This window comes from Candidatus Rokuibacteriota bacterium (genome assembly GCA_016188005.1).
Lineage (GTDB): Bacteria > Methylomirabilota > Methylomirabilia > Rokubacteriales > CSP1-6 > UBA12499.
Genome location: JACPIQ010000133.1, coordinates 1 through 51,968 on the forward strand (window position 1 = coordinate 1; position 51,968 = coordinate 51,968).

Below are 51,968 nucleotides of genomic sequence, written 5' to 3' on the forward strand. Positions count from 1 at the left end.
ACTACCAGGTGCAGCACGTGGAATTCGCGGCCGACGGCACGGTGTGGGACGTGGCGGCGCTGCAGCAGCTGGTGATCGAGCCGACGCCGGGCGCCGATCTCCTGATCGGCTACGGGGCGGCGGACCGGATCGACGGGCGCGACGGTGACGACGAGATCTACGGCCGGGAAGGCAACGACACCCTCGGGGGCGGGGCAGGCGCCGATCGGCTCTACGGCGAGGGAGGAGAGGACAGCCTCGCAGGCGGAGAGGGGGACGATCAGCTGGACGGCGGCGGCGGGGACGACACGCTCGAGGGCGGGGCCGGCAGCGATCTTCTCGACGGCGGCTTTGGCGACGACACCTACCTCTTCGGCCGCGGCAGCGGGCAGGACACGGTGAGCGATCACGACTGGCAGGTGGTGGACACGGACCGGGTGCTGGTGGCCGCGGATGTCCTGCCCACCGAGGTCAGCGTGAGCCGGGACGTGAACACCGGCGACCTGGTGCTGCGGATCATCGGGACGACGGACGAGGCGCGCCTCGGGGGCTGGTTCAACGAGGGGTTCGGGTCGGACTACGAGGTGCAGCGGGTGGAGTTCCTGGCGGACGGGACGATCTGGGACGTGGAGAGGCTGAAGCAGATGGTGGTGCAGGGGACGGCGGGGGACGACACGCTGATCGGCTACGAGAGCGCCGACACGCTCGCGGGGCTCGGGGGGGCGGACAGCCTGTGGGGCAACGGGGGCGATGACCGCCTGGACGGGGGCGCGGGGGCGGACGGCATGTGGGGCGGCCAGGGCAATGACACCTATGTCGTTGACGATCCAGGCGACGGGGTGAACGAGTCGGGCGGCCAGGGAACGGACAGCGTGCTGTCGAGCGTGAGCTTGACCCTGCCGGCCAACGTGGAGCGTCTCACCCTCACGGGGACGGGTGCCATCAACGCAACCGGCAACGAACTGGCCAATGCCCTCACCGGCAACTCCGCGGCGAATGTCCTCGACGGCGGTCCGGGGGCCGACACCATGACGGGGGGCGCCGGCAATGACAGCTACGTCGTGGACGCCGCGGGCGACCGGATCGTCGAGCTGACGGGGCAGGGCACCGACACGGTCAAGAGTGGGATCAGCTACACGCTCGGCGCCAATGTGGAGAACCTGACGCTCACCGGAGCGGGCGCCATCAACGCCACGGGGAACTCCCTCCGGAACGTCCTCACCGGGAATGCCGCCGCCAACACCCTCAACGGCGGGGCGGGCGCCGACACCATGAAGGGCGGTGCGGGCAACGACACCTATGTCGTGGACAATGCGGGCGACCTCGTGACGGAGGCGCCGGGCCAGGGCACCGACACGGTGCGGGCGGGGGTGAGCTACACCCTCGGCGCCAACCTCGAGCATCTCACGCTCACGGGGAGCGCCGCGATCAACGCCACGGGCAACGCGGCGGGCAACACGCTCACCGGCAATGCCGCGGCCAACGCGCTCACCGGCGGCGCCGGCGCGGATACGCTGATCGGCGGGCGCGGCAACGACACCTACCGCTTCGACCGGGGCGCGGGCGCCGACCGGATCGTCGAGAACGACGCCACCACGGGTAACGCGGACACCGCCGCTTTCGGCGCCGGCATCCGCCCGCTCGATCTCATCCTGAGCCGAAGCGTGGACAGCCTCGTGCTCGGGCTCCAGGCCTCGGCGGATACGGTGACGGTGCAGAACTGGTACCGGGGTGCGGCCTACCAGGTCGAGGTGATCCGGGCTGGCGACGGCAGCCGGCTCGCCGCCGTCCAGGTGAACTCGCTCATCCAGGCCATGGCCGGCTTCAGCCAGAGCACGGGGCTGTCCTGGAGCCAGGCCGTCACGGAGCGCCCGGCCGATGTCGCGACCATCCTCGCGGCCCACTGGCAGCCGGGGCAGGGTGGCTGAGCGGGAGCGCCTGGACACCGGGCTCGCGGGCCTGCTGGCGCTGGCGCGGTACCTGGGCGTTGCGGCGGACGGCGAGGCGCTGCGCCACCGCTTCGGTCGCTCCGCCGCGCCGCTCTCGCCGCCCGAGCTGGTGCGCGCGGCCCGCCACCTCGGGCTCCGCGCTCGCACGGTGAGGCGCCGCTGGGCGCGGCTGGCCGCGGCCCCGCTTCCGGCCATGGCGCTGCGGGCCGACGGCGGCTGGCTGGTCGTGGCACGCGCCGACCGGGAGCGCGCGCTGGTCCAGGAGCCCGGCGCCCCGGCCGTGGCTGTCTGGTCCCGCGAGCGCTTCGAGGCCGCATGGACGGGCACGGTGCTCCTCTGCGCGCGTCGTGGCGCCGCCAGGTCCGGCGATCGGCGCTTCGGGCTCAGGTGGTTTCTCCCCTTCGTCGTCAAGTACCGGCGCCAGCTCGCCCAGGTGCTGGCGGCCTCGGTGCTCCTGCAGGTGCTGGGGCTCGTGACGCCGCTCTTCACCCAGGTCGTCATCGACAAGGTCCTGGTCCACCGTGGGCTCCAGACGCTCGACGTGCTCGCCGCAGGCATGCTGGGGCTCCTGGTCTTCGAGGCGCTGCTGGGGGGCCTGCGCGCCTATCTCTTCTCCCACACCGCGGCGCGCATCGACGTGGAGCTGGGCGCCCGCCTCGTACGCCACCTGCTGGCGCTGCCGCTCTCCTACTTCGAGGCGCGCCGGGTGGGGGACTCGGTGGCGCGCGTGCGCGAGCTCGAGGGCATCCGGCACTTCCTGACGGGCTCGCCGATCACGGCTGCCGTGGACGCGCTGTTCACGGGGATCTTCGTGGCCGTGCTCTTCCTCTACAGCGTGCCGCTCGCTGCCCTGGCGCTGGGCGCGCTACCCGGGTATGTCCTGCTCTCCCTCGCCGTCACCCCGCTCCTCCGCGACCGCCTGGACGAGAAGTTCAGGCGGGGCGCCGACAGCCAGGCCTTCCTCGTCGAGTGCGTCCGCGGTGTGGAGACGGTCAAGGCCATGGCCGTGGAGCCGCAGATGGAGCGGCGCTGGGAGGAGCACCTGGCGGGCTACGCGCGCGCCGGCTTCCGCGCGGCGCAGGCGGGGCAGGTGGCGGGAGAGCTGGCCTCGCTGCTGAGCCGGGTGACGGCGCTGGCTATCCTCTGGTGGGGCGCGCGCCTGGTGATGGAGGGCGCGCTGACGGTGGGTGAGCTCATCGCCTTCAACATGCTGGCGGCGCGGGTGAGTGGCCCGGTGCTGCGCCTCGTCCAGTGCTGGCAGGAGTTCCAGCAGGCGGCGGTCTCCGTGGCGCGGCTCGGCGATGTGCTCGACACCCCGCGCGAGACGCCGCGCCTGGCGGGCTTTGGCCGCCCGCCCGGCGTCGCCGGCCGCCTCGTCTTCGAGGAGGTCTCCTTTCGCTACCGCGCGGGGGGCCCCGATGTCCTGCGCGGCGTGTCCTTCTCCATCCATCCCGGGGAGGTGGTCGGCATCGTCGGCCCCTCCGGCTCCGGCAAGAGCACTCTCGCCAAGCTCCTCCAGCGGCTCCACGCACCGGCCTCGGGCCGCGTCCTGCTGGACGGCATGGACCTCGGGCAGCTGGATCCCGTCTGGCTCCGGCGCCGCGTCGCCGTGGTGCCCCAGGAGACCGTGCTCTTCGGCGGCTCGGTGCGGGAGAACATCGCCCTCGGCGACCCGGGCCTGCCGCTGGAGCGGGTCGTGGCGGCGGCGCGGCTGGCCGGCGCCCACGACTTCATCGCCGCGCTCCCGGAGGGCTACGACACCGCGGTGGGCGATCACGGCTGCGCGCTGTCCGGCGGGCAGCGCCAGCGCATCGCCATCGCCCGCGCGCTCTGCGCCGACCCCGCGGTGCTGATCTTCGACGAGGCGACGAGCGCGCTCGACCACGAGGCCGAGCGCGCCATCCGCCGCCGGCTCCCCGACATCTGCCGCGGCCGCACGGTGCTTGTCATCGCCCACCGCCTGACCATGATGGAGCGGGTCGACCGCGTCCTCGTCATCGAGGGCGGGCGCGTGGCGGAGGAGGGGACACCGGCTGCCCTCGGCGGGGCAGGGGGATTCTTCGCGCGGCTCTGCGAGGATCAGGGTCGGGGGCGGCCCGTCGGCGCGGCGGTCCGGTCCGGGGACCCGTGAGCCGCGCGCGACCGCGGGCGAGGCGAGAGGACCGAGAGTTCCTGCCCGCGCTCCTCGAGATCCAGGACTCGCCGCCCTCCCCGCTGGGCGTGGCGCTGGGCGCGGTCATCCTGGCCCTCGTCGCCGCGACGGCGGCGTGGGCCTACCTGGGCGCGCTCGACGTGGTGGCCGTCGCGAGCGGCCGGATCATCGCCGCCGGCCACTCGAAAGTGATCCAGCCGCTGGAGTCCGGCCTGATCCGCGCGATCCGCGTCGCCGATGGCGCAGAGGTGCGGAAGGGGCAGCTGCTCGTGGAGCTGGATCCCACCGTGAGCGGCGCCGACGAGACGCGGCTCGGGAGCGAGGAGATATCGGCCCGCCTCCACGTCGCCCGCCTGCGCGCGCTCCTGGCGGGAGAGGCGTCCTTCGGGGTGCCGCCCGGCGCCGAGGCGGGGCTCGTCGCGCTCCAACGTCAGCTCTTGTCGGACCAGCGGCAGGAGCACGAACGCCGGCTCGAGGCGGCGGCGCTGGCGATCCGGCAGCGAGTCTCGGCGGTGGAGGGCGCCCGGGCCGGCGTGGAGCGCCTCGAGGCGCTCGTCGTGATGCAGACCGAGCGCGCCCGCGCCTACCGCACGCTGCTCGAGCGCGAGTACGTGGCGCGGATGCAGTACCTCGAGGTGGAGGAGCGGCGGGTGGACCGGGTCCAGGAGCTCGCCATGGAACGCCAGCGCCTCGACCGGGAGCGGGCCGCGCTCGGCGAGGCCGAGAAGCAGGCGGAGGTGCTCGAGTCCGAGTTCCGGCGGGCCCGACTTGGGGAGCTGACCGAGTGGGAGGCGCGGGCTGCGGCGCTCTCCCAGGAGGTGCTGAAGGCGGCCCGGCGCCGCGCGGTCCAGCGGCTCGTCGCCCCGGTGGACGGCGTCGTCCAGCAGCTCGCGGTGCATACGGTCGGGGGCGTGGTGACGCCCGGGCAGCAGCTCATGGTCGTGGTGCCCCGGGAGGCCCGACTCGAGGTCGAGGCCTGGCTGGAGAACAAGGACATCGGCTTCGTCCGGCCCGGGCAGCCCGTCGAGATCAAGGTGGAGACCTTCCCGTTCACGCGTTACGGCACCGTGCCGGGGCAGGTCACGAGCCTGTCCGGTGATGCCGTCTCCGTCGAGCGGCTCGGGCTCGTCTACGCGGCGCGGGTGAGCCTCGAACGGACGGTGGTCCGCGTGGACGAGCGAGAGGTGGCCCTCGCCCCGGGCATGGCCGTCAGCGTCGAGATCATGATCGGCCGGCGCCGCGCGCTCGACTTCTTCCTGAGCCCGCTCCTGCGGCGCACGCAGGAGGCCTTCCGCGAGCCCTAGCCACCTGGCTAGAAACGGTCCCGGGGGCCGCGCCCCTCGATCCAGTCGAAGTACGGGACGGAGACGCGATAGGAGACTCCCGGCTTGTCCACGGGAACCTCGAAGTAGGTGCGGCCCTTGAGCGGCACCAGGCTGTCGACGTACCCCACGGTGGTGGCGGTGACGCGGCCCGCGGCGTCGAGGCTGTCCACGAGGAGCCGCACCCTGGCCGCGGCCAGCCCGTGGTCGTTGTAGACGTAGCCGGTGAGCAGCGTGCGCCCGCCCTTGGTCCGGCCAGCCTCGAACTCCACACGAAAGTACTTCTCTCCGAGCTTTGCGGCCGTGCTCTTGTCGGCGGCGGTGCCCTGGGCCGCGGCCGGGACGGTTTCCCAGCCCGCGCCTGTCCCCAGGACCAGGGCCGCCATCAGCGCGAGGGCACAGGCTCTCATGGTTGTCCCCCCAAGCTACATGACCCCGTTGTGGAGAAAGAAGGAGGTGACGGTGACGCGGTAGGAGGCCCCGGGGGCGGGCAGGCGCACAGTGAAGTATGTGCGCCCGAAGGGCGGCACCAGGCTGTCCACGTACCCGACAGTGCTGGCGACGGACTGACCCGAGGCGTCCAGGGTCTCGACCAGCAGGCGCATGTTGCTGGCGGCGAGCCCGTAGTCACTGTAGACATAGCCGTCGAGCTCGGGCCGGCCGCCCCGTCCGGCCGCCACCTGCCACTCCACGCGGAAGTACTGCCCGAAGGGCACGGGCGGGCTCTGGGCCCGGGCCAGCCCGGCTCCGGCGAGGAGCAGGGTTGCCAGGAAGAGGACCTGGGCGCAACGCCTCATGTTCTTGAGATGCGCGAGGCCGGCCGGATGTTTCGCCGGCCCAGGGTCACCGAGACGGGCCTACCGCAGCCGGGCCGAGCCCCGCTCCCGGGCGCCGCCCTGGCCAACACGGGCGGCGATGTGCCGGGCGTGGCGCGCGACCTCGCGGAGATAATCGAGGATCGCCAGGTAGGCGCTGGAGGCCCGCGGCATGCAGACACCCTCGATGAGGCGCTCCTCGTGGGCCCGGGCGGAGTCCGAGGCGATGTCCTGGAAGCGCAGGCTCTCGATCTCCACGTGCCGGCCCAGCACCGGGTTGCCCGTGCGGGTGAGATCGCGCGCGCACTCCACCAGCTCGGCCGCGCGATCGAAGAGCTGGTTGATCTCGCGGACGCCGCGGTCGGTGAACACCATCCCCTCGGCCTCGATGGTCCGTACGCAGCGGAGCACCCCTTCGATGGCATCGCCCATGCGCTCGAGGTGGCCTGGCACGAAGCGCAGCGGCTCGGGCTCGGGCGGGGCGGCGAGAAACTCCTGAGTGAGCTCCTTCTCGCGCTTGTGGATGCTGCGGCCCAGGGCGGCCGCGGTCTCGAGCCCTGCGACGTCGTGGCGGTTGAATCCGGCGCGGGCACGCGCGAGCATCTCCACGGCGTCCTGGAACATGGGAAGGAGCGCCTCGCCTGCGGATGTGGCCATGGCCGGACCTCCTCCAGTGCTCCCGATGCTAGCGCCGCCGGCGAGTCACTTCAAGCCGGGGGGCGGCTCCACGAGAGGGCGGAAGCGACTGACCAGCTCCGTCTCGGTGAGGTTGCCCGCCTTGGCGATGGAGGCCAGCGCCGCCGCATCCTCGAAGTCCTCTGGCTTGAGCCGGATCATGTAGGCCCAGAGGGTCTGGTAGGCCTCGGACGTCACGTTGACGCGGCGCACCCGGGTGAAGCCTGTCTCCGGGTCCAGCATCTCGGCGAAGGGGATGGGGACGAACCGCCCGCCCTGGATCGTGACCATCGCCCCCGTGCCGCCCTCCAGGAGGAAGCGGGTGGCCCAGTAGCCAAGGCTCCGGCTGTACTGGATGTCGTAGGCCCCCGGCGCGGCGCTGCGGAGCTCATAGCCGAGTTCCTTGGCGACGATGGTCATGCGCGTGCCCCTGGCGCCGAGGCTGGCGGTGACGCGCTCCCGCACCGCCCGGCCCAGCTCGAGGTCCGTCAGCCGCACCCGACCCGCCGGGTCCCTCTCGACAGGCCCCAGCGTCTCCGGCCCCAGCTTCTCGGCCAGGCCCTCCGCCAGGATGGCGACGCCGTACTCGCGCCCGTGGGCGCGCCGCTTGATGATGGCCCCCTCGAGGATGCCCGCCAGCTGGTCCAGGGTGATATGGGGGGCGGCGAATTCCTCCGGGATCACCGTGAGAGTCGCCGCCGCCGAGCCGCCGATCCCGAGCGCCAGGTGGCCGGTCTGGCGGCCCATCACGGTGACGAAGAACCAGCGCTCCGTCGTGGCGGCGTCCTGCATGAGGTTACGCACCAGGTCCTTGCCGAGATTGCAGGCCGTCGTGAAGCCGAAGGTGACCAGATCGCCCGGCAGCGGCAGGTCGTTGTCGATGGTCTTGGGGATGTGGGCCAGGGTCAGCCCCGGCATGGCCTCCGCGATGCGCGCGGCGGTGTAGGCGGTGCCGTCGCCGCCGATGGTTATCAGGTGGTTGACGCCGAGACGCTCGAGGGCGCGGGCCACCCGGCTGAAGGCGCCGGGCTTGCGGGTGGCGTCGGTGCGGGAGGTGCGGAGGATCGATCCGCCGTCGAAGTGGATGGTGGAGACGCTGTGGACTTCCAGTTCCACCACGTGGCTCGGGTCTCCCGTGGCGAGCCAGCGGAAGCCGTCGTAGCAGCCGAGAACCCGGAGCCCCCGGTTGCGGGCCTCGATGGCCGCGGCCGCGATGGCGGCGTTGATCCCGGGGGCGGGCCCCCCTCCGACCAGAATGGCCAGCGTGCGCATGTGGCCCCCCTCGCTCTGGCTTATCTTACACGAGCCCGGCGCCCGCCTCCCGGGCCGCTTCGGCAGGTTCCCGCAGCGATACCGCGCATGGCTTTCGCCCGATGCGCGCGGAAATCGCCGAGGACGGTTGACTCGCTCACGCGCCTTCGTCTAGCATCGAGGTCAGGACAGTCCACGCCGTTCTCATCCAGACTCCAGGGCGAGGTGGTCACCGTGGCCGACGAGCGCATCACCCTCTCGGAGCACCTTGCCAGGCGGCGCAGCGCCAGGGCGCCCGCCTATGCAGGTGGCGTGGCCGTGATCCTGAGCAGGCTGGCCGACGTGGCGGCCGTCATCGAGCGGGAGCTGGCCCATGCCGCCCTCCGCGACCATCTGGGCTATGCAGGCGGCACCAACCTCACCGGCGATCAGGTCAAGAAGCTCGACCTCTGGGGCCACGACATCGTCCTGGCCGCCCTCCGCAAGACGGGCGCGGTCGCGGCCGTCGTCTCCGAGGAAGCGCCCGAGCCCGTGGAGATTGACGAGGGCCAGGGCCCCCACGGCATCGTGGTCTGCTGCGATCCGCTGGATGGCTCCAACAACCTGGACGTCAACGGGATCGTCGGCACCATCTTCTCCCTCCGCCCCAGCCGCGGCCTGGACCCGGCGGGCCCGGCCGTGCTGGGCCCGGTCGGTGATCAGCTCGCAGCGGGCTACGTGATGTACGGCCCTGCCTGCACCCTCGTCTACTCCGCGGGTGACGGCACCCACGGCTTCACCCTCGACCGGGACACCGGCGAGTTCCTCCTGACGCACCCGCAGATCCGGACCCCGAGGTGCGGGAAGAGCTACGGGATCAACGAGGGGAACGTGCAGAGTTGGCACCCGGCCCAGCAGGCCTTCGTGCAGTTCCTCCGGACGCCGGACAAGGCCAACGGGCGGCCGTACTCGCTCCGCTACGTGGGGTCCATGGTGGCCGACGTCCACCGGTTCCTGCTCGAGGGCGGCATCTTCATGTACCCGGCCGACATGTCCGATCCCGCCAGGCCCCAGGGCAAGCTCCGGCTCCTCTACGAGGTGGCGCCCATGGCTTTCGTGCTGGAGCAGGCCGGCGGCCGGGCCAGCACCGGGACCGAGCGGGTGCTCGATCTCGTCGCCACCGAGTACCACCAGCGGGTGCCGGTCCTGATCGGCAGCGCGGATGAGGTGGCCCTGGCCGAAGACTTCTATCGCCGGTAGGCGGGGAACGCCCCCGCCCGGAAAGGACGGACACTCATGGAAGCGCGCGTTCGAGAGATCCTGAGCTGGTATTCGAGCGACTGCCCCGGAACCCGAACCAACCTCGCCCGGCTGCTGAATCACGGCCGGCTGGCTGGAACCGGCCGGCTGGTCATCCTCCCCGTGGACCAGGGCTTCGAGCATGGCCCGGCCCGGAGCTTCGCCGTCAACCCGCCCGCCTACGACCCGCTCTACCACTTTCGCCTCGCCATCGACGCCGGCTGCAACGCCTACGCGGCGCCGCTGGGCTTTCTCGAGGCGGGCGCGGCGGAGGTCGCTGGCGAGATCCCCCTCATCCTCAAGATGAACAATCACGACGTGCTCCATGACGAGAAGGACCCGCTCTCTGCGGTGACGGCCTCGGTGAGGGATGCCCTCCGCCTCGGCTGCGTGGGCGTGGGCTTCACCATCTACCCCGGGTCCACCCAGGCGCAGGTCATGTACCAGCAGTGCCGCGAGATGATCCAGGAGGCCAAGGCGCACGGGCTCGTCGCCGTCGTCTGGTCCTACCCGCGCGGCTCGGATCTCAGCAAGGCGGGTGAGACGGCCGTGGACGTGGTCGCCTACGCGGCCCAGATCGCCGCCCAGCTCGGCGCGCACCTCATCAAGGTGAAGCCGCCGGCGGAGCACATCGAGCAGGCCGAGGCCCGGAAGGCCTACGAGAAGAGCGGCGTGCCGATCGGCACGCTGGCTGAGCGGGTGCGGCACGTGGTGCAGTCGGCCTTCGCCGGCCGGCGCATCGTGATCTTCTCCGGCGGCGCCACCAAGGAGAACGACGAGGCGATCTACGAGGAATGCCGCGCCATCCGCGACGGCGGCGGCTTCGGCTCCATCATCGGACGCAACTCCTTCCAGCGGCCCAGGGACAGGGCGCTGGCTTTTCTCGCGACGGTGATGAAGATCTACTCCGGCGAGCTGAAGTAAGGCGCATGAGCCTGCCCGCGCCCAGCGAGGCCGAGGTGCGGGAGTACCCGCTCAAGGCGGGGACCCCGGCGCTGCACGTGGCCTGCTGTCCGTGGCTTCGCGAGCGCGGGGTGGCCATGCTGGGGAGCGACACCCACAACGATCTGCACCCGCCGCCGTACCCCACCATGGGCAATTCCTTCCACGTGGTGTCGCTGGTGGCCATGGGGCGCTGGCTCATCGACAACGCCAACCTCGAGCCGCTCTCCGAGGCCTGCGCCGCGCGCCGCCGCTGGGAGTTCCTGCTCGCCGTCGCTCCGCTGCGCCTCAAGAACGTCACCGGCTCCCCCGTCAACCCCATCGCCCTCTTCTAGTGTCCTGTCCCAGCGGCTCGGCGACGAACTGAGGAGGCTTTTCCATGGGACTGATCGACGTCCACAATCACATCCTCTCCCAGGCCTGGGTGGATCTGCTCACCGCCCATGGCGGCCATCGCTACCACATCGCCAGGGATTCTGAGGGGCGCCGCGTCATCATGCGTCAGGCCGCCCGCTTCATGAGCCTGACGGAGGCGATGTTCGAGCCGGAGCGGCGGCTCCGGGCCATGGACGAGGTGGGCGTGCAGATGCAGCTGCTCTCCTACACCTGCCCGAACTGCTACTGGGCCGACGGCGAGGTGGCGGAACAGGTGGCGCGGGTGATGAACGATCACATCGCCGAGGTCTGCGGCCGGTGGCCTGGGCGCTTCCGCGGGCTCGGGAGCATCCCGCTCCAGGACGTGGATCTCGCGCTCAAGGAGCTCGGGCGCTGCGTGGATCAGCTCGGGATGGTCGGGCTCATCATCCTGGCCAATGTCAACGACGTGCTGCTGGACGACGCCCGCTTCGAGCCGGTGTGGGCCGAGCTCAACCGGCGGCGGCTGCCCGTGCTGCTGCACCCGACGGTGCCCCCGGGCTTCGACGCCATGCGGATGGACAGCTACGGACTCATCGCCTCCCTCGGCTTCATGGTGGACACCACGCTGGCGGTGACGCGGATGGTCCTGGCCGGGGTCTTCGAGCGCCATCCCGACTGGCCGCTCATCGTGGGCCATGCCGGCGCCACCCTGCCGTTCATCGCCGGCCGGCTGGACCAGTGCCACCGCTTCATCCCCGACACCCGCCAGTTCACCTCGAAGCCGCCGTCCCACTACCTCAAGCGCCTCTACTACGACACCGTGACCTACGACGCGGAGGCGCTCCGTCTGGCCTACGCGCTGGCGGGGCCGGAGCGGCTGCTCTATGGCAGCGACTATCCCCATAACATCGGCGACATGCCTGGCTGCGCCCAGCGCGTGACAGCGCTGCCGATCCCCGAGGCCGAGAAGGAGCTGATCCGCTCCGGCAACGCGAAGCGCCTCTTCCGGCTCTGAGCGGCGAGGGAAACGCGCCAGACGCCAGGAGGCGCGCTATAATGCGCGCATGGCATCGCATGGGCGGCTTCTCCGGCTCGTCGCCACGGTGCTCGTCGTGGTGCTGGCGGCGGGGCTTGCGACACCGGCGCAGGCCGAGGCCGACGTGCTCACCACGCTGGCCATCGTCTCGCTCGTGGTGGCGGGCGTCGTCATCGTCGTCTACCTGATCGTGGCCAACGTGAAGGGGTCGAGGATGCAGACCCAGGCGGCGCCCGCCCTGGTGGCCTGCGTCGAGTCGGACGCGAGCCCGAGGGACTGCTGGCCCATGGCTGGCCCCGTTCCCAGCGTTGCCCTGCCGCCGCCGGAACCGCAGAGCTAGGCCGCAGCGAAGTCCGGTCTGACACCACCTGACTGACGAGGGACCGCATGGCGCACCAGTACGTCTTCACGCTCAAGGACTTGCGCAAGATCGTCCCGCCCAAGCGCGAGGTCCTCAAGGGCATCTGGCTGTCCTTCTTCCCGGGCGCCAAGATCGGCGTGCTCGGCGCCAACGGCGCGGGCAAGAGCACCCTGCTCCGCATCATGGCGGGGGTGGACACGGACTACCTCGGCGAGGTGTGGCGCGACGAGAGCCTGCGCATCGGCTACCTCCCGCAGGAGCCCGCCCTCGATCCCGGCAAGGACGTGCGCGGCAACGTGGAGGAGGGCGTGGCCGAGGTGCGGGCGCTCCTCACGCGCTTCGACGAGATCAACGCCCGACTGGGGGAGCCCGTCGAGACCGACGAGATGGAGGCGCTGCTGCAGGAGCAGGCGACGACGCAGGACGCCATCGAGACCCACAACGGCTGGGACCTCGACCGCACGGTGGAGATCGCCATGGACGCCCTCCGCGCCCCCCCGGGGGAGCAGGCGGTGGCCACGCTCTCGGGCGGCGAGCGCCGCCGGGTCGCCCTCTGCCGGCTCCTGCTCTCGAAGCCCGACATCCTCCTCCTCGACGAGCCTACCAACCACCTGGACGCCGAGTCGGTGGCCTGGCTCGAGCGCTACCTCAAGGAATACCCGGGCACCGTGGTCGCCATCACCCACGACCGCTACTTCCTCGACAACGTGGCCGGCTGGATCCTGGAGCTCGACCGCGGCGCCGGCATCCCGTGGGAGGGCAACTACTCCTCCTGGCTCGACCAGAAGAAGCGACGTCTGGCTGTCGAGGAGAAGCAGGAGTCGGCGCGCCAGCTCACCCTCGCGCGTGAGCTCGAGTGGGTGCGCATGGCGCCGCGCGCCCGGCAGGCCAAGGCCAAGGCGCGCGTCGCTTCCTACGAGGCGCTCCTGGCCGAGGAAGGCGCGCGCCAGCAGGGCACGGCCGAGATCGTGATCCCGCCGGCGCCGCGGCTCGGCGACCTCGTGGTCCAGGCCGACATGGTGACCAAGGGCTACGGCGACCGCCTCCTCATCGATGGCCTTTCCTTCAGCCTGCCGCGCGGCGGAATCGTCGGCATCATCGGCGCCAACGGCGCGGGCAAGACCACCCTCTTCCGAATGATCACGGGGCAGGAGAAGCCGGACGCGGGCACGCTGCGAGTGGGCGAGAGCGTGAGGCTCGGCTACGTGGACCAGAGCCGCGATGCGCTGAACCCGGCCAGGAGCGTGTGGGAGGAGATCTCCGGCGGGGCCGAGCAGATCACGCTCGGCACCCGCCAGATCGCCTCACGCGCCTACGTCGCCTCCTTCAACTTCAAGGGTGCCGACCAGCAGCAGCGCGTCGGCGACCTCTCGGGCGGGGAGCGCAACCGCGTGCATCTCGCGAAGATGCTCCAGACGGCCGCCAACGTTCTGCTCCTCGACGAGCCCACCAATGACCTCGACGTGGACACGCTCCGGGCGCTGGAGGACGCGCTCCTCGGCTTCGCGGGCTGCGCGCTCGTGATCAGCCACGACCGCTGGTTCCTCGACCGCATCGCCACCCACATGCTGGCCTTCGAGGACGAGGGGCAGGTCGTGTGGTTCGAGGGCAATTACCAGGACTACGAGGCTCAGCGCCGGAAGCGCCTGGGCGCCGCGGCCGACACCCCCCATCGCCTGCGCTACAAGCCCCTCGCCCGCGGGTAGCAGGCCGCCGATACAGGGCCATCTGCTTCGTTGGCGCCCTCGGCCGCGCGCTCAACGTACAGGCAGTACGCCTCGCGCGCGGCCCTCGGGCGCCGCCTCGCATCCGGACCTGTCTCGCCGGCCTGGCGCCCGCGCTCGACCGTCCCGTCTTCCCGGCTCAGCCCTGTCCGGCGGCCTGGCGGAGGGCGGCGCGCATCTGGCCCAGCGCCTCTTGCTGCGGAGTCCAGAGCCGGCCGCCGATGATGCCGCCGTCCACGACGAGGTCGTGGCCGTTGATGAAGCGCGAGTCGTCGCTGGCGAGGAACACCGCCGCCCGGGCGATGTCCTCCGGCAGCCCCGGCCCCGGCAGCGGCTGCAGGCCGGTGAAGACCTGCCTCGTCAGCTCGGCGGTCCTGTCCGCCGCGTCGTCCGGGAGCCCCGCCACTTTGCCGAAGATGCCCGTCGCGATGGCGCCGGGGGAGATGCTGTTGACGCGGATGCCGCGCTCGCCAAGCTCCATCGCCACGCAGCGGGTGAGGTGGACCACCGCCGCCTTGGCCGCCGAATAGATGATGGAGGACGAGTAGCCGGCCCGCACGGCGGCAACGCTGCCGTTGTTGATGATGCTCCCCGCGCCCTGCCTCTTCAGGACGGGGGCGACGTGCTTCATGCCGAGCATCACGCTGCGCAGGAGGACGGCGATGGCCGCATCGAAGCCATCGACGGGAATGCTCTCGATACCGCCGGCCGGCCCCGGGCTGCCCGCGTTGTTGAAGAGGCAGTCGAGGCGGCCGAAACGGGTCACGGCGTGGTCGATCATCGCCTTGACGTCCGCCTCCCGCGTGACATCGGTGCGCAGGAAGACGGCCCTGGGGCCCAGGGCCGCGGCGATCTCCCGCCCCAGATCCTCGCGGCGGGCCGCGAGGACGACCGAGGTGCCCTCCTCGACGAACACCTCCGCCGTGCGGCGGCCGATGCCGCTCGTGCCTCCCGTGACGATCGTGACCTTGCCGTCGAGCTTGCCCATGGCGCCTCCCTGGAGGTGAGCTGCCGTCGGGCCGAGCGTATCCCGGCGGCGGGCGGCTTGACAACCGTCGCGACGCAAGCGCAGAGTCTCGACACACCACCGCCGCGGGAGGATCACACCATGACGACCACGCGACGCAAGAGTGCCAAGCGGCCCCGCACCAAGCCCACGTCCCGGAAGCCCTCTGCCGCCGAGCCGCGGAGGCGCAGCGCCTCCAGACTGCAGAAGCCCGCCGGCCCCCCGGGCCCGGATGCCCTCCTCGCGCGGATCGAGGGGGCCCAGCGCCAGAAGTTCAGCGGGGCCACGGTGGACGTGATGAAGGCCGGCAACGGGCGGATCAAGCGCCTCGTCTATCCGCCGGGCTTCCGCTGGTCCACGCACATGCAAGCGGTCGTCGGCACTGACCAGTGCATGCACGCCCACGTGGGCTTCCTGGCGCGCGGCCGCATCCAGGGGGAGTACGCCGACGGCTGCGCCTTCGAGGCGGTGGCGCCCCGGGCCCTCGTCGTCGAGCCGGGCCACGACGCCTGGGTCGTGGGCCCCGAGCCCGCCGTGCTCATCCAGTTCGATTGCGAGGACGACACCGCCCGCCGCTTTGGCCTCCCCGAAGAGCACGCCCACGCTTAGGCTCCGCGGGGTCAGGCGAGGTCGAAGAGGAGGACCTCCGAGGGCGCGGTGGCGCTCAGTGACAGCGCCGACTCGTCGCTGACGGCGACGCCGTCGCCGCCGGCGAGCGCCGCGGCGTCGAGCGTGAGTGCGCCCGAGACGACGTGGAGCCAGGCATGGCGACCGGGCAGGAGCCGGTGCGTGAGGCGCTCGCCGGGTTCGAGCACGGAGGCGTAGACCCGCGTGTCCTGGTGGAGGGTGGCCGCTCCCTCGCGGCCGTCCGGGGCGGCGATGAGGCGCAGCGCGCCGCGCTTGTCCTCCCGCGCGAACTGCTTCTCCTCGTACGAGGGTGGGAGCCCGGTCCGGTCCGGAAGGATCCAGATCTGGAGGAAGTGCACCGGCTCCGCGTCCGAGGCGTTGAACTCGGAGTGGGTCACGCCCGTCCCCGCGCTCATCCGCTGCACGTTGCCGGGGCGGATCACCGAGCCATGGCCCATGCTGTCCCGGTGGGCCAGCGCGCCCTCGAGGACATAGGTGATGATCTCCATGTCCCGGTGTGCATGAGCGCCGAAGCCTTCCCCGGGGGCCACCGTGTCGTCGTTGATGACGCGAAGCGCGCGGAACCCCATGTGGGCCGGGTCGTGGTAGGAGGCGAAGGAGAAGGTGTGCCAGGTGTCGAGCCACCCGTGGTCGAAGTGCCCCCGCTCGCCCGCCCGCCGCACCCTGATCATCCCGGCAGGCCGGTCAGCATCGTATCTCCGGGACGCCCAGCCAGAGCGCCGGCCGCCGGCCTGCTAGCGGGGCTGCATGCGGATGGCGCCATCGAGGCGGATGGTCTCGCCGTTGAGCATGCCGTTCTCGATGATGTGGGCGGCGAGCTTGGCATACTCCGAGGGGCGCCCCAGGCGCGACGGGAAGGGCACCTGCTTGCCGAGCGAGATACGCACCGGGTCCGGCAGGGTCCCGAGCAGCGGCGTCTCGAAGATGCCGGGGGCGATGGTGCAAACCCGGATGCCGAGCTCCGCCAGGTCGCGCGCGATCGGCAGCGTCATGCCGACGATGCCGCCTTTGGAGGCCGAGTAAGCGGCCTGGCCGATCTGGCCGTCGAAGGCGGCGACGGAGGCAGTGTTGACGATCACCCCGCGCTCACCGTCCTCGTTGGGCTCGTTCTTCGCCATGTGCGCCGCCGTGAGACGGATGCTGTTGAAGTGGCCGATGAGGTTCACCTGGATCACCCTGGTGAACCCGGCGAGATCGGCGGGCCCCCGCTTGCCGAAGGTCTTCTCGGCGGTGCCGATTCCGGCGCAGTTCACCAGCGCATGGACGGCGCCGAAGCGCTTCACGCCGGCCTCGAGCGCCGCCGTCACCTCCTCGGCGCTGGTGACGTCGGCCGGCGCGAAGAGGGCGCTGTCGCCCAGGTCGGCCGCGACCTGCACTCCCGGGGACTTCGGCAAGTCCAGGAGGACGGCACGCCCGCCGCCGGCGACGAGGAGCTCGGCGGTGGCGCGCCCAAGGCCGGAGGCGCCGCCCGTGATGACCGTGATGGAGCCCGAGATCTTCATTGCAGGGACCCTCCTGGACGGGGTGATGGCCGCCGGGTCGTGAGTATAGCGTAGTATAGAAAGGCCGTGCCAGACCTCGACCGCGGAGCGCCCCCCGGAACATGAGCCCGACACCGCCGGTCTGGATCAGAACCCCCGCCGATCTGGCGCTGCTGGCGGCCTCCCTCGAGGCGGCCACCGCCGTCGGCATCGACACCGAGGCGGACAGCCTCCATCACTACCCCGGCAAGCTCTGTCTCGTCCAGGTGGCCTCGGATCGGGGCGCGGCCCACCTGGTGGACCCGCTGGCGCTGCCCGACCTGGCTCCCCTGGCGCGGGTGCTCGCCGATCCGTCGGTGGTGAAGATCTTCCACGCCGCCGACAATGACCTGGCTTACCTCAAGCGCCTGTACGGCTTCTCCGTGCTGCCGCTCTTCGACACCGCACTGGCCGCCCGCTTCCTCGGCCTCACCGCGCTGGGGCTCGACGAGCTGCTGCGGACCCAGCTCGGCGTGGACCCCGGCCGGTCGCGGCAGAAGGACGACTGGTCGCGGCGCCCCCTGAGTCCCGAGCAGGAGACCTACGCGCTCAACGACGTGCTGCACCTGATCCCGCTCAGCGCGCGGCTCCGCGAGGGCCTGCGGGCCATGGGGCGCGAGGGCTGGTTCGAGGAAGAGTGCGCGGCGCTGGCGGCCCTGGCCGTCCCGCCGAAGCTCCCAGATCCGGATGCCTATCTCCATCTCAAGGGCACCAAGGAGCTGGACCGGCGGGGCCTCGGCGTGCTCCGCGAGCTTTACGTGGAGCGCGAGCGCCTCGCGCTGGAGGCGGATCGGCCGCCGTTCATGATCGTGGGCCACGAGGCGCTGGTGACCCTGGCCGCACGCTGCCCCGCCGATGCCGCGGCGCTCCGGCAGATCCCGGGCTGCACCGACAAGGTGGTGGCACGCCAAGGGACGGCGCTGCTGGCCGCCATCGCGCGCGGGCTGGCGCTGCCCGAGGCGGCCCTGCCCGAGCGTGCCCGCCAGCCGCGGCCCGCGGTGCCCGCCTCGGTGAGGCGCCGGGTGGAGGCGCTGCGGGGCTGGCGGACCGAGGCGGCGGGGTGCTTCGGTCTCGACCCGGGTTTCCTGCTCCCGCAGCGGCTCATCGACAGGCTCGCCGCCGCTCCGCCGGCCGATGTGGGCGCGCTGACCGCCGTGGAGGGTCTCCGCCGCTGGCGGGCCACCCTCATGGGAGAGGCGGTGGTGCGACTGCTCCGGAGCGCCTGAGGGAGCGGATCCGGCGGGCGCCGGCCCCTGTGGCGTCAGGTTGCCGGCGCGGGCGGGAGGGTGTACCTGTCAGGAGAGGCCCAGCCCCGGGCCTGAAAGGAGGGCAACCATGACCTCCACTCCTCGACACGTCCGGGAAGGCATCGTCGGCGGGCTCATCGGGGCCTCGGTCGTGGCCGTCTGGTTCCTCATCTACGACGCCGCGCACGGGCGTCCATTCCGGACGCCGGCGCTCCTCGGCGCCGCTGCCTTCCAGGGCGTCCAGCGCCCGGAGGCCGTGCCGGTCTCGCCGGGGCTGGTGGTCCAGTACACCGTGCTCCACGGCGTCGTCTTCGCGCTGATCGGGATCCTCATCGCCTTCCTGATCGTCTCCGCCCAGCGCCAGCCTGGATTGCTCCCGATGCTCGTCATCGCCCTGCTGTGCTTCGAGGTGGTCTTCCTCGCCGTGATCGTCTGGCTCGCGCACCCCGTGCTCGATGAGGTGGCGTGGTGGGCCATCCTCACCGCGAACCTGCTGGCCTCGGGGGGGATGCTCGCCTACTTCTTCGTGGGGCGTCGCGCCCTGGGGCGGGTGCTGCTGGGCGCCCGGACCCGCGTGGCCCGCGAGGGCCTCGTGTCCGGGATGCTCGGGGCCGCCGCGGTCGCCGTGTGGTTTCTCCTCCATGACCTGGCCGCCGGTGTGCCGCTCAGGACCCCGGCGCTCCTGGGCGCGGCGGTGCTGGAGGGGCTGCGCGATCCCTCGGAGCTCGTCATCTCGCTGCCCCTCGTCCTCAAGTACACGCTGATCCACGGCGGGGCCTTCGCAGCCTTCGGCTGGATGGCGGCGGGGCTCCTGGCGCTGGCCGACCGCGAGCCCCGGCTCCTGTCGGCGTTCGCGATGCTCTTCGTCTGCTTCGAGGTCTTCTCCATCGCGATGATCGCGGCCCTCGCCGCCTGGCTGTTCGACGCCCTGGCGTGGTGGACAGTCCTCGCCGGGAACCTCGTGGCTGCGCTCGCCATGCTCGGCTACCTCTTCCGCGAGCACCACCTCGCCTGGCGCGCGTACCTCTCGGCGCGATGACAGCTACCGACGCTGCAGGGGCGGGATTGCGCCCACACTGTCATGCTCCGTCCCGCTTGACGAGCGGCGGGATACGGGAGAGCGCGTAGGCTGCCCCGAACGCCGTGAGCGCCAGCCCGAGCCACGGCCACCGGTAGGAGCCCGTGGCCTGCAGGAGGAGCCCGAACAGCGGGGGCCCCAGCAGGACGCCGCTCCAGGCGCAGGCCCCGGCGACCCCGGTGAGGAGGCCCGCGAAGCGGCTGCCGCCCACTTCGGCCGCCAGCGCGAAGTAGAGTCCCACCCACCCGAAGGCCCCGACGCCCGCGACGACGGCCAGCCCGGCGGCGGCGGGGCCGGCCAGCGGGACGCCCGAGGCGAAGACCAGGTAGATCGTTCCACCGATCCCGGCGTTGATGATGACGCCGGGCCGCCGCCGGCCCCCGAAGAGGCGATCGCTGACGACCCCCCAGCCGAGCCGGCCGCCGCTGCCCCCGGCCTGGGCCAGCGCCAGGAGCCCGCCTGCCCCCACGACGCTCATGCCGAGGGCATCTCGCGCATAGAGCGCCATGTAGGCCAGCACCGAAGATTGCGCAACAGAGAGCGCGAGCCCGCAGCCGAGCAGCACCAGGAACGGTGGGTGAGCGAGGAAGGATCCCACCTCCGCGAGCCGGGGATGCTCCGCGGGTGAGGCGGTCCGGGGGGCGCTGCCGGGCCGGAGGCAGCATGCCACTCCGACGCTGGCCGCCACCGAGGCCATGGCCGCGACAGTGAGCGCCGTGCGCCACCCGTGAGCCAGCGCCAGGGACGGGAGGGTCACAGCGCCCGCGACCCCTCCCAGCGTGAGCCCGGTCTGCTTCACGCCCATGGCGAGCCCGCGCTCGTGGAGCGGGAAGCGGTCGAGGATCGCGCGTCCCGTGGCGGGGTTCACCACCGCCCAGCCGAGGCCCGCGCAGAAGAGGAGCCCGAGCATGAGGGGAATGCTGCCGACCCAGGCCGCCAGGGCGACCATCACACCCGTGAGACACTGCCCGGTCGCGAGCGTGAGACGCGCTCCGACCCGGTCGGTCAGCCAGCCGGCTGGGAGCGACATGACCACCCCACCCAGATAGATGGCCGGCAGGAACCACCCGACCTGGGCCCGCGAGAGCCCGAGATCCTGGAGCAGCAACGGAGCCAGCGGCGCCACGGCCAGCACCGACACGGCCCCCAGGCCGTGAGCGCCGGTGACGAGCGCCAGGAGGCCCCAGCGCTGCGGGTCGGCTGCCCTACCGGCCCGCCGCGGCGCCACGTCGCGCCTCGATCAGTTCGTCCAGCTCGATGCGGCACTGGACCTTCATGCGGAGCTGGTCGGCCGTCTCGGGCGTGAGCATCTGGCCCCGGGTGGCCGGGTCGTCCAGCACCACGGTGGTGGGCGTGGACGTGGCCTGGAGCCCGTTGCGCTGCTTGCACGCTTCCATGGCGGCCTCGGCCCGAGCGAGGCGCGCGGCCGCCGTCTCCTTCGGGGCGTCGCCCCGCCCGCATCCCAGGAGCGTCAGGACGGCCGCGAGCAGCACGACGCCCTTCACACATTGGTCCTTCCCGGGTACACTGCCCACCGACTCACTTAGACCACAGGGTGGCAGCGAAGCCAAGCGGAGGATGGCACGTGGGCCAGTTCGATCTCGGCGGGCGCGTGGCCGTGGTGACGGGCGGCAATGGCGGGATCGGGCTGGGGATGGCTCGGGGACTCGCGCGTGCCGGGGCCGCCGTGGCCGTGGCGGCCCGGAACCGCGACAAGAGTCTGCGCGCCGTGGCGGAGCTCCAGGGGCTGGGTGCCGCGGCGGCAGCCTTCGAGGTGGACGTGGCCGCCGAGGCGGCGGTGGCCGCTCTCGTGCGCGCGGTCGTCGAGCGCTTCGGCCGCCTGGACGTGCTCGTCAACAATGCCGGCATCAACATCCGCAAGCCCCCGCAGGACCTCTCGCTCGAGGAGTGGCGCCGGGTGCTCGACACCAATCTCACGAGCGCCTTTCTCGCAAGCCGCGCCGTCTACCCCGTGATGAAGGCGCAAGGCCGGGGCAAGATCATCAACATCGGCTCGATGATGTCCATCTTCGGCGCCGGCTTCGCCCCCGTCTATGCGGCGTCCAAGGGCGGCATCGTGCAGCTCACGAAGGCGACAGCCTCGGCCTGGGCCCGCGACAACATCCAGGTCAACGCGGTGCTGCCCGGCTGGATCGACACCGACCTCACCGCCCAGGCGCGGCAGCAGGTCCCCGGCCTCAACGAGAACGTGCTGGCCCGGACGCCCGCCCGGCGCTGGGGGGTGATCGAGGACATGGCCGGCATCGCCGTGTTCCTGGCGAGCGCGGCCTCGGACTTCGTTACCGGGACGTCGATCCCGGTGGACGGGGGCTACTCGATCCAGGGCTAGCTGGAGTAAGATTGACACGTTGGCATACGGGATCGCAGCGCGGCTCTCCATTGTTCTCGCCCTGTCCCTCGCCGGATGCGCCCCGGTGGCTCATCTCGACGTGCTGGGGGCGCGCCCGGCGGCGCCGGTGGCCATCCGCTTCGGCGTGGACACCTTCGCCTTTCCCAACGAGAGCCGCGCGAAGAACCCGGGCAAGCCCGACCTCTATGCCAACTACTGCTTCGTCATGGCCCGTGCCGTCACCCAGTTCCAGCGCTTCGCCCACTTCGATCCCGCGGCCGCGCCGCTCGACGCCGCGGGCTATGCCGAGCTGGTGCGACGGGTCGTGGCGCGGCCCCCGTGGCACGCCCCGCTGCCCGCCGAACAGCGCGTGGTGATCCCGGGCTACGCCTCGCTGCACGAGCTATCGCGTGCGCAGGAGGCGGCGGTGAAGGACGGCCTCGTCGGCCGGCTCTGGACGCTGCTGCACTGGACCAACTGGCGCGTGGTCTTCCCGGCCCCCGGCTGGCACCAGGAGCGGGTGGCGCGCGAGACGCTGGCCGAGCTCGAGGCCGGGCGCCCCGTGCAGCTCCTCGTCACCAATTTCCCGACCATCGAGCTGAACCACACGGTGGTGGCCTACGACTACCGCGCGAACGGGAATGGTCAGCTGGACCTCGTCGTGTACGATCCCAACGATCCCCGGGCACCCGGCACGATCACCTTCGACCGGGAGGCTCGGCGCTTCGTCGCTACCCGGCTCTTCGACACCACGCCCGGGCCCATCCGGGCGTACCGCATGTACTATGGGCCGCTCCTCTGAGCCGGGATGACCTTGCCGCGCCGCCCTCGCTGGTACACCCACGGGCTCAATCGCGCCGCCTACTATCGGCTGGCCAGCGCCTGTGGCGCCGCGCTGCCGCGGCGCGCGCGGCTCTCCCTGGCGCGTGTCGTGGGGCGCGCCCTGGGCCGGCACCTCGTCGAGGAGCGCAGCCAGGTGCGCGCCAACCTCGCCCGTGTGCTCCCCGGCGCGCCTGCGGCGGCGCTCGACCGGGGCGCCAGCGAGACCTTCGCCAACTTCGCCGCCTGCTTCGCCGATCTCCTGACCATCAATCGGGGGGATCCGGCACGGCTCCGCGACTACCTGGTCGGGGCGGAGGGTGAGGCGGAGCTGGATTCGGCCTGCGCACCGCGGCGCGGCGTCATCCTGCTCACCGCGCACCTGGGGAACTGGGAGCTGGGCGGGCGGCTGCTCGCGCCGCGGCTCCGCCGCACCACTCACGTGGTCCTCTCCCCCGAGCAGGACGCCGCGCTGGAGAGCTACCTGAGGCGCGACGAGCCGCGGCTCCGCTTCGTGACGCGCCGGAGCGCGACCTCCACCCTCGGGCTCCTCGCCGCGCTGAGACGCAACGAGGCCGTGGCCATGCAGGGCGATCGCCCCACCGGCGAGCGCGGTGACAGGGCGGTCCCGTTCTTCGGCGCCGCCGCCGCCTTCCCCGTGGGCCCCTTCGTCCTGGCGCGGGCCGCAGGGGCTCCGGTGGTGCCCGCCTTCTGCGTCATCACCCCGCGGGGAGGCTACCGGATCACCCTGGAGCCGGCCATCTGGGTCGGGCCGGGAGAGGAGGAGGCGGCGCTGGTCACCGCCGTGGGCGCGCTCGAACGCGCCATCCGCCGCCACCCGACGCAGTGGTTCAACTTCTTCGACGTCTGGAACCCCGCACGTGCCGCGGCCTGAGCCCATCGCCATCGTCGCCGCCGGCGTGACCACGCCCATCGGCCAGGACGTGGAGGCCTTCTGGTCCGCGCTGCTCACCGGCGCCAGCGGCATCTCGCCCATCGAGCGCTTCCCCGTGGCCGACCTGCGCGTCCGGCGTGGCGGCGAGATCAAGAAGCTCACGCGCCTCCGGGACTGGGGGCGCCTGCCCGGTTGCCGCGCCACGCGCCTCCTTCTCTCGGCGGCCGACGATCTCTGCGCACGGACGGGCGGACGGCCGCTGCCCGCGGACCCGTCGCGCGTGGCCGTGGTTGTCGGGACGGCGCTGGGCGGCGTCGAGGAGTGGGAGCGGGCGCAGGGCGGGGACCGCAGGCTCGGGCGGCTCCGCGGCGGGCTCTACGACACGCCCGGCCGCAACCTGGCCCGCTGGCTCGGTGCTCGCGGCCCGGCGTTGACCGTCTCCACCGCCTGCGCCTCGGGCGCCACGGCCATCGGTGTCGCCGCCGACCTCCTGCGGCAGGGGAGGGCCGATGCGGTGGTGGCCGGAGGCTACGATCCGCTCTGCCGCTTCGTGATGCGTGGCTTCGACGCCCTTCGCTCTCTCACCCGCGACGAGGTCCGCCCATTCGACCGCAGGCGGAGCGGGCTCCTCCTGGGCGAGGCGGCGGCGCTCGTCCTCCTCCGGCGCGATGCGGACGCGGGGCCCGCGCGGCTGGGGAGGCTTCTGGGCCATGCCAGCACCGGCGACGGCTCGCACATCTCGGCGCCCGATCCCCAGGGGCGCGGGCTCGAGCATGCGATCCGGCTGGCCCTGGACGAGGCCGGGATCGGCCCCGGCGAGGTGGACTTCGTGAGCGCCCACGGAACAGGCACCGTCCTCAACGACCGCATCGAGACGGCGGTCCTCAAGCGTGTCCTCGGCACCCGCGCCCTGAACGTCCCGGTCAACTCCATCAAGCCCACCATGGGCCACACCATGGGGGCGGCGGCGACGCTGGAGGCCGTCATGTGCCTGTTCGCCTCCCGCCACGGCCAGATTCCCCCGACCCGCAACCTGGAGGAGCCCGACGCCGACTGCGACCTCGACTATGTGCCGGGCCGGGCCCGGGCGCTGGCCCCCCGCATCAGCCTCAGCACATCGCTGGGCTTCGGCGGCCAGAACGCCGCCCTGATCCTGGAGGGCGCCGGGCCGTGAAGGCGCCCGCGGTGCGCGCGCTGGGCCTCGTCTCCGGCTGGGGGAACGGGATCGAGGCCATCCCGGCCGACGCCCGGGCTGCGGCCGCGGGGCGCGCGCTGGTGGGGCTCGGCCGGCCGGCCATCGGGGGCGAGCGCTTCAGGCGCGCCACGCGAGAGTGCCTCTGGGCCCTTGCGGTGATGGAGCGCATGCTGGAAGATGGGCGCGCGGGGCGCGAGGCCATCGCCGGCGAGGGCACCGCGCTCCTCTTCGTCACCGCCGCCGCGTACGCTGCCTCCAACCGGGCCTTCATCCAGGGCGGCGGGGGCACCCATTTCGCCTACACGGCGCCCGCTGTGGTACCGGCCGAGGTGGCCATCGAGTTTGGCCTCCGGGGCCCGTCGGCCATCTTCATCGGCGGCCCGCCCGCGACCCTCAGCGCCATCTGGCAGGCAGCGGCCCTGCTGGAGCGCCGCGCATGCGAGCGCGCCATCGTGCTCGCGGTGGAGATCTTCGAGGAGTGCGCGGATCTCCACGCCCGGGGCCGGCGCTGGCTCGGCCGCCCGCTGGTCGAGGCAGCCGCGGGTCTCTGGCTCGAGCCGGGGCAGGGCCGGCTCAACCTGGAGGGTGGCCGTGTCGCGGGGCGGCGGCAGGGCCGCCACGGCGGCGGGCTCGGGCTCGGTGGGCGGCTGGGCGAGACGATCACGTGCGAGCCCCTGGCCGCCGTGGGACTGTGGCGGCGAGGCGGCGGCGCAGGTACGCTGGTGCTTGACGGGGCCTGGCAGGGCGAGACGGCACACCTGACCTGGGAGAAGGGGACCGGATGACCGAGAAGGAAGTGCTCGACGAGCTCCGGAGCATCGCCGTGGACCGGCTCCGCTTCGACCCCTCCCGGGCTGCCGAGATGACGCTTGAGACGACCCTGCCCAAGGACGTGGAGGGCTCGCTCGGGCTCGACTCGCTCGACTTCATCGAGCTATCGGTGGCGATGGAGGAGCGCTTCGGCTTCACCATCGAGGAGGGGCAGGATTTGTCAGAGGAGTTCCACTCGCTCGGGAGCCTGTCGCGGTTCATCCTGGCCCGGATCGGCCAGGCCTGAGCCGGCATCGCAGGGCATGACGCGGATCGTGGTCAGCGGCCTGGGCGTCGTGAGCCCCTACGGCGCCGGCGTCAAGACCTTCTGGGGGGGCCTGGCGACCGGGACCTGCAGCATCCGCCCCATCACCCTGATCGAGACGGAAGGCTTTCGCTCCCGCATCGCTGCCGAGATCCCCGCCGACGCCGTGGCCGGCCTGGGTCCCTCCGCGCGCCGGGCGCGTGCCGATCGGCTGGCGCTCGCCGCGGCCCGCGAGGCGCTCGCCGACGCCGACCTCACCGCGCGCGACCGGGCCGAGACGGCGCTCGTGGTCGGGGCCGTCGGCGGCGGCATGCTCGAAGGCGAGGCGTGGTACTGGGAAGAGACGCGCAGCGGGCGCCCGTCGCCCAGGGTCAAGGCCCTCCGCTCCATCCTGCCCTGCACCCACGCCGAGACGCTCGGCTTCCGGCTCGGACTCGGCGGGCCCAAGGAGACGGTGGTCATGGCCTGCGCTTCCGGAGCCGCCGCGATCGCTCTCGGTGCGGATCTCATCCGCGAGGGCGCGGCACCCTGTGCGCTCGTCGGCGGCGTGGACGCCCTCACGCGCATCTGCTTCATGGGCTTCAACGCCCTTCGCCTCCTGGACCCCGAGCCCTGTCGCCCCTTCGACCGCGACCGCAACGGGATGTCCATCGGCGAGGCCGCGGCCTTCCTCGTGCTGGAGGACGCCGGGCGCTGCCGCGCACGCGGCGCGCGCGGCCACGGAGAGCTCCTGGGCGCCGCCCTCTCGACGGACGCCCACCATGTGACCTCGCCCCACCCGCAAGGGGAGGGCATGGTGCGCGCCATGAGGCTCGCGCTGCGCGCGGCGCACGCCGAGCCGGACGAGATCGGCTACGTCAACGCCCATGGCACTGGCACGCCCCAGAACGACCGCACGGAGGCGCTGGCGCTGGCACGCGTCTTCGGCGCCGGCCGCGTGCTCGTGAGCAGCAACAAGTCGCTGGTCGGGCACACCATGGCCGCCGCCGGCAGTCTCGAGGCCGTGGCCACGCTCCTGACCCTCGAGCACGGGCTCGTGCCGCCCACCGCGCACCTGGAGCACGTGGACCCGGAGATCCCCTTCGACTGCGTCCCCAGGGTGGCGCGGGAGGTGCCGCTCGAGCGGGCGCTGTCCAATTCCTTCGGCTTCGGCGGCCAGAACGTGAGCCTGATCTTCGGGCGATGACCTCCCCGCGGCGCGTCGTCATCACGGGCATGGGCACGGTGAATGCCGTGACGGCCGGCGGCGCGCAGGCCCTGGCCAGCGCCCTCGGGGCCCGCCAGTCCGGCATTCGTCCCGTCAGGGCCTTCGACGTCTCGGGCCTCCCGAGCCGCCTGGCGGCGGAGGTCGCCGAGGGGGTTCTCGAGGGGCTGGTGGACCGCAGTGTCGCCCGCCGGCTCTCGCGGCTCTGCCGGCTCACCGTCGCCGCCTGCCGCCTGTCCGTCCAGGACGCCGGGATAGACGGCGGCCCCGCGCTGGGGCTCGTGGTGGGCACCGAGCAGGGCGACTTCCGCTCCAGCGAGGAGTTCGCGGCGGGGTTCCTGCGCCGTGGCGTCGCGGGGCTGTCGCCCATGATCTTCCCCGGCACCGTCATGAACGCCATGGCCGCCGCGGCCGCGATCGACGTCGGCGCCAGGGGCCCCACCGTGACCGTGAACCAGGCCACGGTGGCCGGGGACCTGGCCGTCGCCCGCGCGGCGGCCTTGATCCGCTCGGGCCAGGCCGACGCCGTCATCGCGGGGGGCGTGGACGAGATCTGCCCGTCGGTGTACCGGCGGCTCGTCGAGCTCCGCGCCCTGTCTCCGATGGGCGGTGCGCTGCCGGAGGGGTGCCGGCCAGGAGCTCTGGACCACAACGGGCCCGTCCTCGGCGAGGGCGCCACCTTCCTCGTCCTCGAGGACATGGAGACTGCCGGCGCGCGGGGCGCGACGCTCTACGCCGAGGTGAAGGGGGCGCTCTGGGGCAACATTCCCGCGGCCCCGCATACCGCACCGGCCCGCCGGCGGGACGGGCGCTCGCCGGTGCTCGGTCTGCTGTCGCGGCTCGGAGTGCCGCCGGAGCGCCTCGCGGCCTGCTACGGCTCGGGCAACGGCGATCCCGCGCTCGACGATTGGGAGGCGGCACTGCTCGCCGCCGAGCTGCCGCCCGCGCTCTTACCGCCCCGCTCGCTTGCCCCACTCTTCGGCCAGCACGGCGGTCTCGGGGCCCTCCGCGTGGGGGCTGCGGGGCTCGAGGCCAGCCGCGGAGACGGCGCGCCCGCGCTCGTCCACGGGCTCGCCCGGGGCGGATGCCGGACGGCCATCGTGGTGAGCCGCCCGGCATGAGCGACCATCTCATCCTCATCCCCGTGTTCGACGAGGCCCTCACCATCGAGACGGTTGTCACGGGGGCGCGCCGCCACGGCGCGGTGCTCGTGATCGACGACGGCTCCTCGGACGCGAGCGCCGATCTCGCCGCGCGCGGCGGCGCCGACGTGCTGAGGCTCGGGCGGCGCAGCGGCAAGGGTGAGGCGCTGCGGTGCGGGTTCGCCGAGGCGCTCGCGCGCGGGGCCGAGCGCGTGGTGACCCTCGACGGCGACGGGCAGCACGATCCTGACGAGATCCCGCTCCTCCTCGAGGCCGCCGCGGCCGCGCCCGACGCGGTGGTGATCGGGGGGCGCCTCGGACGCGAGGCGACGGGGGGCGACGGCGTGATCCCCGACGGCCGGCTCTGCGCCCTTCGGGTCGCTGGGTTCTTCATCGACTGGCTGACGGGGTTTCCGCTGGGGGACACGCAGTCAGGCTTCCGGGTATACCCCGCGCGGTTGCTCCGCGATCTCGAGCCGGGCGGTGGTGGTTTCGTCCTCGAGAGCGAAGTGCTGATCCGCGCGGCGGGCGGAGGCTGGCGGCTCGTGGAGGTACCGGTGACGGCCCGCCACTTCTCGGACCGGCGCAGCCGCTTCAGGCCGGTGCGCGACGGAGTCGCGCTGGGGGCGCTACTGGCCTGGGAGATCCTGCGCCGCCTCGGCCGGGAGGCCGGGCTCGGGGGGGCAGCGCTCCTGCGCCCTTTCACCACCGCGCGGCGACGGCCGCGCCACCGCGAGCTCACCGAGTTCACTGCGGCCTGGCGCGGCAACGCGGCGGCCTGGGCCCTGGCCTCGGGCGCATTCCTTCTCCATCGCACGGGGGCGACGTGGCGTGACTGGTGGGGGAATCCCCGAGCCCGCGCCCTCCGCGCCGTCGGCCTGGCCGCGGCGCTGACACCCGTGCTCTTGTCGCTGGCCCTCCTCCGCCCGGCGCTGCGCCCGATGGGCCTCGATCTGCTCGGGCCATTGGTCCACGCGGTGTACTCCCAGGAGCGCCTGGCGCGCGCCCTGGCGACCCCGACGGCGGGCGAGACCGTGGCGTCGCGGGAGCGATGACGGGCCCCGACTGCGACGTACTCGTGGTGGGTGGGGGCCCCGGCGGCGCCACAACTGCCACGTTCCTGGCGCGCGGCGGGCTCACCGTGGCCATCGCCGAGCGCGAGGCCTTCCCCCGCTTCAGGGTCGGAGAGTCGCTGGTCCCCAACTGCATGCCCATCCTCGAACGGCTGGGGGTGCTCGACCGGATCAAGGGGCATGGCTTCCAGCCGAAGTTCGGCGTCACCTTCCACGACCAGGAGACGGCGCTCGAGCACAGCTTCTCCTTCCGCGAGGGGCGCCCGTGGCCGTCCTTCACCTTCGACGTCCACCGGGCGGAGTTCGACGCGATCCTCCTGGACCACGCCGCGCGGGAGCCCGGCGTGACGCTGTTCCAGCCGGCCGCGGTGGAGAAGGTCGCCTTCGACGCCGAGGGAGTCACCGCCCGCCTGAGCGACGCCCGCGGCGAGCGTGAGCTGCGGGCCCGCTTCCTCGTGGACGCCAGCGGGCGGGACGCCTTCCTCGCCTCCCGCCAGGGGCGCCGGCGACCGATGCCCGGCCTCGGCAAGGTCGCCCTCTTCGCCTACTACCGGGGCGCGCGCCGCTGGCCGGGGCGCGAGGAGGGCAATGTCCGCATCTACATCTTCCCCGAGGGCTGGTTCTGGTGGATCCCACTGGCCCGTGACGAGACCAGCCTGGGCTGCGTGCTCCACGCCCGGGTGGTGCGGAGCTGGCAGGGGACACCCGCCTCGCTCTTCCAGGCGATGATCGAGCGCTGCCACCGCGTGCAGGAGGGGCTCGCGGGAGCCGAGGCGGTGACACCCGTGCACACGGCGGCCAACTTCGCCTACACGGTGGAGCCGGTGGCGGGCGCCCGCTTCCTCTGCGTCGGGGATGCGGTGGCCTTCGTGGACCCGATCTTCTCGGCCGGGGTCTTCCTGGCCATGGCCTCGGGGGAGCTGGCGGCGCGGGAGATCCTCGGCGCCTTCCGCGAGGATCGCTTCGAGGCGCCTCGTTTCGCCCGCTATGCCCGCGCCTTCCACCGGGGAAGGAAGCCCTTCGTCCGCTTCATCGAACATTACTACGACCCGCTGTTCCTCGAGATCTTTCTCAAGCCGAAGAACGCCTTCGGCATGGCGGACGCGGTGACCTTCGTGCTCGCGGGCGGCGCCTTCCGTCGCATCCCCCTCCGCTTGCGACTGGCGCTGTGGCTCTTCTTCGCGGTCGTGGGCGCCACACGCCGGGCGCGGCGTGGCCGCGGCCCCGTCCCGGCATCGCGGCTCGACTGGTGACACGCATCTCCGGCGTGATGCTCCGAGCGCTCTTCCCGCGCGGCTACCTCTTCACGGTGCTGGGTATCGCCGTCGGCATGGCCGGGCTCGTCTCCCTGGGCGCCATGGCCGAGCGGATCACGCGCTTCATCGACGGGGGCGACCGCTTCGTCCTGGGCCAGATCTCGGTGGCGGGCGAGGGCATGGGCATGGGCACGGGCTTCACGGCCGGCGGGCTCCTGCCGGCGGCGCGGATCGCCGAGATCGGGCGCCTGCCCGGCGTGGCGGCGGTGCAGGCCCAGGTGATGCTCCCCCTCAGCACGACCACCTCGCATTTCCTCACGCTCACCCAGGAGCTGATCCTCGGCATGGACCTCGCCGCCCCCATGCCGAACCGCCACTACCGCGAGCTGCCCGTGCGGGCCGGGCGCTTCCTGCGTCCCGGGGACAGGCGAGCGGCCGTGCTGGGCGCCGACTTCGCCGCCTCGCGCCGGCTCGCCGTGGGAGGGGGCCTCTCGCTCGGAACGCTTCCGTTCACGGTGGTCGGCGTGCTGGACCGGACGCTCACGGCCCCCGATCGCTTCGCCATCGTCTCCATCGACGATGCCCGCGATCTCTGGCTGCGCCGCGACCCCCTCCTCGTGCAGGTCTTCGGCGCGGGGGGAGGTGCCCTCCGCCGGGCCGATCTCAACTCTGGCGCGGCGGTGGGCTGGGCGCCGGGCGTGGATCCCGACGCGCTGGCGCGCCGGATCCAGGCCGAGGTGCGGGGCGTGAACGTCACCATCCCGGGGGAGCTCTCCCGGCTCCTCAGGACCTCGACGGCCTTCTTCTCCGCGCTCCTCCTCGGCATCGGCGCGCTCGGGCTGGTCATCGGCGGGCTCTCGCTCTCCAACACGGTGACCGCCGCGGTGTTCGAGCGCATCCGTGACTTCGGCATCAAGCGTGCGCTCGGAGCCACGGACCTCCAGCTCCTGGGAGAGGTCCTGGGGGAGGCCTTGCGCGTGAGCCTCGCGGGCTGCGTGGGCGGCGTGCTCCTGGCGCTGGCGATCGGGTTCGCGGTGGACGCGCGCGCCATCCGCGACGGGCAGCAGCTCTTCCTCTTCTCCCCGCGACTCCTGCTCTTCGCGCTCGGGTTCGGGCTCCTGCTGGGCGCGCTGGCGGCGACCTACGCCACGCTCAGCATCGCCCGGCTGTCGCCCGCAGAGGCCATCCGGCGGGGAGCCTGAGGCGTGCTCCTCCGCGCAGCAGGGCTCACGAAGTCCTACCCCGGCGCCGGTGCCGGCGCCGGGCCGGTCCGCGTCCTCCAGGAAGTGGACCTCGAGGTGAAGGCCGGGGAGATCATGGCCATCCTGGGGGATTCCGGCTCGGGCAAGTCCACGCTCCTCAACCTGCTCGGCCTCCTCGAGCCCCCGGACGCGGGGGAGATCTGGTTCGACGCCGAGCCGGTGAGCTCCCTCACCCGGCGCCAGCAGGCCCGGCTGCGTGGCGCGCGCATCGGCTACGTCTTCCAGTCCTTCCTGCTGCTCCCGGGGCTCACGGCGTGGGAGAATATCCTGCTGGCGGCCCGCTACGTGGGCCAGGAGCGGCGGCAGGCCGAGCGGGAGGCGCTCCGACTGATGGAGCGGCTCGACGTGGTCCATCGCCGGGGGCACTACCCGGCGCAGCTCTCCGGCGGCGAGCAGCAACGGGTCGCCTTCTGCCGGGCGGTACTGAACGCGCCGTCCCTCCTGCTCGCGGACGAGCCCACGGGCAACCTGGACGCACAGCACGCGCGCGTCATCCTGGGCGAGTTGCGGGCGCAGGCCCGCGAGCGGGGGGCGACCGTGGTCCTGGTCACGCATCGGGCCGAGGCCGCCGCAGAGGCCGACCACGCGCTTCGGATCCAGGGCGGGCGACTCGAGCCCGCGTGAGGAGATCGTCATGACCCGACGACAGCTGTTGTGGCTCCTGGGGGCAGGACTCGGCGCGCGGCTCTTCGTCGACGCCGCGGCCGCGGCCGACGACCGCAGCCGGACCTTCACCGCCCCGGCCGACCGGGTGTGGACCGTGGCGCGCTCCACACTCGAGAGCCTGGGCTGGAAGATCGACAAGGAGGATCGGGACGTGGGCTGGCTCCTGACCAAATCGCGCGGCGTGGACCACGACGACTATGGCGTCTACGCCAAAGGCACGCGGCACCGGCTGCGCGTGGCGGTCAAGGGGCGCCAGGGCGGGAAGACCGAGGTGATGGTAGAGCGCCGGCTCTGGAAGGAGGAGCGCATCCTCTGGATGGACAAGGAGGAAGAGCTCGACACCACGGACCGGACGGTGGAGAAGCAGGTCCTCGACGCCATCGGCAAGGGTCTGTAGGCCTAGCGTCGCGTGGGGATGCTTCGCTCGCCGGGCGCCGCAGCGGTGGGGGCGGCTCTGCTCGCGCTGCTGCTCCTGCTGCCGGGACTCGGCGCGGCGCCCTTCGACGATCCCGGAGAGGGGCAGCACGCCGAGATCGCCCGCGAGGCCTGGGCCACCGGCGACTGGCTGACGCTGAGGCTCGGCGGCGTCCGCTACTTCGACAAGCCTCCGCTGCTCTACGCGCTGGGGGCGGCCGCTTTCACCGTGTGGGGACCATCGGAGTGGGCGGCGCGGCTGGCCCCCGTCCTCGGGGCAGCCGCGGCCGCCGCCGCCACGGCCCTCCTCGGCGCCCGGCTCATGGCGCCCGCCTGGGGCGTGCTGGCCGGCGCCGCGCTCCTGTCCTGTGCGCTCTTCGCGTTCTTCGGCCGCTACGTCAGGCCCGAGACCCTGTTCGCCGCGGCGATCCAGTGGGGGCTCGCGGGCCTCCTGCTCGGGGCCTCGCGCCCCGCGGGCGCGCGGGCATGGTCCCTCGTGGGCTGCGCCGCGCTCGGCGCGGCGGCACTCGCGAAGGATCCGCTGGGGCTCCTCGGGCCGCTCGCCGCCGTGGGCGGGGCGCTCTGGCTCGGTGGCCGGCTCCGGCCGCTGGGCGCGTGGCTGCCCCCTGCCGGCCTGGCCCTGGCGCTGACCCTGGGGCTCGGCTGGTACGCGCTCGCCGGGCTCCGCAACCCCGGCTTCCTCTGGTACACGGTGGTGGACAACCACCTGCTCAACGTGGCGCGCCTGCGCCTCTTCCCCGATGAGGACGTGCCCCTCTCCGCTCTCGAGTTCCTCGCCACCGGCGGCTTCGGGGCCTTTCCGTGGATCGTGCCGGCCGCGCTGATGCTGGTGGCGCTGGGGCGGCGGCGCGCCTGGCGGGACCCCGGCGAGATGCCCTGGGTGGCGCTCGCCCTCTGGGTCGCGGGCACCTTCGCCGCGGTCCTGGCGGTGCCCTTCCGGCTGCCCCATTACGCGCTGCCGGCCTATCCCGCCGTGGCGCTCCTGGCGGCTCGCTGGTGGCGCGAGCGGGCCCGGGACGGGCGAGGGACCGTCCGGCTCCACCTGGCGCTCTTCGCGCTCCTCGCCTGCGGCCTCGGCCTGGCGGCCGCGAGCGATGGCCGCGCGTTCAGCGACGCCGTCTTCGGGATCTCGGACGTCTACACCCGCAAGGAGGCCGCCGCGGGCCAGGCTTCCCCCTATCCCGCCTGGGCCGCGCTCCAGCCGCTCGTGGCGCGCGCGGCCCTCGTCTTCGCGGCGGGGAGCCTCGGGCTCCTGGCCGCGGCCTGGCGCCGGAGCGCGCGGGTGGGCCTTGTCGCGGTGACGGCCACCATGCTCGCGCTCGTGCCCGCCGTGGAGAGCGCCGCGGGGCGCCTGGCGGAGGCCCGCGCGGTGTCCGGGCTCGCCGAGGAGGTGAAGCGTCTCGGCCGGAGCGGAGCCGTCGTCATCCACGAGGGGCCCCTCGAGAACTCGGGCGCCCTCGAGTTCTACTCCGGCCGGCGGCCGATCCTCCTCGACGCGCGCCGCAGCGTCCTCGGCTTCGGCGCCACCTTCCCCGAGGCGGCCGCCGCCTTCTGGGGCGAAGAGCGCTTCGGCCGCGAGTGGCTCTCGGGTCGCCCGCTCCTCCTCCTGACCCCGCGCGCCCCCGCCGGGAGCCTCGTCCGCTCGCTCCCCGACGGAAGCGCGCGCCTCCTCGCCGCCCGCAACGGCCGCTGGCTCTACGCCAACGCCGCGGCCACCCGCCTGGCCGCTCCGCTTGCCGCGGACGGCCGGTCTGAGGTACGGTGAGCCGGTGAGCCTCGCGTCCCGGACCCGGAGATGCCCGACTACCTGAGAACGCTCTTCCTCCATCCGCCGTCCTTCGACGGGTTCGACGGGGGCGCCGGCTCCCGCTACCAGGCCAGACGGGAGATCCGATCCTTCTGGTACCCGACCTGGCTTGCCCAGCCGGCGGCGCTGGTGCCGGGCTCACGCCTGGTCGACGCTCCGCCCGACGGGCTCGCGCTCGCGGACATACTGCCGCTGGCCCGGCAGCACGACCTCTGTGTGATGCACACGAGCACTCCCTCCCTGCCCTCCGACCTCCGCGTCGCCGAGGCGCTCAGGGCCGAGAACCCCGGGCTGCTCATCGGGATGGTGGGCGCGGCGGTGGCCGTGAGCCCACAGGCGGCGCTGGGTCCCTCGACGGCGGTGGGGTTCGTCGCGCGCAGCGAGTTCGACTACACGATCCAGGAGGTGGCCGAGGGGCGGCCGCTCGGCCAGATCCTCGGGCTCTCCCATCGGGTGAACGGGCATGTGCGGCACAACCCCGAGCGGCCGGTGCTCGAGAACATGGACGCGCTCCCCTTCGTCACGCCGGTGTACCGTCGGGACCTCACGGTGGAGAACTACGCCATCGGCTACCTCCGCCACCCGTACGTGTCGCTGTACACCGGGCGCGGCTGCCGCTCGCGCTGCACCTTCTGCCTCTGGCCCCAGACGGTGGGCGGCCACCGCTACCGGACGCGCAGCCCCGAGCACGTGGCCGAGGAGATGACGCTGGCCGTCCGGCTCTTCCCCGAGGTGAAGGAGTTCTTCTTCGACGACGACACCTTCACCGACGACCTCCCGCGCGCCGAGGCCATCGCCCGCAGGCTCGGCTCCCTGGGGATCACCTGGTCGGCCAACGCCAAGGCCAATGTCCCCTACGACACCCTCAAGGTGCTCCGGGACCACGGACTCCGGCTGCTGCTCGTGGGCTACGAGTCGGGCAACCAGCAGATCCTCAACAACGTCAGGAAGGGGATCCGCCTGGACGTGGCGCGCCGCTTCACCCGGGACGCGAGGAGCCTCGGCATCACCATCCACGGCACGTTCATCCTGGGGCTGCCGGGCGAGACACGCGAGACCATCCAGGAGACCATCGCCTTCGCCCGCGAGATCGATCCCCACACGATCCAGGTCTCGCTCGCCGCGCCCTATCCCGGCACGGCGCTCTACGAGGAGGCACGGCGCAACGACTGGATCGAGACGGACGCCCTCGTGGACGCAGGCGGCGTGCAGGTCAGCGCGCTGGGCTATCCGCACCTGCCGCGCACGGAGATCTTCCAGTCCGTGGACCTCTTCTACCGGCGCTTCTACTTCCGCCCGCGGAAGATGATCTCGCTGGCGGCAGAGATGGTGCAGGACCGACAGGTCCTGCGCCGGCGGCTCGCCGAGGGGCGGGAGTTCCTCCGCTTCCTGCGTCAGCATCGCAAGACTCGCGGCGCGGGAGGCTCCGGGGCGCCTGAGCTCGGGAAGACGTCGGGTGTGGCCCCGGCCCCGAGGCCCCTCCCGGGCGACGGCGGCTGACATCGGCCGGGGGGAGGCGCGCGGCGTGACGTTCCGGCGAGCGTGGGCGTGGCGAAACCCGGGTGCCCACGCGTGAGAGTGCTGGTGATCGACGCCATCGCCGCCGAGGGGATCGCGTTCCTCACCGAGCGCGGCTTCCGGGTGGACCAGGTGTCGAGCAAGCTGCCCCGGGAGGAGCTGTACGCGAAGATCGCCGGCTACGAGGCGATCATCACCCGCTCCTCCACCACGGTCACGCCGGAGTTCCTCGCCCACGCCCGCCGCCTCCGGATCGTCGGGCGCGCCGGAGTCGGCGTGGACAACATCGATCTCGACGCCTGCTCACGCCAGGGCGTGGTGGTGGCCAACGCCCCCGGCGGCAACGTCGTCTCGGCGGCGGAGCACACCGTGGGCATGCTGCTGGCCCTGGTGCGCAAGATCCCCCAGGCGCACGACGAGCTGAAACACCTCCGCTGGGACCGGGGCATCTACGGCACCGAGCTCTTCCGCAAGACGGCGGGGATCATCGGCCTCGGGAAGGTGGGCTCCCGCGTCGCCGCGCGGCTCCGGGCCTTCGACATGGACGTGCTCGTCTACGACCCGTACATCCCCGAGAGCCGCGCGCGCGACCTGGCCGTGCGGCTGACGGACCTCGGGACGCTCCTCGCCCGCTCCGACATCGTCACGGTTCACGTGCCGCTCACCGACGAGACCGAGAACATGGTCGCGGCGCGCGAGCTCGCCCTCATGAAGCCGGGCGCGCGCCTCGTGAACTGCGCGCGCGGCGGCATCGTCCACGAGGGCGACCTGCTGGCGGCGCTCGAGTCCGGGCACGTGGCCGGCGCCGCCGTGGACGTGTGGACCGAGGAGCCTCCGGTGTCCCCGGTGGTGAAGCGGCTCGTCACGCACCCGCGCGTGGTGGTGACGCCGCACCTGGGCGCCAACACCCACGAGGCGCAGGTCAACGTGGCGGTGGACGTGGCGCGCCAGGTCACGGCCTTCCGGGACGGCGAGCTGGTGGAGCATGCGGTCAACATCCCCATCGGGGACCGGGAGACGATGGCGGAGCAGCGGCCCTTCATCGCGCTGGCGGAGGTCCTGGGCCGGTTCTGCGTGCAGCTCGAGCGCGACAACGTGGAGCGCGTGGAGGTGATGGTGGCGGGGCAGGTGGCCCGCCACGACCCCGCGCTGATCGGCCGCGCGGTGCTGAAGGGGCTCCTCGATCGGGTCACCGCACAGACGGTGAACCTGGTCAACGCGCACCTCGTGGCCCGGGATCGCGGCCTGACCCTGGTGCTGCGCACCGACCAGGCGGGCGGCGCGGGCTACGCCAGCCTGCTCACGGTGACGACCCAGGCCGGCGCGAAGCGCAAGATCATCGCCGGCACCGTCTTCGACGGCATGCCGCGCATCGTCCGGCTCCGCGACCTCGACATCGAGTTCAACCCCGAGGGGCATGTGCTCGTGCTCTCGTACGAGGACCGGCCGGGCATGGTCGGCCGGATCGGCACCATCCTCGGGCGCCACAACGTCAACATCGCCTCCATGCACGTGGGGCGCCGCAGCAAGCGCGGCAACGCCATCGTGGTGCTCCTGCTCGACGAGGATGTCCCTGCCGACGTCGTCGAGGAGGTCGGCAAGGGCGTGGAGGCGGACTTCGCCCGCGTGATCCGGCTCGAGCCGTGACGACGGGCCGGCGCCCGGTTCCGCTGGAAACGCGCCCGTGGGGCGGGTTCTCGACGCTCTGGGAGGGCCCCGGGTACAAGGTCAAGCGTCTCGTGGTGGAGCCGGGCCACCGCTTCAGCCTGCAGAAGCACCGGCGCCGCGCCGAGCACTGGATCGTGGTGGAAGGCAGGCCTCGCGTCACCATCGACGGGCGGGCGCGGCGGCTGAGGCCCCGCCAGTCGGTGACCGTGCCCCGCGGCGCCTGGCACCGCGCCGAGAATCCCGGCCGCGTGCCCGTCGTCATCATCGAGGTGCAACACGGCGCCTATCTCGGCGAGGACGACATCGTCCGCCGTCACGACGATTACGGGCGCAGCGGAGCCCCCTCGGCGCCCCGGCGCGGCGCCTCCCCCGCGGGCTCAGGCACGGCGCCGGCTAGCGGTCCAGTTCGGCGAGGTACTCCTTGACGCGCCGAGCGTCGGGAGCGTCGGGCCTGAGCGCCAGGTACCGCTGAAAGGCCTCGCGGGCCCTGGCGATCTCCCGCGTCTGGTAGTAGAGGTAGCCGAGCTGCCTGAAGGGATCGGGGTAGGCGGGATCCAGCCCGGCGGCCCGCTGGTAGGCCTCCCGCGCCTGGCCGACCAGCGGGGGCCGCTCCTCCGGCCGCCTCGCGCGCTGGGCCTGGAGGCGGTAGAGATCTCCGTAGTAGAGGTGCGTCACCGGGTCCCTCGGGGCCAGGGCGACCGCGCGGTCGAGCTGGGCCCGGGCCAGGCCGAAGCGGCCGGCGCGGATGTCGAGGGCCGCGTTCTCCCGCACCACCACCCGCGTCCGGAGCGGGAACTCCTCCGTGTCGTGGGTCAGCCGGCTGGCGTCCAGCCCGGCGTACCGCGTCCGCAGCAGCTCCCGCGTGGTCGCGATGCGCTCCTCGAGCTGGGGATGGTTGCCGAAGAGGAAGGTCTCGAGCCGCCCGCTGTCGCCGTGGTCCCGCTTCAGGAGCTCGAAGACGCGCGGGGCCTCGCCCGGATCGTAGCCGGCCCGAACCATGCGCTCCATGCCCTCGAGATCAGCTTCCCGCTCGAGGTCCCGCCCGTAGCCGTTCACGGCGGCGAGGAAGGCGAGCGGGAGCCCCTTGTTCCGCGCGTCCCGGTTGAACTTGAGGGCGTGGCGGCTGGTGACGTGGGTGAGCTCGTGGCCGAGGATGGCGGCCAGCTGGGCCTCGTTCTCGACCCGCGCCAGGAGCCCCGTGTGCAGGTACACCTTGCCGTTCGGCATGGCAAAGGCGTTGAGCGCGGGATCACGGAAGACGGCGACGCGGATCGGCGGGGCGCCCGCCGTCTGGATCTCGGCCGGGACGAGCCGGGCCGCCAGCCCCGAGAGATACTCCTCCAGCAGCGGGTCCTCGTAGATCTTTCCGGCCTTGACGAGCTTCTCCTCCTCCGTCTCGGCCTGGTTCCACATGGCGCGCTCGTCGGCCTCGGGGCGGAATGGCTGCCCCTGGTAACCCATGGGCGGCACAGCCCTCGAGGCGCAGCCCCCGAGGAGCGAGACGAGGACGACCCACGCCAAAAGCTTGGCGCCTGCTCCCCACCGGCTGTAGGATGAGCGCCAGGAGGGACCACTCATGCGGCGTTTCCTCGTTCTCCTGGCGATCGTGCTGACCCTCGCGGCCTGCGCGTCGTCACCACCCCGGGCGCAGCGCAGCGAGTTCGAGGACATCCCGGTCCCGAAGGGCCTCACGCTGGACCACAACAAGTCCACCATCATCGAGTCCCCGGCGGTGAAGGCTGCACGACTCTTCTACAAGGGGCGCATCGAGCCGGACAGCCTCGGGATGGCCTTCAGGACGACGCTGGAAGCCAATGGCTGGCGCCATCTGTCCTCCACCACGTCCTCGGGCAAGGGTACCACGCAGGTGTACGAGAAGGCCGGCAACTCGCTCCAGGTGCTCATCTACGAGGGAATGTTCTGGTACACGTGGGTGGAACTGTCGGCGACCCGCGTCGTCGGTGGCACCAGCCAGCCACCGAAGTAGCGCGCTCCCCGCCCGTTCTGCCGGCCGGCGCCGCCCCGGGCGCCAGCGGCGTCACGCTCTTCCGACGAGCCCGCGGACCAGCCGCGCCAGCTTGTCGAGACCCGCCGCCTGCTTCCCCCTGAGGTGCACCCGCACGATGCGCCGCCGCGCCTCGGCCAGCGCCTGGAGATCGCCGAGCGCCTGGGCGGCCTTGAGCGTGGAGAAGCCGTAGCCCGCGCCCGGGATGGCGAGGTCCTCGGTGTCGTCCCCCGTGATCTGCAGGAACACCCCCGTGGCCGGCCCGCCCTTGTGGAGCTGTCCCGTGGAGTGGAGGTAGCGCGGGCCATAGGCGATCGTCGTCGCGATGCGCAGGCCGTCGCGGAGCAGCGCACGCATCTCCTGGAGGCGAGCCCAGGTTTCTGGCTGGGGCGTGAGGTAGGCCTGGATCGCCAGGTAGTCACCCGGCCGGGTCTCCGTCAGATGGGCCCGGAGCCCCTCGGCGACGGAGGACGCGCGCCTCTCGCCCGCCGTCATCAGGGCGATCCCGTCCTCGTCCCCGACGGCGCGCCACTCGGGGAGCTTGCGCGACTTCCTCCACGCCGCCAGGAGCGCCGCCGTCTTCTCCTTCGCCGCGGCCACGTCGGGCTCGTCGAAGGGGTTGACCTCGAGCACGGCGCCCGCCGCCGCCGCTGCCAGCTCCCAGCGGAAGAACTCGGCGCCGAGATCCAGCGCATCCTTGAGAGGGAGGCGGATCACCGGGTGCCCGGCCTCGCCGAGCCGGTCCAGCGCCGCGTCGTGGGTCGTGTCTCCCTCGAGCAGCAAGGCCACGAAGACGCGGTCGGCCCCGTAGACCTCCGGCGGCCCCAGCGGCTCGCCGTCCACCGGCACCACGCCCTTGCCGCCCTTGCCCAGGGACTCGGCCAGGAGCTGCTCGATCCACGAGCCCAGCGCGCGGATCCGCTCCGAGACGACGAGCGTGACCTTGTCCCGGCCGCTGCGGGCCAGTCCCCCCAGGGCGGCGCCGAGACGCACGCCGGGATTGTCCGCCGGCCCCACGTCGGTGCCGCAGGCCTCCAGCATGCTCTGGGCCCGCTCGAGCAGGGACCTGATGTCCACGCCGATGAGGGCTGCCGGCACCAGGCCGAAGAAGGTGAGGGCGGAGTAGCGGCCCCCGATCGTCGCCGGGTTGAGAAAGGTGCGCCGGAACCCCCTCTCCGCGGCCAGCTTCTCCAGCGGGGTCCCTGCGTCGGTGACGGCGACGAACTGCACGCCGGGCTTGGGGGGCTTGCCCGCCTCCACGAGGCCGCGGAAGAACGCGTAGAGCGACATCGTCTCCGTGGTGGTGCCGGACTTGGTCGAGACCACGAAGAGGCTGCGGCTCACGTTGATCCGATCGAGGACGCGCCTGACGGCGCCCGGATCGGTGGAGTCGAGCATGAGGAGATCGGGGAAGCCCATCTTGGGGCCGAAGGTGGTGTTGAAGACCTCGGTGGAGAGCGACGAGCCGCCCATGCCGAGAAGGACGATGTGGGTGAACTGCACCCGGCGGATCTCGTCGGCGAAGGTCTTCAGGTCCTCGGCGTGCATCCGCATGATGGAGGGCGCGGTGAGCCAGCCCAGGCGGTTACGGATGTCCATCACGTCGCCCGGCCACAGCGTGCCGTCCTTGATCCAGATGCGGCCGTGGAAGTCCTGTGCGTCGAGGATCTCCAGCGCCTCGCGCACCGGCGGGAGCGTGAACGGATCCGCCGCCACGCGACGCGGGGCCGGCGGTGGCGCCGGCGCGGCGGCGGGCGATGAGGGTCTCGCCTCGACCGTCCGCACGGTCGCCGGGCCGGGTGGGGCGGCCGCAGCGTGTGGCTCGTGCGCCCGCTGCCGGGGCTCCTGGGGCTTCCATTCGAGGGAGGCCGCCCGGATCTCCCGGGGGTCGCCTCCTGCGACCTCCAGCGTCTCGTCGTCCAGCGAGATGATTCCCTCGCGCTTACCGGTGGGCGCCTCGTCCTCCTCGCCCACGCCCGCCGCCTGGCGGATGAGCTCCGCGGCGCGCGCGGCCAGCGTCTCCGACGGGCGCGGCGGCTCGGCCGGTGGCGTCGCGGCAGGCGACCCGGCGTCGCCAGGAGGCGCGGGTGCAGGGGCAGGGGCGCGCCCCGGCGGCGGACCCGCGGGTGGCCCAGGTGCGATCGCAGACGGCACCGGCGTCACGGGCGCGGCCATGGGAGCCACGGGCTCGGGCCTCGGCGGCGCCGGGGGCGGTGGTGCAGCCGGGGCCGGAGGAATGGGCGCCGCGGCGATCGGGCTCGGGCGTAACGCTCCTGCGCCTCTCTCGGGCGCGGGCAGCGCGCCCTCGAGCTTGGCGATCTTGCCGAGCCGCCGTACGTGACGCTCCTCCCCCGAGAAGTGGGCCGCGAGCCACGCGCGGGTCACTTCCAGCGCCGTCGCCTCGTCGAGGCCGCGCGCGCCCAGGCAGAGCACGTTCGCGTCGTCGTCCTCGCGGCTCTGGCGTGCGGTGAAGGCGTCGTGGCAGAGCGCGGCACGGATCCCGCGCAGCTTGTTGGCGGCGATGGAGGCGCCCACGCCGCTGCCGCAGACGAGGACACCGACCTCCACGAATCCGCGCAGCACGGCCTGTCCCACCGCCCGGGCGAAGTCGGGGTAGTCCACCGGCTCGTCGGAGAAGGTCCCGAGGTCGAGGACGTCGTGACCGTCCGCCTCGAGGGCCGCGGCGACGGGCCCTTTGAGCGCGAAGCCGGCGTGGTCGCAGCCGACAGCGATGCGCATGGCTCCTGGCCTCCAGTGCTGGCCTATTCTCTCAGGAGACGGGAGGGCCCACAACGTTCTCGTGGAGACGGCGCCGGCCGCCGCGGGGCCCCGCCCCGGTCATGGCCAGCGCGAGCAGATGCGCTATATTCGACGAGGCGGGGCCCGGACGGCGCACGGAGATTCCGCCGCCGCCCGCCGGAACCGATTCCCGTTCACGCGAGATGAAGGACGGCCACATGGCAGACACGGAGTGGGAGCTGCTTACCGTGCGCGGGCTCGCGGGGACCGATGAGCAGGCCTCCGAGTTCGTGGGCACCTTCGTCATCCACCGGAAGGGGAGCAGCGAGCCCGTGGAGAGCGTCACGGTGCGCGTCAGGCGCAGCGTGCTGGAGGAGCTGGAGACGACGCTCCGGCGCCTGCTCGCCCGCTCCACCCCCTTCGGCCCGCGATGAGGGCCGCGGGCGAGCCGCTCGCCGCGCAGCTGAGCGGCGCCGGGGGCCGGGGCGTCGACCGCCGGGCGTGAGCGCATCTGGCGAGAAGACCCTCTGCTGGACCCTCCTGGGGCTTGCCCTCGTCCTCTCGGTGCGCGCCGCCGGTGACCAGTGGCAGCTCACGGGACGCACCGTGCCCGGCTTCGGCGTGATGGACAATCTCCTCGTGGCCGTGGGCGGGATGGAGACGCGCGGTCTCATTCCCTTCGACCTCGTGCGCGCCGTCAACGGCCAGCTCCTGACCTCGGGGCGGCAGCTCCAGGAGGAGGTGGGCCGGCACCCGCCGGGCACCACCTTCCGGTACCTCGTGAGCCGGCGCGGCGCCCTCGTCGAGATGGACGTCCCCAGCCAGCGCATGGCCCCGGACGGTTTCCATTCCTACGCAGTGGAGGGCCTCGCGCCGTCGCTGCTCTTCCTGCTCCTGGGTGCCGCGGTGCTCTGGCTCAAGCCCGCAGCGCCCGACACCCGCCTGTTCCTGGCCCTGTGCCTGGTCTGGTGGGGCATGACGGGGCTCTACGCGGACGCCCACCTGACCTACCGGTTCTCGGCGCTGTTCCTCACCGCCTGGACGCTCTCACCCGCGGTGTTCATCCACCTGGCGCTCACCTTCCCCCAGCGCCGCCGCATTCTCGGCCGCTGGCCGCGCCTGGTCTGGGCGCCCTATCTGCTGTCCGCCGTCATCGCGGTGCCACTCCAGGGCTTCCTGCCCATGCCCCCGGCCCGGTGGGCGGCCGTCCCGGCCGTCGGAGCGGCCTACTGGGGGATCGCGCTCCTGCTCCTCGTCGCGGCGCTGGCCAGGACGAGCCTCGCCGGCGTCACGCCTCTGGTGCGACAGCGGGCGCGGGTGCTGATGTTCGGCTTCGCTGCGGGGCAGCTCGCGCCGGTGCTCGCGACGGCCAGCGAGGCCATCTTCCGGATCAGCGTGCCGTACCTCAGCGAGATCTGGCGGCTGAACCTCCTCTTCCCCGTGGCGGTGGCCTATGCCATGGTGCGCTACGACCTCTTCGACGTCCGCGGAGCGCTCCGGACAGGGACGGTGTATGCCGTCATCACGGGCCTGGTGGCCCTCGCCTACGCCGGCGCCATCACCCTCGTCAATCTCGCCTTCTCGGCGCTGGGCACCGGGGGCTCGCGCCTCGTCTCGGCCGCCGTGGTGGCCGTGGCCGTGGTGGCGCTCCTCGATCCAGTGCGCCGGCGCACTCAGTCCACTGTGGACCGGGTCTTCTTCCGCCAGCAGCTCGATGTCCAGGAATCCATCGAGCGCCTCACCGAGGCGCTCTCCACGGAGCTGGATCTCGAGCGCATCGCCCGGCTCATCGCGGCCACCCTGGACGCGGCCTTCCATCCGGTGCGGCAGACGCTCTTGCTCCTGGACGAGACGAGCGCGCAGTACCACGACGTGCGGGGCCAGCAGGCCCCGGTGCCCGCGAGCTCCGCGCTTCCGGCCTGTCTGGCCGCGCGGCCCATGCCGCTCACGCGCCAGCGCTTCGAGGCCGATCCCGAGCTGGCCGGATGGTGCGCCGCTGGTGTCCCCTGGATGGAGGCCCTCGGCGCCGAGGTGGCCGTGCCGGTGCCCTTCCAGGGGCGCGTGACGGGGCTCCTCGCGCTGGGGCCGAAGCGGTCCGGCGCGGCGTGGAGCGCGACCGACCTCAGGCTCCTCAGGGTGCTCGCGACCCAGGGCGCCGTGGCGCTGGAGAACGCCCGCGCCTACACGGCCCTCGAGCGGGCCAACGCCGAGCTCCAGTCAGCCCTGCGGCGCGTCGAGGTCCTGGAGTCCATCCGGGCGAGCCTCTCGAAGTTCGTACCGCGGCGCGTGCAGGAGCTGATCGAGCAGGCGCCCGAGGCCCCCGCGCTGACCAAGCGCGAGGTGGACGTGTCCGTGCTCTTCGTCGACATCGCCGGCTACACGCGGCTCAGCGAGCGCTTCGACCTGGAGCAGGTCAACCGGCTGGTGGAGCGTTACTTCGGCTCCTTCCTGGACGAGATCCTCCGCCACGGCGGCGATGTCAGCGAGACGGCGGGCGACGGGCTGATGGTGATCTTCCAGGACGCCGAGCCGCGGCGCCACGCCCGGGCCGCGGTGCTCACCGCCCAGGGCGTGATCCGGCGTTCTCAGGAGATCAACGTCGAGGTCACGGGGGTGAGCGAGCCGATCCGTCTCCACGTCGGGGTGAACTCGGGGATCGCCGCAGTGGGGGCGACCAAGATCGAGGGCAAGGCCGGGACGCGCTGGGTGTACACCGCCTCCGGCCCCGTCACCAACATCGCGGCGCGGCTGGCGGGGCTGGGGGAAGGTGAAGGCGTGTTCATCGGCGCCGAGACGGCGGGCCGGCTCGACGGCGAGTTCCTCCTGGAGGATCTGGGGGAGCAGCGCTTGAGGAACGTCGAGGAGGCGGTGCGGGTCTTCCGCCTCGCCGTCTAGGGGGTCAGGTCTTGCATTCCGACATCGGCAGGGATGCCATCCTGCATGCGGACATCGGTCACGGCACCGATCATCGTGTAACGCCGGGAGCGCAGCAGCGGTGGGGGGCACGTGTCATATTGCAAGACCTGACCCCCGCCGGGGCGCCAGCGCGAGCAGGGCGAGGGCGGCCAGGAGCAGCGCCGCGCCCGCGGAGCCGGCCAGACCGAGACGCTCGCCGAACCACAGGACCCCGAGCGCCGCCGCGGTGAGCGGTTCGAGCAGCGTGGCGATGCCGGCCGCCGTGGCGGGGACGCGCGCGAGGCCTGTCGTGAAGAGGGTGTACGAGAGCGCCGTCGGGCCGAGGCCGAGGTAGACGAGGAGCGGCCACCCCGCGGCGATGGGCGCCCAGACAGCGCGCTCCGCCAGCAGCGCGGGAGAGAGCAGCAGCGCCGCCAGCGTGAACGTCGCGGCGGCCTGGGGCAGGGGCGCCATGCGGGCCAGAAGGCGCTTGGCCGCCACGGCGTAGACGGCGTAAGATAGCCCCGCGCCCAGCGCCAGCAGCGCCCCCAGACCGAAGCCACCGGCGACCTCCCCGAGCCCTCGCGGTCCCACGACGAGGAGGGCGGTGCCGCTGACGGCCAAGGCGAGGGACAGGCCCACGCCCGCGGTGAGTCGCTCGCCGAGGACAGCCCTGGCCAGGAGCGCGATCATGAGCGGGGCCGAGCAGATCGCCAGCAGTGCCGCGACGGCCACTCCCGTGAGCGTGACGGCGCGGAAGTAGCACACCTGGTAGGCGGCCATGGCGGCGCCGAGGGCCAGGCACGAGGCGGTGTCGACGGCGGTCCATGGCCGTGGCCCCCGCCCGGCGCGGCGAGCCCGCGTGAGCCAGGCGGCCGCCAGGAGGCAGGGCGCGGCCACCGCGAGCCGCGCCCAGCCTACTAGGAGCGGGCCCGCCGCCGCCTCCCGGGTGAGCAGCGTCATCGTCGCTCCGGTGGTGCCCCACGAGACGGCGGCCAGGCAGATGAGCAGAAGCCCGACGAGCATCGCCCGACGAGTATACGGGAGGATGGCGCATGCGGTGGATTGACCTGGCGCACGCGTACCACGAGGGCATGACCTATCAGAAGATGGTGGGACCCGCCTGCATCGAGACGGTGTGGCAGGTGGGGCGCGAGCCCTTCAACATCCAGCGGCTGACCGTTGCCTCTCACCAGGGTACTCACGTGGACGCCCCGCTGCACTTCATCCCCGGCGGCCGCACCATCGACACCTACGCGCTGAACGACCTGGCGGGCCCGGCCGCCATCCTTCCGCTCGATTTGGCGCCCAACGAGTCCGTCTCGGTCCGCCAGCTCGAGGGCGCTGGGGTGGCGGTGGAGCCCGGCGATCTCGTCTTCCTCGCCACCGGCTGGGACCGCCATTTCTCCACCGACGCCTACCACACCCATCCGCACCTATCGCTCGAGGCGGCGGACTGGCTGCGCCAGCGCCGCGTGAGGATGGTCGGGGTGGATTGCTTCTCGGCCGACCTCGCGGCGCCGCTGAGGCCCCCGGACTTCGGATGGCCCGTGCACCACCTGCTGCTCGGCGCGGGGATCCTCATCGCCGAGAACGTGGCCAACCTCACCGCCATCGCCGGCCGGCGGCTCACCGTCGGCGCCTTCCCGCTCCGGGTACGGGGGGGAGACGGCGCGCCGGCCCGCATCTTCGCCATGGAGGAATGACGTGGACGCTGTGGGGTTCATCGGGCTGGGGCGGATGGGAGGGCCGATGGCCGGGCGCCTGCTGGCCAGCGGCCAGCGGCTGGTGGTCCACGACGTCCGCCCCGAATCGGCCGCGCCACTGGTGGATCGCGGCGCGGTGTGGGGCGTCTCGCCGCGGGCGGTCGCCGAGCGGGCGACGACGGTCATCACCATCGTGCCCTCCTCGGCCGAGGTGCGCGCGGTGTTCGCTGGCCCCGGCGGCCTGCTGGAGGCGCTGGGCCCGGGCCACCTCGCCGTGGAAATGACCTCCGCCGATCCGTCGGCCACGCGCGAGGTGGCCGCGCAGGTCGTCGCGCGCGGCGCCGCGCTCATCGACGCGCCGGTATCGGGGGGTGTGCGCGGCGCCGAGGCCGGCACGCTGTCCATCATGGTGGGGGGCGACGCCGAGCACCTGGCGCGCGCCCGCCCGCTGCTGGACGCCATGGGCCAGCGGATCTTCCACGTGGGCCCCGTGAGCACCGGGCATGCCATGAAGCTCGTGAACAATGCCTGCTCGGCGGCGGCGCTCGTGATGACGGCGGAGGCCGTGGCGGCCGCGGCCAGGGCTGGCATCGATCCGGCGCGGGCCGTGGAGATCATCCAGGCCTCCACCGGGCGTTCCAACGCGACCGAGACCAAGTTCCCCCGCTTCATCCTGAACGGGGCCTTCGACGCCGGCTTCGCCATTCGCCTCATGGTCAAGGATCTGGATGGCTACACGCGACTGGCGCGGGAGACGGGCGTCCCGTCGCTCCTGGGCGCAGCGGCCGCCGAGGTGTTCCGCATCGCGCTGGCGCGTGGCATGGGCGAGCTGGACCATACCGCCGTCGTGCGCCTCATCGAGGAGTGGACCGGTACCGACCTGAGATCCCGCGCGGGTGGGCAGCCATGACGCGCGTCGGCGTCGTCTGCGCGTTCCTCAAGCCCTCGGCCGCGGAGGCCCCCGTATAGGAGATCGCCATGCAGGAGAAGCTGAAGGTGGGGGCGGCGCAGATCGCGCCGCGCTTCCTCGACAAGGCCGGCACCATCAAGAAGATCGGCCAGACCATGGAGGAGGCTGGCCGGCTCGGGCTCGATCTCCTGGTCTTCCCCGAGACCTTCCTCTCGGCCTATCCCTACTGGCGGGGTGCCGTCTCGGTGCGCAGGGAGACCGAGCTCACGGCGGCCATGCAGCGCGAGAGCGTGCGCATCCCGTCCGCCGACACCGAGGAGCTCTGCGAGATGGCGCGCCGGGCGCGGGTGAACTGCGTCATCGGGCTCAACGAGCAGGACGACCGTCCCGGCAGCATGACCATGTACAACGCGCTTCTCGTCATCTCTCGCGACGGCCGGGTGGCGGGCCGGCACCGGAAGCTCATGCCCACGCACTCCGAGCGCGTGTACTGGGGCATGGGGGATGCGCGCGACGTCCGTACCTTCGACCTCGACATCGGGCGGCTGGGCGGGCTCATCTGCTACGAGCACCACATGACGCTCCTGCGGGCGGCCATGGCCATCAAGGGTGAGGAACTGCACGTCGCCGTCTGGCCCGGCTGGTGGAGCATGGACGGTCACCTGGGCGCGAAGAAGGCCGATCCGGCCTCCCGGGGATGCGACGTGGAGTTCGCGATCCGCGAGTATGCGCTCGAGAATTCCACCTTCGTCGCCTCCTCCTCGTGGTACCTGCCACCCTCGGACGTCCCGCCGGATCTCCAGGAGGTCATGAAGTACAATCTCGCTGTTGGCGGCTCCTGCATCGTCAACCCGAGCGGCCAGTGGGTGCGCGAGCCTGTCTTCAGCCAGGAGACCATCGTGTGGGCGGAGATCGACCAGGAGGACCGGCGACTCGCGAAGGCCTACTTCGACTCGGTGGGGCACTACTCCCGCTTCGACGTGCTCCAGCTCCTGATCCGCGACGAGGGGTGGGAGCCCACGGCCCGGCCGGAGCCGCGGCCCCGCGATCTGCGCGCGGCGGCCGACCGCTTCGAGGTGAGGCTCGACCGGCTCGAGGCCATGGTGGAGCGCCTGCTCAGGGGCGAGTAGCCGGGAATCGCGGATGAGCCGTCGCCTCAAGATCCTCGTCGCTGTCGCGGCCGCGGGGGTGCTCGTGTCCGCCGTCGGGCTCTGGGCGCTGCCGGAGATCGTGCGCCGGGTCGCCCTCGACCAGATCCCCAAGCTCACCGGCCGGGCCGCCGGCATCGAGGACGTGGACCTCAACCTCTTTACGGGGCGCGTCGCGATCAAGCGGTTCCGCCTCGCCGAGCGGGAGGGGCCCGAGGCCTTCGTGGAGCTGGACCGGCTCGACCTTGGGATCTCGCTGTTCGCCCTGCTCGCGTCCGAGATCCGCATCACCGAACTGGGCTTGACGGCCCCCACCCTGCGTCTCACGCGCACGGGGCCCGCAGAGTTCAACTTCTCCGACATCCTCGCCCGGTTCGCGACGGAGAAGAAGGAGAAGCCGCCCAGTCGGTGGACCGTGACGCTTGACCGCCTGGCCCTCGCGGGCGGCCGGCTCATCGTCGAGGACCGGGCGGTGTCGCCGGCCGCCGACTGGTCCATCCAGGACCTGGGCATCGACGCCTCGGGCCTCACCACCCGGATCGGCGCCGAGCCGGGCCGGCTGGGCCTTCGCGCCAGCCTCGGCAAGGCCACCGTGGAGGTGGCCGCGGACTCCGTGCGCCTGGCTCCGGTGGGAGCCACCGCGCGCATCTCGCTGAAGGGTTTCGATCTCACGCGCGGGCGGCCCTACCTGACACCCACGCTTCCGGTCTCGGCCGAGGCCGGCATGCTGACGCTGGCGCTCACGGGGAGGATCGAGCGCGACGGGGATGCGGCCAGGGTGCTGGTGGGCCCGGGCAGCGTGACGCTCGAGGCAGTGGTGGTGCGGCAGCGCGATGCCAGGGGCCTGGCGGGAGCCATAGATCGCCTCACCGTGGAGGTCAAGGAGGCGGACCTCTTCGCGGGCACGCTCGCGGGTGCGGCCGTGACGCTCGAGGGGCTGGCGGTGACGCGCGGCGGGGAGAGCACACCCTCGGTGAAGCTGCCCCGGCTTGCCGTGGCGGTGAAGGAGGCGAACCTGGCCTCGCGCGCGGCCACGGTGTCGAGCGTGGAGGTGGAGGGGCTCGACCTCACGGCGGTGCGCGACCGTGACGGCACGCTCGATCTCCTCACGGCTCTGGAGGCCGGGCGCGCCCGCGACGGGGAGCAGTCGCCCGCTTCCGGGGAGGCGCCCGTTCCGACAGGGGCCGCGGCGCCCAGCGGCGGGGTGCCGAAGGTGAGAGTCGAGCGGTTGAGCGTGAAGTCCTCGCGGGTCGCGCTGACGGACGAGACCGTGTCCCCAACGCGGCAGTGGCGGCTCGAGGGGCTCACGGTGGATGGAGCGGGCATCTCCACGGCGGCCGAGGATCCCCCGGGCAAGCTCACCGCGAAGAGCCAGATCGTCACGGCTCCCGGCTCGGGCCCGCCGGCGAGCCTGAGCGCGACGGTCGACCCGGTGCGGCTCGCGCCACTGGGGGCGACCGCGCGGGTGGTGCTCACCGGGCTCGACGTGACCACCGTCGTGGCGTACGTCCCCGAGACGGTGCCGGCGCTGCCAGCCCGAGGCGGTCTCGCGGCCGACCTGACCGCAGTGCTGGAGACGAAGGGGAGCGGGCTCGCCCGCGCCACGGCCTCCGGGAGTGTGCGGCTGGCAGGCCTGGACCTCGTCCAGCGCGGGGCGCAGGCGCCGTTCCTGTCCGTCCCGCAGCTCGCGCTGACGATCAAGCGGGCCGACGCCGTGTCCCGCCGGCTGGATCTCGGGACCATCCGGATCGAGGCGCCGCAGGTACGGGCGATCCGCGGCCCCGACGGCCAGATCGACCTGCTCGCGCTCGCGGGGCGGCCGGCGGAGGCCAGGGGAGCCTCCGCGGCGCCGATCAGCGCGCCTGCGACGCCTGCGCCTCCAGGAAGGCCGGCGCCGAAGGGCCCAGGGCCCTCCGCCCCCGCGTCGGCCTGGCGTCTGAGCCTGGACCGTCTGGCGCTGGACAAGGGGACGGTCAGCTTCGAGGACCGGGCCGTGTCGCCCGTCACCACGCTGCCGCTGACCGATGTCGCCGTCACGGTCGAGAACTTCACCTGGCCATCCGCGGGGCCGGCCACGCTGAGCGCCGCGATGACGATGCCCGGCGGTGGGAGCACGGACGTCAAGGCCACGGTGGTGGTCGCGCCGCTCGACGCCAGGATCGTGCTCTCCACCACGGATGCGCCCATCGAGCCCTACGGGGCCTACTTCCCGTTCGCGGCGCGCTTTACCGGGCTGTTCAGCGGCGACAGCGTCAACGAGATCAAGATGGAGGACGGCAAGCTCCGGGCGGCCTCGCGGGGCAATGCCCAGGCCCGTGATATCGAGGTCCGGGATCCCGGCGCCCCGACGCCCGTGGCACGCGTCAAGAGCTTCGAGATCCGCGGGATCGACTTCTCCTGGCCCAACTACGCTCTCGTGGACCGGGTGACGCTCACGCGCCCCGAGATCCGCGTGGAACGGGACCATGACGGCAACTTCGACCTGCGCCGTCTCTTCGCGGTGAAGACTCCCACGGGCGCCGCTGCGCCCCCGCCCACGACTCCGTCGCCAGCGCCGGGCGCCGCTCCGGCCCCGGCCACCGCCAAGGAGGCGTCCGGGGGGGGACTCCTCCAGACGATGGTCCTCGACTTCAGCGAGATCGTGGTCGCCGAAGGCTCCGCGCGCTTCCTTGACCGCAGCACCACGCCCGCCTTCTCGGAGGACATCAGCCGCCTGACGCTCACCATCCGGGATCTCTCCAACACCCTCGGCCGAAAGCACACCACCATGACGGCTCAGGCCCTCGTCGGAGGCGATGCCGCGCTCGACATGCATGGGGATCTCTCGGGCATCGGCGAATCGCTCCGCGCCGATCTCGTG

The 51,968-nt window shown here is 72.7% G+C and carries 48 protein-coding genes; 36 read left to right on the plus strand and 12 right to left on the minus strand.

The features are described from left to right. From HYV93_25265 to HYV93_25275, 3 genes are all read left to right on the plus strand, one after another. Nucleotides 1–1,907, plus strand: a 1,907-nt coding sequence (locus HYV93_25265) for a hypothetical protein (protein MBI2529283.1), incomplete at its 5' end; no start/stop codon positions are given. Beyond that, nucleotides 1,858–4,059, plus strand: coding sequence for a type I secretion system permease/ATPase (locus HYV93_25270; protein ID MBI2529284.1), 2,202 nt, complete (start codon nucleotides 1,858–1,860; stop codon nucleotides 4,057–4,059). The genes HYV93_25265 and HYV93_25270, both read left to right, overlap by 50 nt. Then, complete coding sequence (locus tag HYV93_25275) at nucleotides 4,056–5,384, plus strand: HlyD family type I secretion periplasmic adaptor subunit (protein MBI2529285.1); 1,329 nt, start codon at nucleotides 4,056–4,058, stop codon at nucleotides 5,382–5,384. Before HYV93_25270 ends, HYV93_25275 begins: the two co-directional genes overlap by 4 nt. Before the next feature lie 8 nt (nucleotides 5,385–5,392). Here HYV93_25275 and HYV93_25280 read toward each other — a convergent pair whose 3' ends face one another. Genes HYV93_25280 through HYV93_25295 form a run of 4 tightly spaced genes read right to left on the minus strand, consistent with a single transcriptional unit; the run spans nucleotide 5,393 to nucleotide 8,164 of the window. Continuing rightward, nucleotides 5,393–5,812, minus strand: coding sequence for a hypothetical protein (locus HYV93_25280; GenBank protein ID MBI2529286.1), 420 nt, complete (start codon nucleotides 5,810–5,812; stop codon nucleotides 5,393–5,395). Nucleotides 5,813–5,827: 15 nt separating this feature from the next. Further along, a complete protein-coding gene (locus HYV93_25285) occupies nucleotides 5,828–6,199 on the minus strand; it encodes a hypothetical protein (protein ID MBI2529287.1) in 372 nt (123 codons plus the stop codon). Between the two features lie 60 nt (nucleotides 6,200–6,259). Further along, nucleotides 6,260–6,874 (minus strand): hypothetical protein, encoded by a 615-nt coding sequence (locus HYV93_25290; GenBank protein MBI2529288.1) that lies wholly within the window; start codon nucleotides 6,872–6,874, stop codon nucleotides 6,260–6,262. Between the two features lie 45 nt (nucleotides 6,875–6,919). Next, nucleotides 6,920–8,164: a 6-phosphofructokinase gene (locus HYV93_25295; protein MBI2529289.1), complete on the minus strand. Its 1,245-nt coding sequence runs from the start codon at nucleotides 8,162–8,164 to the stop codon at nucleotides 6,920–6,922. 213 nt (nucleotides 8,165–8,377) lie between these two features. On the opposite strand from HYV93_25295, the gene HYV93_25300 reads away from it, so the two are divergent. From HYV93_25300 to ettA, 6 genes are read left to right on the plus strand one after another with little or no spacing between them, the layout of a single operon-like run. Then, on the plus strand, nucleotides 8,378–9,382 hold the full coding sequence (locus HYV93_25300) for a fructose-1,6-bisphosphatase (GenBank protein ID MBI2529290.1): 1,005 nt from the start codon (nucleotides 8,378–8,380) through the stop codon (nucleotides 9,380–9,382). Between the two features lie 36 nt (nucleotides 9,383–9,418). Then, nucleotides 9,419–10,345: a class I fructose-bisphosphate aldolase gene (locus HYV93_25305; protein MBI2529291.1), complete on the plus strand. Its 927-nt coding sequence runs from the start codon at nucleotides 9,419–9,421 to the stop codon at nucleotides 10,343–10,345. A gap of 5 nt (nucleotides 10,346–10,350) precedes the next feature. Beyond that, a complete protein-coding gene (locus HYV93_25310; protein ID MBI2529292.1) occupies nucleotides 10,351–10,698 on the plus strand; it encodes a hypothetical protein in 348 nt (115 codons plus the stop codon). 44 nt (nucleotides 10,699–10,742) lie between these two features. Further along, the gene (locus HYV93_25315) at nucleotides 10,743–11,735 is read left to right on the plus strand and encodes an amidohydrolase (protein MBI2529293.1); all 993 of its coding nucleotides are present in this window, start codon (nucleotides 10,743–10,745) and stop codon (nucleotides 11,733–11,735) included. A 49-nt stretch (nucleotides 11,736–11,784) separates the two neighbouring features. Beyond that, the gene (locus HYV93_25320) at nucleotides 11,785–12,096 is read left to right on the plus strand and encodes a hypothetical protein (protein ID MBI2529294.1); all 312 of its coding nucleotides are present in this window, start codon (nucleotides 11,785–11,787) and stop codon (nucleotides 12,094–12,096) included. Between the two features lie 47 nt (nucleotides 12,097–12,143). After that, nucleotides 12,144–13,823, plus strand: a complete 1,680-nt coding sequence (ettA, locus tag HYV93_25325) for an energy-dependent translational throttle protein EttA (protein MBI2529295.1) — start codon at nucleotides 12,144–12,146, stop codon at nucleotides 13,821–13,823. 157 nt (nucleotides 13,824–13,980) lie between these two features. On the opposite strand, the gene HYV93_25330 is transcribed toward ettA, so the two are convergent. Continuing rightward, the gene (locus HYV93_25330; protein MBI2529296.1) at nucleotides 13,981–14,829 is read right to left on the minus strand and encodes a glucose 1-dehydrogenase; all 849 of its coding nucleotides are present in this window, start codon (nucleotides 14,827–14,829) and stop codon (nucleotides 13,981–13,983) included. Nucleotides 14,830–15,048: 219 nt separating this feature from the next. Between HYV93_25330 and HYV93_25335 the strand changes: the two genes are divergently transcribed. Continuing rightward, complete coding sequence (locus HYV93_25335; GenBank protein MBI2529297.1) at nucleotides 15,049–15,456, plus strand: hypothetical protein; 408 nt, start codon at nucleotides 15,049–15,051, stop codon at nucleotides 15,454–15,456. Nucleotides 15,457–15,467: 11 nt separating this feature from the next. Here the strand turns inward: HYV93_25335 and HYV93_25340 are convergent, their stop codons facing one another. Next, a complete protein-coding gene (locus tag HYV93_25340) occupies nucleotides 15,468–16,166 on the minus strand; it encodes a pirin family protein (protein MBI2529298.1) in 699 nt (232 codons plus the stop codon). Between the two features lie 63 nt (nucleotides 16,167–16,229). Next, the gene (locus HYV93_25345) at nucleotides 16,230–16,997 is read right to left on the minus strand and encodes a 3-hydroxyacyl-CoA dehydrogenase (GenBank protein MBI2529299.1); all 768 of its coding nucleotides are present in this window, start codon (nucleotides 16,995–16,997) and stop codon (nucleotides 16,230–16,232) included. Nucleotides 16,998–17,098: 101 nt separating this feature from the next. On the opposite strand from HYV93_25345, the gene HYV93_25350 reads away from it, so the two are divergent. Both HYV93_25350 and HYV93_25355 read left to right on the plus strand, forming a co-directional pair. Further along, a complete protein-coding gene (locus tag HYV93_25350; GenBank protein MBI2529300.1) occupies nucleotides 17,099–18,241 on the plus strand; it encodes an HRDC domain-containing protein in 1,143 nt (380 codons plus the stop codon). A 109-nt stretch (nucleotides 18,242–18,350) separates the two neighbouring features. Next, entirely contained in the window at nucleotides 18,351–19,301 is a 951-nt protein-coding gene (locus tag HYV93_25355; protein MBI2529301.1) for a hypothetical protein, read from the plus strand. A 40-nt stretch (nucleotides 19,302–19,341) separates the two neighbouring features. Here HYV93_25355 and HYV93_25360 read toward each other — a convergent pair whose 3' ends face one another. Together HYV93_25360 and HYV93_25365 are read right to left on the minus strand one after the other, a co-directional pair. Continuing rightward, nucleotides 19,342–20,568 (minus strand): MFS transporter, encoded by a 1,227-nt coding sequence (locus HYV93_25360; GenBank protein MBI2529302.1) that lies wholly within the window; start codon nucleotides 20,566–20,568, stop codon nucleotides 19,342–19,344. Beyond that, on the minus strand, nucleotides 20,546–20,845 hold the full coding sequence (locus HYV93_25365; protein MBI2529303.1) for a hypothetical protein: 300 nt from the start codon (nucleotides 20,843–20,845) through the stop codon (nucleotides 20,546–20,548). Before HYV93_25365 ends, HYV93_25360 begins: the two co-directional genes overlap by 23 nt. An 80-nt stretch (nucleotides 20,846–20,925) precedes the next feature. Here HYV93_25365 and HYV93_25370 point away from each other — a divergent pair, with 80 nt between their 5' ends. From HYV93_25370 to HYV93_25450, 17 genes are all read left to right on the plus strand, one after another. Continuing rightward, nucleotides 20,926–21,690 (plus strand): glucose 1-dehydrogenase, encoded by a 765-nt coding sequence (locus HYV93_25370; protein ID MBI2529304.1) that lies wholly within the window; start codon nucleotides 20,926–20,928, stop codon nucleotides 21,688–21,690. 85 nt (nucleotides 21,691–21,775) lie between these two features. Further along, nucleotides 21,776–22,492, plus strand: coding sequence for a hypothetical protein (locus HYV93_25375; GenBank protein MBI2529305.1), 717 nt, complete (start codon nucleotides 21,776–21,778; stop codon nucleotides 22,490–22,492). 6 nt (nucleotides 22,493–22,498) lie between these two features. Continuing rightward, nucleotides 22,499–23,404, plus strand: coding sequence for a lysophospholipid acyltransferase family protein (locus tag HYV93_25380; GenBank protein ID MBI2529306.1), 906 nt, complete (start codon nucleotides 22,499–22,501; stop codon nucleotides 23,402–23,404). Next, complete coding sequence (locus tag HYV93_25385; protein ID MBI2529307.1) at nucleotides 23,391–24,578, plus strand: beta-ketoacyl-[acyl-carrier-protein] synthase family protein; 1,188 nt, start codon at nucleotides 23,391–23,393, stop codon at nucleotides 24,576–24,578. The genes HYV93_25380 and HYV93_25385 overlap by 14 nt, the downstream gene beginning before the upstream one ends. Further along, nucleotides 24,575–25,384: a hypothetical protein gene (locus HYV93_25390; GenBank protein ID MBI2529308.1), complete on the plus strand. Its 810-nt coding sequence runs from the start codon at nucleotides 24,575–24,577 to the stop codon at nucleotides 25,382–25,384. The genes HYV93_25385 and HYV93_25390 overlap by 4 nt, the downstream gene beginning before the upstream one ends. Next, the gene (locus tag HYV93_25395; GenBank protein ID MBI2529309.1) at nucleotides 25,381–25,656 is read left to right on the plus strand and encodes an acyl carrier protein; all 276 of its coding nucleotides are present in this window, start codon (nucleotides 25,381–25,383) and stop codon (nucleotides 25,654–25,656) included. The genes HYV93_25390 and HYV93_25395 overlap by 4 nt, the downstream gene beginning before the upstream one ends. Before the next feature lie 16 nt (nucleotides 25,657–25,672). Next, on the plus strand, nucleotides 25,673–26,860 hold the full coding sequence (locus HYV93_25400) for a beta-ketoacyl-[acyl-carrier-protein] synthase family protein (GenBank protein ID MBI2529310.1): 1,188 nt from the start codon (nucleotides 25,673–25,675) through the stop codon (nucleotides 26,858–26,860). Beyond that, nucleotides 26,857–27,999: a hypothetical protein gene (locus HYV93_25405; GenBank protein ID MBI2529311.1), complete on the plus strand. Its 1,143-nt coding sequence runs from the start codon at nucleotides 26,857–26,859 to the stop codon at nucleotides 27,997–27,999. Before HYV93_25400 ends, HYV93_25405 begins: the two co-directional genes overlap by 4 nt. Further along, complete coding sequence (locus HYV93_25410; GenBank protein MBI2529312.1) at nucleotides 27,996–29,075, plus strand: glycosyltransferase family 2 protein; 1,080 nt, start codon at nucleotides 27,996–27,998, stop codon at nucleotides 29,073–29,075. The genes HYV93_25405 and HYV93_25410 overlap by 4 nt, the downstream gene beginning before the upstream one ends. Further along, nucleotides 29,072–30,346 carry a tryptophan 7-halogenase gene (locus tag HYV93_25415; protein MBI2529313.1) on the plus strand — a complete coding sequence of 425 codons (1,275 nt, stop codon included), beginning with the start codon at nucleotides 29,072–29,074 and terminating at the stop codon, nucleotides 30,344–30,346. Before HYV93_25410 ends, HYV93_25415 begins: the two co-directional genes overlap by 4 nt. Continuing rightward, entirely contained in the window at nucleotides 30,343–31,551 is a 1,209-nt protein-coding gene (locus tag HYV93_25420) for an ABC transporter permease (GenBank protein MBI2529314.1), read from the plus strand. The genes HYV93_25415 and HYV93_25420 overlap by 4 nt, the downstream gene beginning before the upstream one ends. Before the next feature lie 3 nt (nucleotides 31,552–31,554). Further along, complete coding sequence (locus HYV93_25425; protein MBI2529315.1) at nucleotides 31,555–32,235, plus strand: ABC transporter ATP-binding protein; 681 nt, start codon at nucleotides 31,555–31,557, stop codon at nucleotides 32,233–32,235. A 10-nt stretch (nucleotides 32,236–32,245) separates the two neighbouring features. Then, on the plus strand, nucleotides 32,246–32,674 hold the full coding sequence (locus tag HYV93_25430; protein ID MBI2529316.1) for a hypothetical protein: 429 nt from the start codon (nucleotides 32,246–32,248) through the stop codon (nucleotides 32,672–32,674). A 12-nt stretch (nucleotides 32,675–32,686) separates the two neighbouring features. Then, nucleotides 32,687–34,477 carry a glycosyltransferase family 39 protein gene (locus HYV93_25435; GenBank protein ID MBI2529317.1) on the plus strand — a complete coding sequence of 597 codons (1,791 nt, stop codon included), beginning with the start codon at nucleotides 32,687–32,689 and terminating at the stop codon, nucleotides 34,475–34,477. A gap of 30 nt (nucleotides 34,478–34,507) precedes the next feature. Next, entirely contained in the window at nucleotides 34,508–36,019 is a 1,512-nt protein-coding gene (hpnJ, locus tag HYV93_25440; GenBank protein MBI2529318.1) for a hopanoid biosynthesis associated radical SAM protein HpnJ, read from the plus strand. Between the two features lie 72 nt (nucleotides 36,020–36,091). Continuing rightward, on the plus strand, nucleotides 36,092–37,684 hold the full coding sequence (gene serA / locus HYV93_25445; GenBank protein ID MBI2529319.1) for a phosphoglycerate dehydrogenase: 1,593 nt from the start codon (nucleotides 36,092–36,094) through the stop codon (nucleotides 37,682–37,684). Then, nucleotides 37,681–38,130, plus strand: a complete 450-nt coding sequence (locus tag HYV93_25450) for a phosphomannose isomerase type II C-terminal cupin domain (protein ID MBI2529320.1) — start codon at nucleotides 37,681–37,683, stop codon at nucleotides 38,128–38,130. The genes serA and HYV93_25450 overlap by 4 nt, the downstream gene beginning before the upstream one ends. On the opposite strand, the gene HYV93_25455 is transcribed toward HYV93_25450, so the two are convergent. Beyond that, entirely contained in the window at nucleotides 38,099–39,166 is a 1,068-nt protein-coding gene (locus HYV93_25455) for a tetratricopeptide repeat protein (GenBank protein MBI2529321.1), read from the minus strand. The two genes, HYV93_25450 and HYV93_25455, sit on opposite strands and share 32 nt — an antisense overlap. 115 nt (nucleotides 39,167–39,281) lie before the next feature. Between HYV93_25455 and HYV93_25460 the strand changes: the two genes are divergently transcribed. Beyond that, entirely contained in the window at nucleotides 39,282–39,692 is a 411-nt protein-coding gene (locus HYV93_25460; protein MBI2529322.1) for a hypothetical protein, read from the plus strand. Between the two features lie 51 nt (nucleotides 39,693–39,743). Here the strand turns inward: HYV93_25460 and rpiB are convergent, their stop codons facing one another. Beyond that, nucleotides 39,744–42,449, minus strand: a complete 2,706-nt coding sequence (gene rpiB, locus HYV93_25465; protein MBI2529323.1) for a ribose 5-phosphate isomerase B — start codon at nucleotides 42,447–42,449, stop codon at nucleotides 39,744–39,746. A 218-nt stretch (nucleotides 42,450–42,667) separates the two neighbouring features. Between rpiB and HYV93_25470 the strand changes: the two genes are divergently transcribed. After that, a complete protein-coding gene (locus tag HYV93_25470; protein MBI2529324.1) occupies nucleotides 42,668–42,883 on the plus strand; it encodes a hypothetical protein in 216 nt (71 codons plus the stop codon). Nucleotides 42,884–42,950: 67 nt separating this feature from the next. Continuing rightward, on the plus strand, nucleotides 42,951–45,344 hold the full coding sequence (locus tag HYV93_25475; GenBank protein ID MBI2529325.1) for a GAF domain-containing protein: 2,394 nt from the start codon (nucleotides 42,951–42,953) through the stop codon (nucleotides 45,342–45,344). Between the two features lie 114 nt (nucleotides 45,345–45,458). On the opposite strand, the gene HYV93_25480 is transcribed toward HYV93_25475, so the two are convergent. Continuing rightward, the gene (locus tag HYV93_25480; protein MBI2529326.1) at nucleotides 45,459–46,370 is read right to left on the minus strand and encodes a DMT family transporter; all 912 of its coding nucleotides are present in this window, start codon (nucleotides 46,368–46,370) and stop codon (nucleotides 45,459–45,461) included. A gap of 29 nt (nucleotides 46,371–46,399) precedes the next feature. Between HYV93_25480 and HYV93_25485 the strand changes: the two genes are divergently transcribed. The 4 genes from HYV93_25485 to HYV93_25500 form a co-directional block, all read left to right on the plus strand. Beyond that, entirely contained in the window at nucleotides 46,400–47,050 is a 651-nt protein-coding gene (locus HYV93_25485; GenBank protein ID MBI2529327.1) for a cyclase family protein, read from the plus strand. A 1-nt stretch (nucleotide 47,051) separates the two neighbouring features. Further along, a complete protein-coding gene (locus HYV93_25490; GenBank protein ID MBI2529328.1) occupies nucleotides 47,052–47,960 on the plus strand; it encodes an NAD(P)-dependent oxidoreductase in 909 nt (302 codons plus the stop codon). Between the two features lie 68 nt (nucleotides 47,961–48,028). Beyond that, nucleotides 48,029–49,090 carry a carbon-nitrogen hydrolase family protein gene (locus HYV93_25495; GenBank protein ID MBI2529329.1) on the plus strand — a complete coding sequence of 354 codons (1,062 nt, stop codon included), beginning with the start codon at nucleotides 48,029–48,031 and terminating at the stop codon, nucleotides 49,088–49,090. A 13-nt stretch (nucleotides 49,091–49,103) separates the two neighbouring features. Beyond that, on the plus strand, nucleotides 49,104–51,968 hold a 2,865-nt coding region (locus tag HYV93_25500; protein MBI2529330.1), incomplete at its 3' end, for a DUF748 domain-containing protein.

What these genes read in the sequence shown, in the direction of transcription:
- HYV93_25270 (MBI2529284.1), top strand. Translation starts at nt 1,858, where the DNA reads ATGTCGCGACCATCCTCGCGGCCCACTGGCAGCCGGGGCAGGGTGGCT.
- HYV93_25280 (MBI2529286.1), bottom strand. Translation starts at nt 5,812, where the DNA reads ATGAGAGCCTGTGCCCTCGCGCTGATGGCGGCCCTGGTCCTGGGGACA.
- HYV93_25285 (MBI2529287.1), bottom strand. Translation starts at nt 6,199, where the DNA reads ATGAGGCGTTGCGCCCAGGTCCTCTTCCTGGCAACCCTGCTCCTCGCC.
- HYV93_25290 (MBI2529288.1), bottom strand. Translation starts at nt 6,874, where the DNA reads ATGGCCACATCCGCAGGCGAGGCGCTCCTTCCCATGTTCCAGGACGCC.
- HYV93_25295 (MBI2529289.1), bottom strand. Translation starts at nt 8,164, where the DNA reads ATGCGCACGCTGGCCATTCTGGTCGGAGGGGGGCCCGCCCCCGGGATC.
- HYV93_25305 (MBI2529291.1), top strand. Translation starts at nt 9,419, where the DNA reads ATGGAAGCGCGCGTTCGAGAGATCCTGAGCTGGTATTCGAGCGACTGC.
- HYV93_25310 (MBI2529292.1), top strand. Translation starts at nt 10,351, where the DNA reads ATGAGCCTGCCCGCGCCCAGCGAGGCCGAGGTGCGGGAGTACCCGCTC.
- HYV93_25315 (MBI2529293.1), top strand. Translation starts at nt 10,743, where the DNA reads ATGGGACTGATCGACGTCCACAATCACATCCTCTCCCAGGCCTGGGTG.
- HYV93_25320 (MBI2529294.1), top strand. Translation starts at nt 11,785, where the DNA reads ATGGCATCGCATGGGCGGCTTCTCCGGCTCGTCGCCACGGTGCTCGTC.
- ettA (MBI2529295.1), top strand. Translation starts at nt 12,144, where the DNA reads ATGGCGCACCAGTACGTCTTCACGCTCAAGGACTTGCGCAAGATCGTC.
- HYV93_25330 (MBI2529296.1), bottom strand. Translation starts at nt 14,829, where the DNA reads ATGGGCAAGCTCGACGGCAAGGTCACGATCGTCACGGGAGGCACGAGC.
- HYV93_25340 (MBI2529298.1), bottom strand. Translation starts at nt 16,166, where the DNA reads ATGATCAGGGTGCGGCGGGCGGGCGAGCGGGGGCACTTCGACCACGGG.
- HYV93_25345 (MBI2529299.1), bottom strand. Translation starts at nt 16,997, where the DNA reads ATGAAGATCTCGGGCTCCATCACGGTCATCACGGGCGGCGCCTCCGGC.
- HYV93_25350 (MBI2529300.1), top strand. Translation starts at nt 17,099, where the DNA reads ATGAGCCCGACACCGCCGGTCTGGATCAGAACCCCCGCCGATCTGGCG.
- HYV93_25355 (MBI2529301.1), top strand. Translation starts at nt 18,351, where the DNA reads ATGACCTCCACTCCTCGACACGTCCGGGAAGGCATCGTCGGCGGGCTC.
- HYV93_25380 (MBI2529306.1), top strand. Translation starts at nt 22,499, where the DNA reads ATGACCTTGCCGCGCCGCCCTCGCTGGTACACCCACGGGCTCAATCGC.
- HYV93_25395 (MBI2529309.1), top strand. Translation starts at nt 25,381, where the DNA reads ATGACCGAGAAGGAAGTGCTCGACGAGCTCCGGAGCATCGCCGTGGAC.
- HYV93_25400 (MBI2529310.1), top strand. Translation starts at nt 25,673, where the DNA reads ATGACGCGGATCGTGGTCAGCGGCCTGGGCGTCGTGAGCCCCTACGGC.
- HYV93_25405 (MBI2529311.1), top strand. Translation starts at nt 26,857, where the DNA reads ATGACCTCCCCGCGGCGCGTCGTCATCACGGGCATGGGCACGGTGAAT.
- HYV93_25410 (MBI2529312.1), top strand. Translation starts at nt 27,996, where the DNA reads ATGAGCGACCATCTCATCCTCATCCCCGTGTTCGACGAGGCCCTCACC.
- HYV93_25415 (MBI2529313.1), top strand. Translation starts at nt 29,072, where the DNA reads ATGACGGGCCCCGACTGCGACGTACTCGTGGTGGGTGGGGGCCCCGGC.
- HYV93_25430 (MBI2529316.1), top strand. Translation starts at nt 32,246, where the DNA reads ATGACCCGACGACAGCTGTTGTGGCTCCTGGGGGCAGGACTCGGCGCG.
- hpnJ (MBI2529318.1), top strand. Translation starts at nt 34,508, where the DNA reads ATGCCCGACTACCTGAGAACGCTCTTCCTCCATCCGCCGTCCTTCGAC.
- HYV93_25455 (MBI2529321.1), bottom strand. Translation starts at nt 39,166, where the DNA reads ATGGGTTACCAGGGGCAGCCATTCCGCCCCGAGGCCGACGAGCGCGCC.
- HYV93_25460 (MBI2529322.1), top strand. Translation starts at nt 39,282, where the DNA reads ATGCGGCGTTTCCTCGTTCTCCTGGCGATCGTGCTGACCCTCGCGGCC.
- rpiB (MBI2529323.1), bottom strand. Translation starts at nt 42,449, where the DNA reads ATGCGCATCGCTGTCGGCTGCGACCACGCCGGCTTCGCGCTCAAAGGG.
- HYV93_25470 (MBI2529324.1), top strand. Translation starts at nt 42,668, where the DNA reads ATGGCAGACACGGAGTGGGAGCTGCTTACCGTGCGCGGGCTCGCGGGG.
- HYV93_25480 (MBI2529326.1), bottom strand. Translation starts at nt 46,370, where the DNA reads ATGCTCGTCGGGCTTCTGCTCATCTGCCTGGCCGCCGTCTCGTGGGGC.
- HYV93_25485 (MBI2529327.1), top strand. Translation starts at nt 46,400, where the DNA reads ATGCGGTGGATTGACCTGGCGCACGCGTACCACGAGGGCATGACCTAT.
- HYV93_25495 (MBI2529329.1), top strand. Translation starts at nt 48,029, where the DNA reads ATGCAGGAGAAGCTGAAGGTGGGGGCGGCGCAGATCGCGCCGCGCTTC.